The organism is Mesorhizobium sp. 1B3, from assembly GCF_050958605.1.
GTDB lineage: Bacteria > Pseudomonadota > Alphaproteobacteria > Rhizobiales > Rhizobiaceae.
Map to the genome: position 1 here is coordinate 284,438 of NZ_JBJHDO010000007.1, position 57,671 is coordinate 342,108.

Annotated in this window: 53 protein-coding genes (2 of these 53 running past the window's edge); 28 read left to right on the top strand and 25 right to left on the bottom strand. The window is 63.9% G+C overall.

Translation table 11 applies throughout. From position 1 onward, the window contains the following. The 9 genes from ACCO56_RS20430 to ACCO56_RS20470 all read left to right on the top strand — a co-directional run. On the top strand, positions 1-337 hold the 3' end of the coding sequence (locus ACCO56_RS20430) for an arylsulfatase (protein WP_433642683.1). The gene continues 1,925 nt to the left of window position 1, outside the view; the window shows 337 of its 2,262 coding nt (coding positions 1,926-2,262); its start codon lies off the left edge, out of view; it ends in the stop codon at positions 335-337. Between the two features lie 501 nt (positions 338-838). Further along, positions 839-1,537 carry an RraA family protein gene (locus ACCO56_RS20435; protein ID WP_433642684.1) on the top strand — a complete coding sequence of 233 codons (699 nt, stop codon included), beginning with the start codon at positions 839-841 and terminating at the stop codon, positions 1,535-1,537. Positions 1,538-1,545: 8 nt separating this feature from the next. After that, the gene (locus ACCO56_RS20440; protein WP_433642685.1) at positions 1,546-2,655 is read left to right on the top strand and encodes a glycerol dehydrogenase; all 1,110 of its coding nucleotides are present in this window, start codon (positions 1,546-1,548) and stop codon (positions 2,653-2,655) included. After that, a complete protein-coding gene (locus tag ACCO56_RS20445) occupies positions 2,652-3,374 on the top strand; it encodes a FadR/GntR family transcriptional regulator (protein ID WP_433642686.1) in 723 nt (240 codons plus the stop codon). Before ACCO56_RS20440 ends, ACCO56_RS20445 begins: the two co-directional genes overlap by 4 nt. A gap of 20 nt (positions 3,375-3,394) precedes the next feature. Continuing rightward, complete coding sequence (locus ACCO56_RS20450) at positions 3,395-4,363, top strand: tripartite tricarboxylate transporter substrate binding protein (protein ID WP_433642687.1); 969 nt, start codon at positions 3,395-3,397, stop codon at positions 4,361-4,363. Between the two features lie 9 nt (positions 4,364-4,372). Continuing rightward, entirely contained in the window at positions 4,373-4,843 is a 471-nt protein-coding gene (locus tag ACCO56_RS20455) for a tripartite tricarboxylate transporter TctB family protein (protein ID WP_433642688.1), read from the top strand. Beyond that, positions 4,840-6,360, top strand: a complete 1,521-nt coding sequence (locus ACCO56_RS20460) for a tripartite tricarboxylate transporter permease (protein WP_433642689.1) — start codon at positions 4,840-4,842, stop codon at positions 6,358-6,360. The genes ACCO56_RS20455 and ACCO56_RS20460 overlap by 4 nt, the downstream gene beginning before the upstream one ends. 11 nt (positions 6,361-6,371) lie before the next feature. After that, complete coding sequence (locus tag ACCO56_RS20465; RefSeq protein ID WP_433642690.1) at positions 6,372-6,869, top strand: 2,4'-dihydroxyacetophenone dioxygenase family protein; 498 nt, start codon at positions 6,372-6,374, stop codon at positions 6,867-6,869. Between the two features lie 12 nt (positions 6,870-6,881). Then, positions 6,882-7,646: an SDR family NAD(P)-dependent oxidoreductase gene (locus tag ACCO56_RS20470; protein ID WP_433642691.1), complete on the top strand. Its 765-nt coding sequence runs from the start codon at positions 6,882-6,884 to the stop codon at positions 7,644-7,646. A gap of 217 nt (positions 7,647-7,863) precedes the next feature. On the opposite strand, the gene ACCO56_RS20475 is transcribed toward ACCO56_RS20470, so the two are convergent. From ACCO56_RS20475 to ACCO56_RS20505, 7 genes are all read right to left on the bottom strand, one after another. Next, positions 7,864-10,596, bottom strand: coding sequence for a hypothetical protein (locus ACCO56_RS20475; protein WP_433642692.1), 2,733 nt, complete (start codon positions 10,594-10,596; stop codon positions 7,864-7,866). Positions 10,597-11,230: 634 nt separating this feature from the next. Beyond that, entirely contained in the window at positions 11,231-12,457 is a 1,227-nt protein-coding gene (locus tag ACCO56_RS20480; RefSeq protein WP_433642693.1) for an MFS transporter, read from the bottom strand. 504 nt (positions 12,458-12,961) lie between these two features. Continuing rightward, entirely contained in the window at positions 12,962-13,885 is a 924-nt protein-coding gene (locus ACCO56_RS20485; RefSeq protein WP_433642761.1) for a branched-chain amino acid ABC transporter permease, read from the bottom strand. A 56-nt stretch (positions 13,886-13,941) separates the two neighbouring features. Beyond that, positions 13,942-14,829, bottom strand: a complete 888-nt coding sequence (locus ACCO56_RS20490) for a branched-chain amino acid ABC transporter permease (RefSeq protein ID WP_433642694.1) — start codon at positions 14,827-14,829, stop codon at positions 13,942-13,944. Between the two features lie 293 nt (positions 14,830-15,122). After that, positions 15,123-16,325, bottom strand: coding sequence for an ABC transporter substrate-binding protein (locus ACCO56_RS20495; RefSeq protein ID WP_433642695.1), 1,203 nt, complete (start codon positions 16,323-16,325; stop codon positions 15,123-15,125). A 43-nt stretch (positions 16,326-16,368) separates the two neighbouring features. Continuing rightward, the gene (locus ACCO56_RS20500) at positions 16,369-17,115 is read right to left on the bottom strand and encodes an ABC transporter ATP-binding protein (protein ID WP_433642696.1); all 747 of its coding nucleotides are present in this window, start codon (positions 17,113-17,115) and stop codon (positions 16,369-16,371) included. Then, positions 17,108-17,863: an ABC transporter ATP-binding protein gene (locus tag ACCO56_RS20505; protein ID WP_433642697.1), complete on the bottom strand. Its 756-nt coding sequence runs from the start codon at positions 17,861-17,863 to the stop codon at positions 17,108-17,110. Before ACCO56_RS20505 ends, ACCO56_RS20500 begins: the two co-directional genes overlap by 8 nt. A 150-nt stretch (positions 17,864-18,013) precedes the next feature. Here ACCO56_RS20505 and ACCO56_RS20510 point away from each other — a divergent pair, with 150 nt between their 5' ends. After that, positions 18,014-18,757, top strand: a complete 744-nt coding sequence (locus tag ACCO56_RS20510) for an IclR family transcriptional regulator (RefSeq protein ID WP_433642698.1) — start codon at positions 18,014-18,016, stop codon at positions 18,755-18,757. Between the two features lie 124 nt (positions 18,758-18,881). On the opposite strand, the gene ACCO56_RS20515 is transcribed toward ACCO56_RS20510, so the two are convergent. Next, a complete protein-coding gene (locus ACCO56_RS20515; protein WP_433642699.1) occupies positions 18,882-19,553 on the bottom strand; it encodes a Crp/Fnr family transcriptional regulator in 672 nt (223 codons plus the stop codon). A 226-nt stretch (positions 19,554-19,779) separates the two neighbouring features. Here ACCO56_RS20515 and ACCO56_RS20520 point away from each other — a divergent pair, with 226 nt between their 5' ends. Continuing rightward, on the top strand, positions 19,780-19,968 hold the full coding sequence (locus ACCO56_RS20520; protein ID WP_433642700.1) for a hypothetical protein: 189 nt from the start codon (positions 19,780-19,782) through the stop codon (positions 19,966-19,968). Between the two features lie 119 nt (positions 19,969-20,087). Here ACCO56_RS20520 and ACCO56_RS20525 read toward each other — a convergent pair whose 3' ends face one another. After that, positions 20,088-20,666 (bottom strand): TetR/AcrR family transcriptional regulator, encoded by a 579-nt coding sequence (locus tag ACCO56_RS20525; protein WP_433642701.1) that lies wholly within the window; start codon positions 20,664-20,666, stop codon positions 20,088-20,090. 186 nt (positions 20,667-20,852) lie between these two features. On the opposite strand from ACCO56_RS20525, the gene ACCO56_RS20530 reads away from it, so the two are divergent. The 11 genes from ACCO56_RS20530 to ACCO56_RS20580 all read left to right on the top strand — a co-directional run bounded on the left by ACCO56_RS20530 (position 20,853) and on the right by ACCO56_RS20580 (position 32,190). Continuing rightward, positions 20,853-21,350, top strand: coding sequence for a (2Fe-2S)-binding protein (locus tag ACCO56_RS20530; RefSeq protein ID WP_433642702.1), 498 nt, complete (start codon positions 20,853-20,855; stop codon positions 21,348-21,350). Continuing rightward, positions 21,347-22,405 (top strand): FAD binding domain-containing protein, encoded by a 1,059-nt coding sequence (locus ACCO56_RS20535; RefSeq protein ID WP_433642703.1) that lies wholly within the window; start codon positions 21,347-21,349, stop codon positions 22,403-22,405. Before ACCO56_RS20530 ends, ACCO56_RS20535 begins: the two co-directional genes overlap by 4 nt. Beyond that, a complete protein-coding gene (locus ACCO56_RS20540; RefSeq protein WP_433642704.1) occupies positions 22,398-24,665 on the top strand; it encodes a xanthine dehydrogenase family protein molybdopterin-binding subunit in 2,268 nt (755 codons plus the stop codon). The genes ACCO56_RS20535 and ACCO56_RS20540 overlap by 8 nt, the downstream gene beginning before the upstream one ends. Before the next feature lie 238 nt (positions 24,666-24,903). Then, on the top strand, positions 24,904-25,722 hold the full coding sequence (locus ACCO56_RS20545; protein WP_433642705.1) for an alpha/beta fold hydrolase: 819 nt from the start codon (positions 24,904-24,906) through the stop codon (positions 25,720-25,722). 280 nt (positions 25,723-26,002) lie between these two features. After that, the gene (locus ACCO56_RS20550) at positions 26,003-27,283 is read left to right on the top strand and encodes a tlde1 domain-containing protein (RefSeq protein ID WP_433642706.1); all 1,281 of its coding nucleotides are present in this window, start codon (positions 26,003-26,005) and stop codon (positions 27,281-27,283) included. Between the two features lie 356 nt (positions 27,284-27,639). Then, positions 27,640-27,990, top strand: a complete 351-nt coding sequence (locus ACCO56_RS20555; protein WP_433642707.1) for an ArsR/SmtB family transcription factor — start codon at positions 27,640-27,642, stop codon at positions 27,988-27,990. Then, complete coding sequence (locus ACCO56_RS20560; protein WP_433642708.1) at positions 27,974-28,459, top strand: SRPBCC family protein; 486 nt, start codon at positions 27,974-27,976, stop codon at positions 28,457-28,459. The genes ACCO56_RS20555 and ACCO56_RS20560 overlap by 17 nt, the downstream gene beginning before the upstream one ends. A 64-nt stretch (positions 28,460-28,523) precedes the next feature. Beyond that, complete coding sequence (locus ACCO56_RS20565; protein ID WP_433642709.1) at positions 28,524-28,961, top strand: DoxX family protein; 438 nt, start codon at positions 28,524-28,526, stop codon at positions 28,959-28,961. 68 nt (positions 28,962-29,029) lie between these two features. After that, entirely contained in the window at positions 29,030-29,452 is a 423-nt protein-coding gene (locus ACCO56_RS20570; RefSeq protein ID WP_433642710.1) for a VOC family protein, read from the top strand. Between the two features lie 530 nt (positions 29,453-29,982). Then, positions 29,983-31,353, top strand: coding sequence for an FAD-binding oxidoreductase (locus ACCO56_RS20575; RefSeq protein WP_433642711.1), 1,371 nt, complete (start codon positions 29,983-29,985; stop codon positions 31,351-31,353). A gap of 357 nt (positions 31,354-31,710) precedes the next feature. Beyond that, positions 31,711-32,190, top strand: a complete 480-nt coding sequence (locus tag ACCO56_RS20580) for a YybH family protein (protein ID WP_433642712.1) — start codon at positions 31,711-31,713, stop codon at positions 32,188-32,190. A 22-nt stretch (positions 32,191-32,212) separates the two neighbouring features. Here the strand turns inward: ACCO56_RS20580 and ACCO56_RS20585 are convergent, their stop codons facing one another. Further along, entirely contained in the window at positions 32,213-32,896 is a 684-nt protein-coding gene (locus ACCO56_RS20585; RefSeq protein ID WP_433642762.1) for a response regulator transcription factor, read from the bottom strand. Positions 32,897-32,904: 8 nt separating this feature from the next. Continuing rightward, positions 32,905-34,353 (bottom strand): sensor histidine kinase, encoded by a 1,449-nt coding sequence (locus ACCO56_RS20590; protein WP_433642713.1) that lies wholly within the window; start codon positions 34,351-34,353, stop codon positions 32,905-32,907. A gap of 346 nt (positions 34,354-34,699) precedes the next feature. On the opposite strand from ACCO56_RS20590, the gene ACCO56_RS20595 reads away from it, so the two are divergent. Then, positions 34,700-40,393: an autotransporter domain-containing protein gene (locus ACCO56_RS20595; RefSeq protein WP_433642714.1), complete on the top strand. Its 5,694-nt coding sequence runs from the start codon at positions 34,700-34,702 to the stop codon at positions 40,391-40,393. 364 nt (positions 40,394-40,757) lie between these two features. On the opposite strand, the gene ACCO56_RS20600 is transcribed toward ACCO56_RS20595, so the two are convergent. From ACCO56_RS20600 to ACCO56_RS20615, 4 genes are read right to left on the bottom strand one after another with little or no spacing between them, the layout of a single operon-like run. Further along, the gene (locus ACCO56_RS20600; protein ID WP_433642715.1) at positions 40,758-41,414 is read right to left on the bottom strand and encodes an RraA family protein; all 657 of its coding nucleotides are present in this window, start codon (positions 41,412-41,414) and stop codon (positions 40,758-40,760) included. Positions 41,415-41,450: 36 nt separating this feature from the next. Beyond that, positions 41,451-42,611 carry a UxaA family hydrolase gene (locus ACCO56_RS20605; protein WP_433642716.1) on the bottom strand — a complete coding sequence of 387 codons (1,161 nt, stop codon included), beginning with the start codon at positions 42,609-42,611 and terminating at the stop codon, positions 41,451-41,453. Beyond that, a complete protein-coding gene (locus ACCO56_RS20610) occupies positions 42,608-43,381 on the bottom strand; it encodes an SDR family NAD(P)-dependent oxidoreductase (protein ID WP_433642717.1) in 774 nt (257 codons plus the stop codon). Before ACCO56_RS20610 ends, ACCO56_RS20605 begins: the two co-directional genes overlap by 4 nt. Further along, complete coding sequence (locus ACCO56_RS20615) at positions 43,378-44,634, bottom strand: SMP-30/gluconolactonase/LRE family protein (RefSeq protein ID WP_433642718.1); 1,257 nt, start codon at positions 44,632-44,634, stop codon at positions 43,378-43,380. Before ACCO56_RS20615 ends, ACCO56_RS20610 begins: the two co-directional genes overlap by 4 nt. An 80-nt stretch (positions 44,635-44,714) precedes the next feature. On the opposite strand from ACCO56_RS20615, the gene ACCO56_RS20620 reads away from it, so the two are divergent. The 5 genes from ACCO56_RS20620 to ACCO56_RS20640 are packed head-to-tail and all read left to right on the top strand — an operon-like array spanning position 44,715 to position 49,068. After that, positions 44,715-45,674, top strand: a complete 960-nt coding sequence (locus ACCO56_RS20620) for an NAD(P)-dependent oxidoreductase (protein ID WP_433642719.1) — start codon at positions 44,715-44,717, stop codon at positions 45,672-45,674. A 3-nt stretch (positions 45,675-45,677) separates the two neighbouring features. Further along, positions 45,678-46,364, top strand: coding sequence for a GntR family transcriptional regulator (locus ACCO56_RS20625; protein ID WP_433642720.1), 687 nt, complete (start codon positions 45,678-45,680; stop codon positions 46,362-46,364). Continuing rightward, on the top strand, positions 46,346-47,170 hold the full coding sequence (locus ACCO56_RS20630; protein ID WP_433642721.1) for an ABC transporter permease: 825 nt from the start codon (positions 46,346-46,348) through the stop codon (positions 47,168-47,170). The genes ACCO56_RS20625 and ACCO56_RS20630 overlap by 19 nt, the downstream gene beginning before the upstream one ends. Beyond that, on the top strand, positions 47,167-47,970 hold the full coding sequence (locus tag ACCO56_RS20635) for an ABC transporter ATP-binding protein (protein ID WP_433642722.1): 804 nt from the start codon (positions 47,167-47,169) through the stop codon (positions 47,968-47,970). The genes ACCO56_RS20630 and ACCO56_RS20635 overlap by 4 nt, the downstream gene beginning before the upstream one ends. Positions 47,971-48,015: 45 nt before the next feature. Further along, positions 48,016-49,068, top strand: a complete 1,053-nt coding sequence (locus ACCO56_RS20640) for an ABC transporter substrate-binding protein (RefSeq protein ID WP_433642723.1) — start codon at positions 48,016-48,018, stop codon at positions 49,066-49,068. 147 nt (positions 49,069-49,215) lie between these two features. On the opposite strand, the gene ACCO56_RS20645 is transcribed toward ACCO56_RS20640, so the two are convergent. The 10 genes from ACCO56_RS20645 to ACCO56_RS20690 form a co-directional block, all read right to left on the bottom strand. Beyond that, a complete protein-coding gene (locus ACCO56_RS20645) occupies positions 49,216-49,587 on the bottom strand; it encodes a TetR/AcrR family transcriptional regulator (protein ID WP_433642724.1) in 372 nt (123 codons plus the stop codon). A gap of 232 nt (positions 49,588-49,819) precedes the next feature. Next, positions 49,820-50,665: a hypothetical protein gene (locus ACCO56_RS20650; RefSeq protein WP_433642725.1), complete on the bottom strand. Its 846-nt coding sequence runs from the start codon at positions 50,663-50,665 to the stop codon at positions 49,820-49,822. A 33-nt stretch (positions 50,666-50,698) separates the two neighbouring features. After that, positions 50,699-52,024, bottom strand: coding sequence for a TRAP transporter large permease (locus tag ACCO56_RS20655; RefSeq protein WP_433642726.1), 1,326 nt, complete (start codon positions 52,022-52,024; stop codon positions 50,699-50,701). Positions 52,025-52,035: 11 nt separating this feature from the next. Continuing rightward, a complete protein-coding gene (locus ACCO56_RS20660; protein WP_433642727.1) occupies positions 52,036-52,557 on the bottom strand; it encodes a TRAP transporter small permease subunit in 522 nt (173 codons plus the stop codon). Between the two features lie 158 nt (positions 52,558-52,715). Further along, complete coding sequence (dctP, locus tag ACCO56_RS20665) at positions 52,716-53,798, bottom strand: TRAP transporter substrate-binding protein DctP (protein WP_433642728.1); 1,083 nt, start codon at positions 53,796-53,798, stop codon at positions 52,716-52,718. Beyond that, positions 53,795-54,607 carry a citryl-CoA lyase gene (locus ACCO56_RS20670; RefSeq protein WP_433642729.1) on the bottom strand — a complete coding sequence of 271 codons (813 nt, stop codon included), beginning with the start codon at positions 54,605-54,607 and terminating at the stop codon, positions 53,795-53,797. The genes dctP and ACCO56_RS20670 overlap by 4 nt, the downstream gene beginning before the upstream one ends. Next, positions 54,604-56,421: a CoA-transferase gene (locus ACCO56_RS20675; protein WP_433642730.1), complete on the bottom strand. Its 1,818-nt coding sequence runs from the start codon at positions 56,419-56,421 to the stop codon at positions 54,604-54,606. Before ACCO56_RS20675 ends, ACCO56_RS20670 begins: the two co-directional genes overlap by 4 nt. Then, positions 56,418-57,287, bottom strand: a complete 870-nt coding sequence (locus tag ACCO56_RS20680) for an amidohydrolase family protein (RefSeq protein WP_433642731.1) — start codon at positions 57,285-57,287, stop codon at positions 56,418-56,420. Before ACCO56_RS20680 ends, ACCO56_RS20675 begins: the two co-directional genes overlap by 4 nt. Before the next feature lie 46 nt (positions 57,288-57,333). Next, on the bottom strand, positions 57,334-57,663 hold the full coding sequence (locus tag ACCO56_RS20685; RefSeq protein ID WP_433642732.1) for a carboxymuconolactone decarboxylase family protein: 330 nt from the start codon (positions 57,661-57,663) through the stop codon (positions 57,334-57,336). Position 57,664: 1 nt separating this feature from the next. Then, positions 57,665-57,671, bottom strand: the 3' end of a protein-coding gene (locus ACCO56_RS20690) for a hypothetical protein (RefSeq protein WP_433642733.1). The gene runs 854 nt beyond the window's last position; the window shows 7 of its 861 coding nt (coding positions 855-861); the start codon falls outside the window, past its right edge; the stop codon is at positions 57,665-57,667.

Genomic DNA, 57,671 nt, shown 5'->3' on the forward strand with positions numbered 1-57,671 from the left:
GCGCGACGGCAAGCCTACCTTCGTCTACAACTACCTGGCGCTCGACCGGCCAACGATCGCGGGCGCCAATCCGCTGCCAACGGGTAAAGTGAAGCTTGAAGTCGACTTCGATTATCATGGCGCCGCCGGCGAGGTCGGCAAAGGGGCGACGGTGACGCTCAAGGTCAACGGCGCCGAAGTGGCGAAGGGCCAGATTTTGAAGACTATCCCGATCCAGATGTCGCTCGGAGAGGGACTGGACGTCGGCATGGACGTCGGCTCGGCGGTCGACTTCACCTATCAGCTGCCGTTCCGGTTCTCCGGGTCGATAGCGAGCGTTACTATCGCACTAAGATAGACGTCAATCGCGCGACGCCTGAGCGGCCTTCGGACCGCTCTTGCCGTTGCTCGACCTGGCAACTTTGCATATGCGGGGAACAACGCTCGTCCGCAATCCTTCTGTTTCGACAGGAGATCGAACGTGCAGTTACCTGTCCGCTTGGGTCCACCATCAGAACACGAACGAATATCTGGAGAGGACTCCCCGGGATGACTTTGCGGTCGATGTCCGTCGCCGGAGAAACATTGAACTCCGCCTTTCCAACGTGATTCAAGCGGCCGTCCTCGACAGCCGTCTGGCTCTCGAAGCCCCGGTTCCGGTATTTTTCGGGGCCACGGATCGTGACACAACCTTGTGCCTTGTGATGGTGGGACGCAGCTCCATCTTATGAATCTCGAGATAGCGGTTTGCTATCGTCCACAAAATCGTCCAAATCGGCTTGAATCATCAGATCATTGCTCGTATAGGAGCCCTCCCGGCGCGGGAGTGCCGGTCGAAATGCACTGGGAGGCAAGCTGCATGTCAATTCATCCCCAAATGGACGATCGCGATCTTTTCGCGCTGGTGAAGGCCGAGCTTTTCACCGCGGTGGTGGGCGACGTCATGGACCAGATGGGCCTCACCAACCAGTTCCTGCCGCCGAGGGTAAGACCGCTGCGCGACGACATGGTTGTCGTCGGACGGGCCATGCCGGTGCTGGAGGCGGACTACATTGCGGCGTCGGAAGGCGCGGGCAAGGGGCCACTCGCGGGCAAGCCTTTCGGCATGATGATGGAGGCGCTGGACGACCTTCGCGAGGGGGAAGTTTATGTCGCCAGCGGCAGCGGCGGCGAATATGCGCTGTGGGGCGAGTTGATGACGCTGCGGGCACGCCAGCTCAAGGCCGTGGGCGCGGTTCTCGACGGATACACGCGCGACACCAGGGGCATTCTGGCGCAAGGCTTTCCGGTCTTCGGGCACGGCCCCTACGCCCAGGACCAGGGCATTCGCGGCAAGGTCGTGGACTGGCGGACCCCGGTCCATCTCGGCCGCGCCCGCGTCGAGCCCGGCGACCTGATTTTCGGCGATGTGGACGGCGTGCTTGTCGTTCCCTCCCAGGCCCTGGCCGAGGTTCTGACCCGCGCGCTCGAAAAGGTCCGTGGCGAAAAAGTCGTCGAGAAGGCCATCCAGGACGGGATGGGCGCGGCGGAGGCCTATCGCACCTTCGGCATCCTTTGAGCGTGCCGGTGAAGATCTACGTCTCACCGCCACGTTACGTCCAGGGGCCCGGCGCCCTTGACCGCGCCGGCGCGGAAATACGCGCCGTCGCCAAATCGGCGCTGGTCGTCGTCGATCCCGGCGTGCGCCATCTTGCGGAGCGGATCGCGGCGAGTGCGCGCGCCGCGGAGCTAAACATCCAATTCGTCACCTTTTCCGGCGAAACGACCGACGCCGAAATCTCCCGTCTTGCCGGTCTGGCGACCGGCTTCGAGGCCGTGTGCGGCGTCGGCGGCGGCAAGTGCATCGACGCCGCAAAGGGTGCTGCCCATGCAAGGGGCACCCCCATGATCTCGGTTCCCTCGGCGGCGTCCAACGATGCACCGACCAGCCAGGTCTATGTGGTCTATGACGAGCAGCATCGGCTTACCCGCGTCGGCCGCATGGCCGCCTCGCCGGCGCTCGTGCTGGTCGACAGCGAGGTCATCGCCGGGGCACCCGCAAGCCTGTTGCTTGCCGGGATCGGAGACGCTCTCGTCAAGTTCCATGAAGTGGCGTTGTGCCGGCGGTCCGGCGGGCCGAATGTCGTCGGTGGAGAGCCGCCAATCATGCCGTCGCTCCTGGCCGATGGCAGCCGCGACCTGCTGTTCCGCCACGCTCGCCAGGCGCTGGACGACAACAGGCGGGGCGCGGTCACGCCGGAGCTCGAGGCGGTCATCGAAGCCGCCATCCTGTGGAGCGGCATTGCCTTCGAAAGCGGCGGGCTCTCGATCGTCCATTCTATGACACGCGGACTGTCGTCGGTTCCCGCCATCGCCGGCGTGCCGCACGGCCTGCAGGTCGCCTACGCATTGCTCATCGAGATGCGGCTGGCGGGCGATGCGCTGGAGCCCATGGTGCAGTTCCATCGAGCGGTCGGCCTGCCCTGCTCCCTCTCGGAGATGGGATTGCAAGATCCCGACGACGGAACCCTGCGTCTGATCGCCGAGCAGGCGCTTGCCGCGCCGCATGCCGGCAACGTGGATTTTCCGCTGACCGCGGAGATTCTGATCGACTCGATGCGGCAGCAGGAAAATGCAGCGCAATCATATGATGTTAAACATCAGATGATTGTTGATGAAGAAGGTGTTTCCGCATGAGAGAGGCAGTCGCCGGATCCAGAGGCAAGATCGGGTTTGTGCTGGCCTCGCTCGGGCAGGAGATCGTCAGCGGGCGCTATGCCAATGGCGAGAAGCTGCCGCCCGAGGGCGAGCTGGAGAAGCGCTTTTCCGCGAGCCGGTCCGTCATCCGTGAGGCCGTCAAGACGCTTGCCGCCAAGGGGCTGGTGAAGGTCGGCCCGCGCATCGGCACCATCGTCACGCCCAGGGAAAGCTGGAGCATCCTCGACCGCGACGTCCTGACATGGATGAAGGAGGCCGCCACCGATACCAACCTGTTCTGGGCGATCGACGAGGTGCGGGCCATCATCGAGCCTGCCGCCGCCGCTCTCGCCGCCGAACGCGCGACCGAAGCCGATGTGGAACGGATCCGCGAAGCCTACGAGCGCATGGTCGAGGCCGCCCGAACCGAGAGCGTTATCGATGCCGTGTCGGCCGACAGGGACTTCCACCTGGCGGTTCTGCTGGCAACCCAGAACCCTGTTCTCAGGGCCTTCGACACCGCGATCGATTCGATCCTCGGCGTGCTGTTCGACAGCGCCGTGAACCATATCGACAATTTCCGGAGCAACCTCTCCCGCCACGGGGACGTCCTCAACGGCATCGCCGCCCGGCGCCCCTCCGAAGCCTCCTTCGCCATGATGCGCGTCATCGGCTTCACGCGGGAGAACATGCAGAAGAACCAACTCTACTCCAAGTAAACCTGACGGGGAGGAATACCGTGTCCTTGAAAAGCCTGACTGCACTCATCGCCATACTCGCCGCAACCACCGTCGCCAGGGCCGACTATCCCGAGCGCCCCATACAGTTCCTCGTTCCGTGGAACGCCGGCGGCGGCACGGATGCCATCGCCCGCGCCTTCGCCGCCGGGCTGGAGAAGGAGCTCGGCGTCAACGTCTCCGTGGTAAACCGCCCCGGCGGGGCCGGCGTCATCGGGCATACCGCCATATCGCAGGCTTCGCCCGACGGTTACACGATCGGTCTCGGCACCGCCGAACTGGTCTCCTATTATTGGAACGGCCAGTCCGAGCTCACCAACAAGAACTATACCGGCGTCGCCCTCATCAATCTCGATCCGGGTGCCGTCCACATCTCGGCCAGCAGCGACTGGCAGAATCTCAAGGACGTCGTCGAAGCCATCCGCAAGGCGCCGGCCGGAACCTACAAGCTGTCCGGCATGGGGCCGGGGGCGGCCTACCACCTCGCTTTCGCCGAGCTTCTGCAGAAGCAGGACGTCGACCCGCTCAAGGTCACCGTCATTCCATCCCAGGGCGCGGCCCCCGGCTTCCAGGAGCTCGCCGCCGGCGGTGTCGACATCATCCCGTCCTCCCTGCCGGAAGGGCGCACGATGATGGAGGCGGGACGGTCGAAGGCGGTTGCCGTGCTGTCGGAAGAGCGGAACCCCGCTTTCCCCGACGTTCCCACCGCCAAGGAAGCCGTCGGCGTCGACTATGCCAACGGCACCTGGCGTGCCGTGGTGGGACCTGCCGGCCTGCCCCAGGATGTCGTCGCCAAGCTCTCCGAAGCGTCGAAAGCCGTCTACGAGAGCGAGGAATTCAAGAAGTTCATGGACGCCCAGGGCTATGGCATGCGCTTCGAGGATGCCGAGGGCGTCACCCGCTTCCTGGCCGAGCGCCAGGCCTCGGTCGGTGAGATCATGGGGGCCCTCAAACTGCGCGTCCGCGACTAGGAGGGGCGGATGCGGATTTCCGATATCGTATCGGGGGGCGCCTTCGCGCTCCTCGGCCTCTATGTCGTCGTGACCGCGCAGGGTTTCGCTTCCATCGGCGGCGCCATCTCCGCCGGCCTCTTCCCGACCATCGTCGGCGGCTTCCTCCTGGCCGGGGGGCTCGCGGTCGCCGCCCGGTCGGTTCTCGCGGGCGCGGCATGGCCTGTCGCCACTTTTGAAAGCTGGATGGCCGACCCCCGCAAGGTCTGTGGCATGGTTGCCGTTCCGGCCAGCATTGCGCTCTTCCCGCTGCTGGCGCCGCGGCTGGGCACGGCCGCGGCATCCGCGCTCATCATGTTCGGGATGATGCTCATCTGGAAGCAGGGTGTTTTGCGGTCGCTGATCGCAGCCCTCATTTGTTCCGTCATCCTGACCGTGTTTTTCGTCCAGGGGCTCGGCGTGCCTCTGCCCGCAGGCGTAATCGAAAGGTTCCTGCCATGAGCGGTTTTCTGGAGGCGATCCCGGTCGTCCTGTCACCGGATATACTCGGCATCATCGTCGCCGCATCGGCGTTCGGGCTGTTCGTCGGGGCGACGCCCGGCCTGTCCGCCACCATGGCGGTGGCGCTTCTCGTGCCCATCACCTTCTTCATGTCGCCGATCGCCGCTCTCGGCACCATCATCACCTGCTCGGCCATGGCAATTTTTGCCGGCGACATTCCCGGCGCGATGCTTCGCATTCCCGGCACACCGTCGTCGGCGGCCTATGTGGACGACACATACTTCCTCAATCGGCAGGGCAAGCTGGACATCGCGCTCGGCACGACGCTGACGACCTCGGCGATCGGCGGCATTGCCGGCACGCTGGTACTCATGTTCGCCGCGCCACAGCTTGCCGACTTCGCCCTCAACTTCTCGAGCTACGAATATTTCTGGCTGGCCCTTCTCGGGCTTTCCTGCGCGACGCTCGTCTCCAACGGAAGCCAGCTCAAGGGCATGATCTCGCTGGCGCTGGGCCTGCTGCTGGCGATAGTCGGGCTGGATGTGGTGACCGGCCAACAACGATTCACCTTCGGCATCGTCGACCTGCAGGGCGGAGTGCCGCTGATCGCGGTCATGATCGGCGCCTTCGCCATTGCCGAGCTCTACCGCAAGACGACCGAGCTGGGCGAAGAGAACCCGATCCCCCCGCCTGTGAAGGGCTCGTTCCTTAGGGGACAGGGCTCCATTCTGTGGCGGCATCGCTGGAACGTCATTCGCGGCAGCGCGACCGGAACCGCCGTGGGCGCTCTCCCCGGCGCCGGAGCGGATATCGCGGCATGGATTTCCTATGCCATCGCCAAGCGTTTTTCGAAGACGCCGGAAAAATTCGGCAAGGGTCATCTCGAGGGCGTCGCCGAAGCCGGCGCTTCCAACAACGCGGCCGTCAGCGGGTCATACGTGCCGACGCTGGTGTTCGGCGTGCCCGGCGACTCCATCACCGCGATCGTCATCGGCGTGCTGATCCTCAAGGGCATCCAGCCGGGCCCGCTCGTCTTCACCACCTCGCCGGACCTGATCAATGCGCTCTATGTGATCTTCATCCTCTCCAACCTGATCATGATCCCGCTGGGCATCGCCGCGATCTTTCTTGCCCGCCGCATCCTGATGGTCGATCCCGGTCTGCTCTATCCGATCATCCTGGTTCTCTGCCTGCTCGGAGCCTTCGCGACGACCAACTCCATGTTCGACCTCTGGTACCTGCTCGTCATCGGCCTGCTCGTCTGGTTCATGGAGGCCAACGACTATCCCTGCGCGCCGATGATCCTCGGTCTCGTGCTCGGCCGCGTCGTCGAGGAGAACTTCATGAACAGCGCGTTGAAGGCCAATGGGGACTGGCTCGCCTTCTTCGACAGGCCGCTGTCGGGCGTGCTCGGAGTTCTGACCATCGTGGTCTGGCTGTTTCCGCTTTTCCGTTCCGCCTGGCGCCGCATGGCCGGTTCAGGCGCGAGCAGTCTCAGTTCGAATAAAGGTCAGTAAGGAAGCTTGTCATGTATAGCGACATGAAGAACTCGACGCACCGGCTGGCGCCGAGCGAGATCGTGGCGACGGCCGTGCCGGAGGATGAGCGGGTCTGGGTGCCGCAGGCGCCGGACGTCTGGTTCCGCCCGCTAATGCTCAACACGCTGGCCGGGCAATGGTGCAACCTGCTCAGGGTGCGCAAATCCGGCATTCTTTCCCGCCACCTGCATCCGAACCCGGTCCACGGCTACGTCATCAAGGGCAAGTGGCACTATCTCGAGCACGACTGGGTGGCGACCGCGGGCTCCTATGTGATGGAGCCTCCGGGCGAGATCCATACGCTGACCGTGCCGGAAGATGTCCCCGAGATGATCACCTTCTTCAACATCACCGGCTGCATGGTCTACCTGGACGCCGACAACAAGCATGTCGGCTTCGAGGACGTCTTCACCAAGATCGACATGTGCAGGGCCCACTACGAAAAGGTCGGGCTCGGTCGCGACTATGTCGATCAATTCGTCCGCTGATCGGCACCCCGCATGAACACGGAATCGAATTCCGTCGCCGCCTCCTGGGCGGCGGCCTGGGCCAAGGGAAAGGCTGTGTGCGTGACCGGTGGCACCTCCGGCATCGGAGCCGCGATCGCGCGGACCTTCGTCGCCGGCGGAGCAAACGTGATCTGCACCGGACTGGGCGATGCCGACCTCGAAATGGCGTCGGCCGATGCCGGGCTGAAGGGCGCACGCCTGGAGAGGCTCGACGTGCGCGACGGCGGCGCGGTGCGCAAGCTCTTCGAGGGCCTCGACCGGCTGGACGTCCTCGTCAATTGCGCCGGCATGATCCGCAGGCATGCCGAACTCGAGCCAGAAATGTTCGAGACGGTCGTCGACGTCAATCTCAACGGAACGATGCGCGCCTGCTCCGCGGCCCGGCCGCTGCTGGCAAAAACCCGAGGTTCCATCGTCAACACGGCATCCATGCTCTCCTATTTCGGCGGCGGCCTCGTCCCCGGCTATTCGGCCAGCAAGGGAGGCGTTGCCCAACTCACCAAATCGCTGGCGATCGCCTACGCGGCCGATGGAATCCGGGTGAACGCCATCGCCCCGGGCTGGATCGCCACCGCGCTGACGGCGGAGATCCAGGAAGATCCCGCACGCAGAACGGCGATAGAGAGCCGAACCGCTCTGAAGCGCTGGGGCACGCCGGAAGACATGGTCGGCGGCGTCCTCTATCTGGCCTCCCCACTGGCCGCCTACGTGACCGGCACGATCCTCCCCATCGACGGCGGCTATCTGGCCGTCTAATGCATGTCGCCCAAAAATGTGCGGCGGTTTGGGCAAACGACATGCAAGAAAACAAAAGCTTAAAGCATGTCGTGCGAATATCTCAATTTGCGCGACGTGCTTTAGAACCAACAAGGCGACTCAGCACCTGAAAGCATTGTGGCCGCCCGAAACGAGCGCCGCGCCTTCGCCCATCCGACGCAGGTTCAGCCATCATCCGACGATCGTTCCGCACAGCCTATTGGCTGGATCGTCCCGAGCGATGCGCCATCAGGCCACTGTCGATCTCGTCATCCGAAGAAAATCGAAAGAACCTCTCTTCCGACACTGCATTCAACAGGAACAGATTTGCCAATGGTTGCGACATCTGAGCCTTCGGGAAATAGGTGGCAAACAGGCTTAATGCCTCACTTCTATGAGAAAATATCTCGAATACCCTGCGTTGAACAAACTGCACCAACTCCGGATCCGCCTTGGTGACCAGCAGCGCGTAGGGCTCATAGGTATAATAGAGTTGCTGCCTTTCTATATTCGTCGTCGAACAATCTTTCTTCTCCGTCCAGGAATCCAGCTTCCCGATTATTAATTCTCGATCGCCAAAATATGCCACCTGGCGACCGCCACCGGAATTTCCGTCGCAAAACCATTTTATTAATTGGCTGTGATCCTCAAATACGCAAATCACGTACTTATCATCGCTATTTGCCCTTGCCTGGTCGCAAATCCTTTCTTCTGCTTTACATGCTTCTATCCCTTCACTATTCCGCCTCACGTCAAATAGGTCGATTTTGCAGGCGAGCTCTACGACACGTTTCGCAGTCGTGTTCCTGACATACGCAAGAAAGGCCCCCTTGCCCGGGACCTGGCTTCGCCTCAGGATGTACGAAACCCCGGAAACGAACACGATTGGTGAATAAATGCCGTTTCGCTCAGGTGAAAATTCCATCGTTATAGGATCACAAAGTATATCGACGTTCCTATTAGGAATCTCCTTCTCACCAGCACATGCAGTCCGCAGCCGGCGGAATCGGTCGCCTGCGCTAACGGGTACCGGTACAATGGTATATTTGCTGCCCTCGAAAATCTTATAGCACAGCTGAGCGATATACCCTTTGTACTGCTTCTTCTCTCCGTATTTCAGAAGATACGAAAACGGCTCGGCATCTTCGCGAAAACCCGCAACGATCACGTTATTGTTTGGTCGCCTGCAAGACGGGGAATCTTCCCCGGCAATTGCAGCGGAAGCGAATGCGATTCCGAATACAAGCAGCGCCATTCCAATCAACGCTTTCGAAACCACGGTCGCGGTACGCGCCGCTTCCTGTTTGGATGCCCTCCTGTTGTGCGCCTCTCTCGGAATGCATGTAAAAACTCCAGCCGCCATATACGACACTAATAGATAAACAAGAAAATCTGTAAGGTTATATACTCTGATACACCCTCGGGCCGTAAATAGATCGCCACCTATACTGCATCCATATAACCCCCCGAAATATATCGTATGTACGGCCATCCAGAGCAACACGAAGCATGCGCTCACCAGCCCGAATGGGATGAGGTGCCGAAGCCGAGCTCTTGTGTTTTCTGCGAAATCGGCGGCAAACAGGGTGACAATGGCACAGAGCGCCGATGCACCAGCCTGGGCGGGAAAGTATATCAAGGCGGGAGCGTTACCGGAGAATAGCAACTCTCTGTATCGAGCCGGATTGTCCGCGATGACCCATGACCAGATCAGGGCCAGCAGGACAAGGCCGACCAGTCCCACTCCGAAGGCAATGAGCATTGCCACAAGTGCTTCTTTTACAACTCCCATCGACAGGTCCGACAGGTGTATCAGCCGCCAGCTTTTCTCGCTTCGCCGATACTCTCGCCAAAGGAACACCGCCAATAGCGGCAACCAGAAGATGATTGCGATTCGCAATGTTTCGGCCACGCTCGTCGCCAACACGGTAACGGCTACTTTTCTCACTGGTCCCATCAAGGACTGCAATCCCGCAGATACAGAAACCAAATACAAAACAAATATTGGTATTAATAAAACTGGAATCCAGTGATCTGGGCGGATTGCAACTCGCGGAGCAGGGAAGGATTTTTGCACGGCACTCCTTATTTCGCCGTTATGTATATTCGAATAGATTAAATCCTTATCCGCATAAATTGTGAATATGGAGCATAATTCATTTCTTAACGTGTCGATTCTCTCTATTGCCTTTTTCAAATTTTCTTCCAAGCGCCGTTGATGCTTGCGGCTCTTGGTATCGTCAGGTTCACTCTGGATTCCAGGCGCATGCGCCATGGCCTCTAGTATTTCATCGAAATTCTGAAGGGCCATTTCTGCCTCGGCTATTTCCTCCGACTCCAGACGCCTCATCTCTTCACGCACCTTGACACTCGGCCAACGGTCCTCGTCTCTTGATAGCTTCAGCAAGAGTTCCAATTGCTTGCGCGCGACCATCACGCGCGCCACGGAGTCTGTTTCTTCGATATGAACCACGACCCAGGCCGGCAACTTCTTTTGCGCCTCGTCCGCCTCGCTTGAGACCACCCGCTCCAAATTGCGCAAAAGAACCCGCGTGCGATCTTTGATCTTCACGGGGATCCCGACCCACTTGTGCGCCCTCTGGCGAAGCCATGTTTCGAAAAGCTCCATCGGCCTGATGAGGGGCGTAAATCCCGCCAAGCCGAAAGCAATTATCAGGGGCCATTGCGCGCTGTTCAGGACATCATCGCTCACATCGACCTGGAGCCCTGCCATAGGAATCACCTTCGCGACGTTGAAGATCAGCCCCCCGAACAGGGTGAAGGCCACATAAGCGACGATAAGCGCCCCTGCGTAATAGGCATAAGCGCGTCGCATGGGACCTGTGCCCCTCAATTGCGTTGCGTCGAACTCTCTCAACACGCGATAGTCAAAGGACGAGGGATCGAATGTCCGCAGACGGAAACGCCGCCAAGCGAAAAAGGCGATCATGACGGCCCCAAAAATGAATGCCAGCCAGAACGCCCAGTCTGGCCGCGTTTGCATGAATGGGAGATCACGGCGGTGCTCTGGTTGCAGCAGGCCGTAGTTCCAAAGTGACGTAGGCACTCCACTCGGCCAAATAGGCTTGAAAGCCTCGTCCACCTCAGCCCCCAACGATGTGTTCACACGACCTCAGTGCATCAGCACTGTCGAACCTGGGGGTCACATGGCCCCGCCGAGTACACCGGCACTATCGCGCTGGATAAGGCAAAGCACACGAAAAACAGAAAGCAGGTGATAAGTTTTGCCATGGCACACACTCCACGCATCTTAACGAAACTATTTTATACCTCATAAACTACAAAACAATATCGCCTGCTTTATTCATAGAACGTAGGCATCATAATACGTATGGCGATATCGTTAAATTGTCTTTGAATTACAGAATGACCAATAAAGAGACTGTTTGGCAACGCGGCGATATAAATATCCCGCTTTCTTGACCGGTGTGCGCGATAGGAACGAAAAACAGAATATATTTGCGCTTAAAGAGAGGACAGTTGTCCCTTAGCACTGGGAAGCAGGAGCTCCTAGCGACCGAAGCCCACAAGCCACTTCCGGTGAGGAGGGCCTTCGGCGCCCTTCACGCCGGCTGCAGCTTGGCATCCCTCGACGGCAGCGGCGGGAAGGCGAGCGCGATGGCGACGGCGGCGAGGCCGATGCCGAAGGAGCCTATGAACAGCCAATCATAGACGCTGAACGTGTCGAACACCCAGCCGCCGGCCCATGGGCCGAGCGCCATGCCGATGCTGGAGGCCATGGTCGCCCCGCCAAACACGGCTCCCATGGCGCTCTGCCCGAAATATTCGCGCGCCAGCACGGCATAGAGCGGCATCACCCCACCATAGGCGGTGCCGAAGATCGTCGCCAGCAGATAGAATTCGCCGAGATTGCTGACGGCGAGGTAGGCGGCGATGACAAGCGCCTGCGCGAGCAGGCCCGCCACGAGTACGGGCTTGACGCCGAGCCTGTCAGCCAGCACCCCGAGCAGCAGCCGGCCGCCGAGGCCGGCCAGCCCCTCGACACTGTATATGCTGACCGCCGCAAGTGCCGGCACGCCGCACGCAATCGCATAGCTGACCATGTGGAAGATAGGCCCGGAATGGGCGGCGCAGCAGAGAAAGAATGTGCCGGCGAGAATGGCGAATTGCGGCGTGCGAAAGGCAGCGGCCGCGGAAAAGTCGCCGGCCTCCTCGGCGGGCTCCCGAGCCGCGCCGCCGTCGCCCGCGGCAACCGGCGGCTGGCGCACCAGAAGCCCGGCGGGCAGGAGCAGCACCCAGGAGGCAATGCCGATGGTAAGCATCGCCATGCGCCAGTCATAGGCGGAAACGAGCCAGGCCGCGAAGGGCGAGACGGTCATCGGCGCCACCCCGACGCCCACCGACACCAGCGAGACGGCAAGGCCGCGCTTGGTCTCGAACCAGGCCGTGGCCGCGGCGATCATGGGCGGGAAGAAAGCTCCTGCCGCAAGCCCGACCACCACGCCGTAGACCAATTGGAACGAGCCGAGCGTGGTTGTCCGGCTCGCCAGGATGAGCGCCAGTCCCAGCAGCGCCGAGCCGGCGAGCACGACGATGCGGGCGCCGAGGCGATCGCTGAGCGCGCCCCAGCCGAAGCCGGCCACCCCCATGACCAGGAAGTTCAGCGTCATGGCGCTCGATATGCCGGCGCGGCTCCAGCCGGTGTCTGCCGAGATCGGCTGCAGAAGGATCGCCAGCGAGAACATCGCGCCAATACCGACGCAAGTCATGAGCGCGCCCACCGCGACGATGACCCAGCGATAGGAACTTTCCCTCGAAAATTGCGACATGAGAGCTCTCCTGCAGATGCCGGCGTTGGATTGAGGGTGGCCTCCAGCAAGACGCCGGCTTCATGCTTAAGACGTTCGGACAGGCCGAAAATCGACAGCCGTTGCGAAGAATTTTTTCGCCGGGCAGCGATCAAGCGCTCGACAGCGTTCCGGACGTGCGCCGCCCGTCACATCCGCAAGCAAGATCAAGCGAAGCATCGTATCTTCGGGCAGAACAATGGCGATCAGCCGGCCACGACCTCAGGAGATCGACATGAGCACCGCCGCCCTGTTCGCCGGGAATGACCGCAAAACTCTCCACGCGTGCTCGACGACTATTCCGTCCAATCGCGCTTCACGACGACCGGGCATCTCCCCCTCAAGGGTCTCTCAAGGGGGGAGATCGGCTGTCCCGCATGTCGTCGCCAGTCGCCGACGCGGCAGAAGGCGCGCCGAGACCAAAGCTGCCAATCTCCTTTGAGTGGGAGATGGCCGGCAGGCCAGAGGGGGGTGACAGCGCGACTGTCAAAGCGGTTTGCGCAGCCACTTCGACAGCACACCGACAATGCCCTCGCGGAAGAGCAGGACCGCGACCACGAAGATCGTGCCCTGGATGATCGTCACCCAATCCCCCGCTGTGGCGAGATAGTTCTGCATGGTCACGATGATGGCCGCGCCGACCATAGGGCCGAAGACGGTGCCCATGCCGCCGAGCAGCGTCATCAGCACCACCTCGCCCGACATCGTCCAGTAGACGTCGGTGAGCGAGGCGAGCTGGAACACGATCGCCTTTGTCGCGCCGGCAAGACCGGCGAGCGTGGCGGAAAGCATGAAGACGCCGAGCTTGTAGCGGTTGACCTTGTAGCCGAGCGAGATCGCGCGCGGCTCGTTTTCCCGGATCGCCTTCAGCACCTGGCCGAAGGGCGAGTGGATGATGCGGTAGATCAGGAGCACGCCGAAGAAGAAGATCGCCGCGACGACGAAATAGAGCGTGAGCTGGTCGGACAGGGAGAACAGGCCGAAGAGATAGCCACGCGGCACAGCCTGGATGCCGTCCTCGCCGCCGGTGAAGGGCGCCTGCACCGAGAAGAAAAAGACCATCTGCGCAAAGGCGAGCGTCACCATCGCGAAATAGATGCCCTGCCGGCGGATGGCGAGCGCGCCGATCACCAGACCGAGCAGCGCCGCAATCGCCGTGCCGGAAAGGATCGCAAGCTCCGGCGTCAGCCCCCACACCTTGGCGGCATGGGCCGAGACGTAGCTCGCCATCCCGAAAAAGGCGGCATGCCCGAAGGAGAGCAACCCGCCATAACCGAGAAGCAGGTTGAAGGCCGAGGCGAACAGCGCGAAGCACAGGATCTTCATGACGAAGATCGGATAGAGGAAGAACGGCGCCACGAGGATGAGCGCGAGGAGCCCGGCGAAGATCAAGACATGATGCCGCGGCATGCCGTGCGTGCCGGACTGCACGACGGCGGGCGCGGCGATTGTGGTCTCGATTGCCATTATGCCGCCCTCCCGAACAGGCCTGCCGGTTTTACCAGAAGCACGATCGCCATGATGACGAAGATCACCACGGCCGAGCCCTCCGGATAAAAGACGCGGGTCAGCCCCTCGATGAGGCCGAGGCCGAAGCCGGTGACGATCGAACCCAGGATCGAGCCCATGCCGCCGATCACCACCACCGCGAAGACGATGATGATCAGGTTTTCGCCCATCACCGGATTGACCGAGTAGATCGGCGCGGCAAGCACCCCGGCAAAACCGGCGAGGGCCACGCCGAAGCCGTAGGTGAGCGTGATCAGCAGCGGCACGTTGATGCCGAAGGCGCCGACCAGTGTCGGGTTCTCGGTGGCGGCGCGCAGATAAGCGCCGAGACGGGTCTTCTCGATCAGGAACCAGGTGCCGAAACATACGACGGCGGAGGCCAGGATCACCCAGGCCCGGGAATAGGGCAGATACATGAAACCGAGATTGCGCCCGCCCGACAACAGCGGCGGCGCCTGATAGGGCAGGCCGGAGACGCCGTAGTTCTGCTTGAAGACGCCGGTGATGATCAGCGCCAGGCCGAAGGTCAGGAGCAGGCCGTAGAGGTGGTCGAGATGGTAGAGCCGGCGGATGAACAGCCTCTCGACGACGATTCCGGTGACGCCGACCAGCAGCGGCGCGAGGATCAGCGCCCACCAATAGCCGATGCCGAGATAGTTGAGCAGCATCCAGGCCACGAAGGCGCCGAGCATGTATTGCGCGCCATGGGTGAAGTTGATGATGTTGAGCATGCCGAAGATGACGGCAAGGCCCAGGCTCAGCACCGCATAGAAGGAGCCGTTGATGAGGCCGAGCAGGAGTTGGCCGAACAAGGCCTGCGGGGGGATGCCTAGCAGTTCGAACATGTCTCTCCTCGGAAAGGAGGCCGAGCCTTAAGGCCCGACGCCCCGTCATGATGAAAGGGGGCTATTCCAACGATCAAGTATTCGTTTGGGCATGCCCCTCATCCGCCTGCCGGCACCTTCTCCCCGTTAAGAACGGGGAGAAGACGGCTGTCATCTCGACTTTCGCCAATCGCCGGCGTTTCAGGTTGGCGAAAGCCGTGCGGCCGTCGTCTCTCGCCCCGCTTGCGGGGAGAGATGTCCGGCAGGACAGTGAGGGGCAACTCGCGACCGATCAACGATCAACGCCCCCGGTTCTACTGCGCCTTCACCAGCGAACACCCGCCATCCGCCAGCGGACGGAAGGCCTGGTCGGCTGGGATTTCCTGGAGCTTCTCGTAATAATCCCAGTCGCCCTTCGACTGGTCCGGTTTCTTGACGCGGAAGAGATACATCGGATGGATCTTGCGGCCGTCGGCGCGGATCTCGCCCTTGCCGAACAGCGGGTCGTCGGCCGGATTGGCCTTCATCCATTCCATGACCTTCGCTGTATCCTTGGAGTCGAGCGCGTCGACCGCCTTGAGGTAGTGCAGCACCGAGGAATAGACGCCGGCCTCGATCATGGTCGGCTTCTGGCCGTCATTCTGCTTCTGGAAACGTTCCGACCATTCGCGGGTCCCGTCGTTGAGATCCCAGTAGAACGGGCTCGTGAGCACCAGGCCTTGGGCCGTGTTGAGGCTCAGCGCGTGGACGTCGGTGATGAAGAAAAGCAGCGCCGCCAGCGCCTGGCCGCCTTGGGTGATGCCGAATTCGGAGGCTTGCTTGATCGAGTTGATCGTATCCCCGCCGGCATTGGCCAGGCCAACCACCTGGGCGCCGGAAGACTGGGCCTGTAGCAGGAAGGAAGAGAAGTCCTGGCCCGGGAAGGGGTGGCGCACCGCCCCCAGCACCTCGCCGCCGGCCGCCTTGACCACCGCGCTTGTGTCCTCTTCGAGCTGATGGCCGAAAGCGTAGTCGGCCGTCACGAAGAACCAGCTCTTGCCGCCCTGCTCCACCATGGCCTTGCCGGTGCCGTTGGCGAGCGCCCAGGTATCGTAGGTCCAGTGGATCGTGTTGGGCGAGCATGCCTTGCCGGTGAGATCCGAGGTCGCCGGACCGGAGGCCAGGAAGATCTTGTTCTTCTCGCGGGTGATCTCGTTGATGGCCAGCGCCACCGAGGAGGTCGGCACGTCGAGGATGACGTCGACGCCCTCCGTGTCGTACCACTGCCGGGCGATGTTGGAGCCGATGTCAGGCTTGTTCTGGTGATCGGCGGAGACGATCTCGACATTGATGCCCTTTTCCGAGGCCTTGTAATCCTCCACCGCCATGCGCGCTGCGATCACCGAACCCTCGCCGGCGATATCCGCATAGATGCCGGACCGGTCGTTGAGCACGCCGAGCTTCACGTCGACCGCCCAGGCCGGCCCGGCAAGCAGTGCCGCCGCGACCGAAGCCATGAGAAAACTCTTCACCTTCATTGGCCACTTCCTCCCAGGTTCTCGGGCAGGTGCCCGCTATTCGCTAGACGCCGAGATAGGTTTTCAGCCTCCCGACATTCGCCTCGATTTCGTCGTTCGGGATCGTGTCGATGACGCGGCCCTGCTCGACGACGTAGTGCCGATCCGCCACGGATGCGGCGAAGCGGAAATTCTGCTCGACCAGCACGATGGTGAAGCCCTGTTGCTTGAGCCGCGCGATGGTCGCGCCGATCTGCTGGACGATCACCGGCGCGAGCCCCTCCGTCGGTTCGTCGAGCAGCAACAGTCTCGCGCCGGTGCGCAGGATGCGGGCGATGGCGAGCATCTGCTGCTCGCCGCCCGAAAGCTTGGTGCCCTGGCTCGCAAGCCTTTCCCGGAGATTGGGAAAAAGCTCGAAGATCTTCTCGACCGAGAGTCCGCCCGGCCCGATCTGGGGCGGCAGCATCAGATTCTCCTCGACGGAGAGCGAGGAGAAGATGCCGCGCTCCTCCGGGCAGAAGGCGATGCCGCGCCGGGCGATCGACCGCGCCGGCAGGCCAATCGTCTCGCGGCCGTCGAACCGGACGGAACCGCGGCGTTTCGCGAGAATGCCCATGACGGCTTTCAGCGTCGTCGTCTTGCCCGCCCCGTTGCGGCCGAGCAGGGTCACCACCTCGCCTTGGCGGACATCGAAGCTGATGCCGTGCAGGATGTGGCTTTCGCCATACCAGCCCTGGAGGTCGCGCACGGCGAGCAGCGGCGCTTGTTCCGACGGAGCCTGCGAACGTTCGGCGAGAAGGGCCTCAGGCATGACCCGCTCCTATATAGGCCTCGATCACGCGGGGATCGCGGGAAACCGCCGTATAGTCGCCCTCGGCCAGCACCTGCCCGCGGGCGAGCACGGTGATCCTGTCCGACAGCGAGGCGACGACCGAAAGATTGTGCTCGACCATCAGGATGGTGCGCTCTCTTCCGATCCGCTTGATGAGGCTGGAAATCCGCTCGATGTCCTCCTGTCCCATGCCGGCCATGGGCTCGTCGAGAAGCAGCATCTCGGGATCGAGCGCTAGGGTCGTGGCGATCTCGAGCGCGCGCTTGCGGCCATAGGGAAGCTCTATTGCGGGCAAATGCGCGAATTCGGTGAGGCCGACCTGCCCGAGAAGCTCCCTCGCCTCGCCGTCGAATTTGGACAGCACCCTCTCGGAGCGCCAGAAGTCGAAGCTCTCGCCGCGCCGCCGTTGCAGAGCGATGCGCACATTCTCCAGCGTGGAGAGGTGCGGGAACACTGCCGAGATCTGGAAGGAGCGCACCAGCCCGAGCCGCGCGATATCGGCAGGCGGCAGGGCCGTGATATCTCGTCCGTCATAAACGATCTTGCCGCCGGTCGGCTGCAGAAACTTCGTCAGCAGATTGAAGCAGGTCGTCTTGCCCGCCCCGTTGGGTCCGATCAGCGCGTGGATGGTGCCGCGCTCGACCTCGAGATCGACATTGCTGACCGCGAGAAAGCCCTTGAACTCCTTGCTCAGGCCGAGGGCCGACAGGATGATGTCCCGCGCCATAATCCTCCCACTTCCCTTGCCGTGCCGGGTCTTGTTGCCCGGCTTTGCGAGAACGGTAGCCAGCCCCTCCCGCCAAGTCAATCTATTCATTGCGCAGCAAGGAAGTTCAAGTATATGAACAATTGCGAGCGTCAAAGGCTGGAGGATCCTATGCGCGTTCGGCAAGTCGAGAACGTCCTTAACCTTCTCGAGATCTTTGCGCGCGAAAAGACGCCGATGACCCTGACCGCCGTGTCGAGGGCGCTCGGAATCCCGAAGTCCAGCGCGTTCAACCTGATCGACACGCTGCTCGCCCGCGGCCTTCTCTACGAAACCCGACCGCGCGGCGGTTTCTACCCGACGGGGCGACTCTACGAGCTGGCGCGCTCGATCAAGGATGGCGACCGTCTCGTGCAGCGCATTCATGGGGAGTTGGAGCTGCTGGCCGAGACGACGGGCGAGACCGCATTGCTTGCAGTGCGCGAGGACCAGGACGTGGTTTATGTCGACGTGGTGGAATCCTCCGCGCCGATCCGATATTTCGCAAAGGTGGGCGATCGAAGGCCGATCTACACGACATCGAGCGGCAAGGCGATTCTCAGCAGCTATTCCGAACCGGACCGTGCAAGGATCCTCGCCGGGCTCACCTATATCCGCCACCAGGAGACCACCGTCTCCGGCCCGCAGGAACTGGCCTCCCGGCTGGACGAGGGCCGGGCGCGCGGCTGGTGCGAGGACCTTGCCGAATTCACGCCCGACGTGATCGGCTTCGCCGTCCCGATCCTCCACGGCGAACGCCGCTTCGGCCTGGCAGTGGCCGGACCGCACTACCGCATGCAGGCTCAGCGCGACCGGCTCGTGGCCAGCCTCCGATCCGCCGGCGACCGCATACGCCGCATTCTCGACGCGGCCTGAAGCGACCCGACATCGGCCGCCGGGAAGGCCGCTGCGTTCGCTCCCGCTGACGCGATGCGGACGGCGGAACGGAAATTTCTGCAAGCCGGATCGAGCGGGTTGCAGCCAGCGCGAGATAATTTAGCTAATCGTTTTTCCCGGCGAGGACTTCGAGGGCTGGAAGATCACGGAGCATGAGCCTGCCGTTGCGCCTTTCGACCAGCCCTCTTTTGGCAAGGGCGCTCATCTCGCGCGAGACCGCCTCTCTATGCGTGCTGATCTTTGCCGCCAACTCGAAGTGCGTCGGCGCCGGTTCTACGGAGACCTGGCCATTGACCGGTCCGATCTCCTCCGCCCGTCGAAGCAGTTCAAGAATCAAACGCTTGCGCACCACCAGAGTACTGAACTCGTAGACGCGCTCGGTCATGCGTCGCAGCTGGGCCGACAGATGCTCGAGCAGCAGCCAAGCGAAGGTGGGGCGATTGATCACGACGTCGCGAAAGGCAGGTCCGGGCAGTCGCGCCGCGCGCGTTGGCCCAAGCGCGACGATGCTGGCAGATCGCGCTTTCCCGTCGATGCCGGCAAGCTCGCCGAAGATTTCGCCCGGCCCTATGTCGCGGTAGGCGATCTCTCTGCCGTCCTCCGAAAACAACGTGACGCGGGCGCGTCCTTCCAGCAAGAAGAAGACATCGCGCCCGCTGTCTCCATGCGCGATGATCAGTTCGTTGGGCAGGTAGTTGCGTTCGCTCCATCGCTCGGCCAGTGCGGCGAGATCGGCGGCATCCAGTTTCGACAGAAGGGCCGGGGAAGCTGTCACGGCGATATCTCTCATCCTTGGCCCAATCTTTACCTCGCCTGGCTTCCGATCAAAAGGAAATGGTGGCCGCTATAGCGCTGGGGGCCTCGCGCCGAAGGCGACGCGGCATTTTCAAAGTTGTGCGAATTGTCACAGACGCCGACCCGGCTTCCCTACTAAGACATGGTCAGCAGGCTCAGACCTTTGGTCCTTGTTCCGGCCGGTCACGAAAAAGGGAAGTGTCGTCATGGAACTCTTGGCTCCCATTACACAGCTGGCATCGGCGTTTCGCGAATTCGTCGCACCTCATTATCGGCCGGAGCTCCACTACATGCGCGGTCCGGGGCCTGCCTACGCCCGCCGCATGCGCACACTTGAAGCACGGCTCCAAAACCTGCCGCCCAAAGAAGATCCCGCGGGGATAATCCGCGGCTGAGGTAAGGACCTGCCCTGGTGTCGCGGATCCTGGAGAAGATCACCGACACCGCCTCCAAGCCGCGTATTGCATTCATGTGGATCGGCGGGCAGCATGTTCGGCTCCCCTGAAAGCGATAACTAGCGCACGCGCAGGCCGTCGACGAAAATGTCCACGAGATGCAGGGCCCTGGGCAGCCAGCCCGGCTGATCGTGCATGTAGCACATGCCCACCAAAGCGCGCAGCAGATCTTCCGGCGTGATGTCGGCCCGGACCTCGCCCGCTGCGACGGCGCGCTCCAGCAGCAGGCCGGCGGCCTTGCTCATGCGGTCGAACGAATAGGCATAAAGGTCCGATGGGCCGTGCGCAGCCAGCGCCAGCGCCGCCAGCATGCCCTTTTTCGTCGCGACCACCTGCACATGGGCATGCGCCCAGCGGCGCAGCGCGTCGACGGGCGCGGCTTCCCCCGCCAGCTGCTCGGCAAGGTCGCCGAGGTGGTCCACCTCATGGCGATAGACGGCCTCGAACAAGGCTTCCCGCGTCGGGAAATGGCGATAGAGCGTGCCGATTCCGACACCGGCCCGCTTGGCGACAGCCTCCAGGCTGGCGTCCGGACCGCCCGCGCTGAATACGGCCGCCGCCGCCTGCAAAAGACGCTCGCGATTGCGGATCGAATCCGCCCGCGGACGCCGCGTCGCCTTCTCAAAGTTGTCCGCCATCGGATGCCTTCTACCGTCCTTTCAAAAAAATAACCGGAGGACGCCTCCGTTTCCACTTGAAAACGGAGGCACCCTCCATATAATTATCACATCGGCGCCGCGCCAGTCGGGCGTCCTTCCAGCGGGCGGCTCCATGCCGCGCCGTTCCAGTTTCTATCACAACCATAGCACTGATCGGAGCATCACATGAACTTCTCCATCAGCCTCACCGTCAATGGTGAGCGACGTGACGTCGAATTGCACGATCCACGCGTAACGCTCCTGGACCTGTTGCGCGAGCGGCTCGAACTCACCGGAACGAAGAAAGGATGCGACCGCGGCCAGTGCGGCGCCTGCACCGTCCTTGTCGATGGGCGCCGCGTCAACGCCTGCCTCGCGCTTGCCGTCAGCCATGACGGCGCGGAGATCGTCACCATCGAAGGCCTCGCCAAAAACGGCGAGCTTCATCCCGTCCAGGCTGCCTTCATCGAACATGACGGCTTCCAGTGCGGTTTCTGCACGCCCGGCCAGATCGTGAGCGCGGTCGGCCTGATCAATGAAGGTCAGACCGACGACGATCCCGAGCGCATTCGCGAGGCCATGAGCGGAAATCTCTGCCGTTGCGGCGCCTATCGCGGCATCACCGAAGCGGTGCTCGAGGCGCAGAAGAAATTGACCAACTCCGACCGGAGGAACGCAGCATGAAAAGCTTCGATTACATCCGTCCCACGACCATACCCGAAGCGGTGGCCGCGGCGGCCGAGCCAGGCTCGGCCTATCTCGCCGCCGGCACCAACCTTCTCGACCTGATGAAAGCGGGCGTTTCGCGGCCCGACCGGCTCGTCGACGTCACCCGGCTACCCGGCCTTGACGGCATCAAGCGGCTGGCCGATGGCGGCGTTCGCATCGGCGCGCTGGTGCGCAATGCCGATCTCGCCCATGATCCCTATTTCGCCAGGACCTATCCTTTCCTGGCGGAGGCGCTTCTGTCGGGAGCCTCGGCGCAGCTGCGCAATGCCGCGACCGTCGGCGGCAACCTGATGCAGCGCACGCGCTGCGGCTATTTCTACGACCTGGCGAGCGCCTGCAACCGGCGTGAGCCGGGCGCCGGCTGCGATGCGCGCGACGGCGAAAACAGGCTCCACGCCGTGCTTGGCTGGAGCGATGCCTGCATCGCCATCCATCCCTCCGATTTCTGCGTGCCGCTCGTCGCTCTCGACGCCGTCGTCGAGATCGAAGGAAGATCGGGCCGGCGCGAGATCGCCCTGGAGGACCTCCACCGCCTGCCCGGCGACGCGCCGGAGCGCGAAACGGCGCTGGAGCCCGGCGACCTGATCGTGGCGGTGCGGCTGCCCGGCACGGCCGCGGCCTTTTTCCGGCACGCACGCTATCTGAAGCTGAGGGAGCGCACCTCCTACGCCTTTGCCGTCGTTTCGGCGGCCGCCGCCTTCGACTTCCAAGGCGACACGATCCGGCAGGCGCGGCTCTCGCTCGGCGGGGTCGGGCCGAGGCCGTGGCGCGCCCGCGAAGCCGAGGCGGTCCTGGCCGGCGCCAGTCCCGAAGAGGCCGCCTTCCGCGCCGCAGCCGAGATCGCGCTCGCGGATGCAAGGCCCTCCGGCGACAATGCCTTCAAGATCGAGCTTGCCAAACGCATCGTCGTGCGGGCGCTGACCGCCGCGGCGGCGGGAACCCCGGGGCGGATACCCGCCCTGCCCGCCTCTCCCTTCTCCTCCGTTCCCGGAGTCCATCATCATGCCTGACATTACTCCAATCCTCGGCTCCACCCATCTGCGGCATGGTTCGAATACCGGCCAGCCGCTCACTCGCGGCGACGGCCTGCTGAAAGTCACCGGCAGCGCCCGCTATGCCGCCGACAACCATCCCGCCGGCATGCTCTACGCCGTGACGGCCGTCGCCGGCATCGCGCGCGGGCGCGTCGCCTTCCTGGATATCGAAGCGGCGAAGGCCCATCCCGGCGTCGTCGAGGTCATGACATCGGCCAATCGTCCGCTCCTGGCCGCGGATCCCGACGCCAAGACCAATCCCTTCATGTTCCGGCTCGACCTGCTGCAGAGCGACCGCGTGCGCTATGCCAACCAGCCGATCGCCGTCGTCATCGCCGACAGCCTCGAAGCGGCGACGGAGGGTGCCGCCCTGCTCGCGCCGCGCTACGAGGCCGAACCGGCCCGGATCGGCCTCGATGCCGCCGAGGGGTTCGTTCCGAACGCCGTGAGGCTGGTCAGCCCGCCGAACGAGCATGTCGGCGATGTCGAGGCGGGCCTCGCTTCGGCCTCCGCCACGATCGACGCGACTTATGAGACACCGGCGCAGTATCACAACGCGATGGAGCCCCATGCCATCGTCGCGTCGTGGGACGGCGACAGGCTGTCGATCGACACGCCCAGCCAGGGAATCGCCATCGCGCAGCATCGTGTCGCCGAGCTCTTCGGCCTGCCGCCCGAGAACGTCCATATCCGCAGCCCGTTCCTCGGCGGCGGCTTCGGCTCGAAAGGCCTGCTCTCCGGACCGCAGGTGCTCGGCATCCTGGCCGCCAGACTGGTCGGCAAACCGGTCAAGCTCGTGCTTCGGCGCGACCAGATGTATGGTCCGGTCGGCCATCGCTCGCCCACCCGCCAGCGGCTTCGTCTCGGCATGGATCGCGAAGGCCGGCTGACGGCACTCGACCATCACGTCACGACGGCGACCAGCACCTTCGACGATTTCATCGAACCGGCCGGCGCGGCTTCGCACACCCTCTATGCCAGCCCGGCGATCGCGACGTCGCATCTTGGGGTGCGCAACGACATCGGCACGCCGCTCTTCATGCGCGCGCCGGGCGAGGCGTCGGGGTCGGCTGCACTGGAAAGCGCGATCGACGAGGCCGCCTGGGCCTGCGGCATGGACCCGCTGGAATTCCGGCTCCGAAACTATGCCGAAGTCGAGCCGATCTCCGGCAAGCCCTTCTCCTCGAAGGCGCTGCGCGAATGCTATTCCGAGGGGGCGTCCAGCTTCGGCTGGTCCGCGCGGCCGCTCCAGCCCCGGCACATGCTGGACGAGGACGGTTTTCTCGTCGGCTGGGGCGTGGGTACGGCCACCTTCCCCGCCATCATGTTCCAGGCCGAGGCGCGCGCCGTGCTGCGCGGAGACGGCACCGGCCTGGTTGAGACGAGCGCTGCCGACATGGGCCAGGGCGCCTGGACCGCGCTGGCCCAGCTCGCCGCCGACAGCCTCGGCCTCGACATCGCCAGGGTCGAATTCCGGGCGGGCTCGTCCGACCTGCCCGATGCGGGAATTGCCGGCGGCTCCGGTCATACCGCGACAGCCGGCACGGCGATCCACAATGCCGGCGGCGATGTGATATCCCGGCTGGCGGAGCTTGCCACCGGCGACGAGCGCTCTCCCCTCTTCGGCGCGGGCAATGCCGGCGTGATCGCCCGCGCCGGCAGGCTCCATCGCCGCGACGACGAAAGCCGCAGCGAGGCCTATGCCGACATTCTGGCACGCGCGGGGCTTGCCGAGATCGAAGGCAACGGGACGAGCGCGACCGACCAGGCCGCGCGAGAGGCTCTTGCCATGCATGCGCATGGCGCGGTGTTCGCCGAGGTCAAGGTCGACCCTGATCTCGGTCAGGTCAGGGTGACGCGTCTTGTCGGCGCCTTCGCGGCGGGCCGGGTCGTCAACCCGCGGCTGGTGCGCAGCCAATATTATGGCGGCATGATCTGGGGCGTGTCCTTCGCGCTGCACGAGCACGCGATCACCGACAAGCGTTCGGGTCGCGTGATGAATGCGGATCTGGCCGAGTACCACATCCCGGTGAATGCGGACGTGCCCTCGCTCAAAGCCCTGCTGATCGAGGAGCGCGACCCCCATGTAAACCCGCTGGGCATCAAGGGCGTCGGCGAAATCGGCATCACCGGAACGGTCGGCGCGATCGCGAATGCTGTCTGGCACGCCACCGGTATACGTGTTCGACGCTTCCCCATCGCCATCGAGGATCTCGGAGCCCTTCACGCAGCGTGACCTCGCCGCGAGCTGCCAGCACCGCCGCGCTTCGGGAAGAGCGCGCGGCGGGGCGACCAACTGGTCCTCTGCACAGAAGGAATGGTAGGTTGGTTAGGAGGCATGGGCATCTCCGTGGTGCCTCCTTCGAGGCTCGCTTCGCTCGCACCTCAGGATGAGGATGGTCGGCGCTTTGGCCCTCCTCCTGAGGCGCCCGCGAAGCGGGCCTTGAAGGACGCCTGGGAGAGAGGGCCGTTTGATGTCGTGGAAGCTGGATGAGAACGTGAAAACATCTGCCGGCGTCGTCGCGGCGGGTTGCGTTGGTGGTGGGCCGGCACTCGTGCTGGCTCATGGCTGGCCATGGTCCTCGTTCTCGTGGCATCGCGTCATTCCGGAACTTGCGACGCGGTATCGTGTCCATTGGTACGACATGCCGGGATATGGTCGATCCGAAAAGAGCGCCGAACAGCGCACATCGCTCGATGTGCAGGGAAAAGTGTTCGCGGAAATGCTTGCGCATTGGCGCCTCGATCGGCCCACGGTCGTTGCCCACGACTTCGGCGGAGCGACGACGCTGCGAGCCCATTTGCTGCACCGTTGCGATTTCGATCGATATGTCCTGATGAATGTCGTCGCGATGCGTCCCTGGGGATCGGAATTCTTCGACCATGTCGGCCGTCATGTGGAGGCCTTTCAGGGCCTACCGCCGCATATCCACAAAGCGGTTGTCGAAGCCTACATCAAGGGCGCGGTCGCCGGCGAAATCGCCCCCGGGGATTTCGAGAAACTTGTCGAGCCGTGGCTTTCCGAAGAGGGGCAAGGAAGCTTCTATCGGCAATTCGCCCAGGCTGATGAAAGATACACCGCCGAAATCGAGCCGATGTTCGGGGACGTTCGATGCCCCGTGAAGATAATCTGGGGCAAGGATGATCCATGGATCCCGCTGGAGCGTGGCAAGGCACTTCATGCGCTCATCCCACAGGCATTGTTCGAAGAACTGCCCGGCATAGGTCATCTTCCCCAGCTCGAAGCTCCGGACATCGTCCTGGAGCAGCTGAACGCATTTTTGTCACGCTAAGGCAAAGACCGGCGGGGGATCGAAGGTCAACGAATGCCGGCAAACTGCCGTATCCAATCGCCTTCTCGCAAAGCGAAATTGGCGCTTCGGACATATTTGCCATTCGCAAGCAAAATTTAACCATATTTGTCCATCTTTTCTCGATCACTTGTTCAAGAAGGGGACAATCCGGAAGTCGCGCATCTGCGGTCGCTCGCCGACCCGAGGGCTGTTGCGGGAACTGCCGGCTTGATACGTTTTTGTGAGTAGCCTCGTTCGTGCACAGTCTTTGCACCGTTTGGTGCGCCCACTGCTGATTGCTGCCTTTGGTACCGCCTTTGCCGGCGTGGCGGTGTGGTCCGCAGCCGGCATGGTCGCGATGGGTAGTTCCTTCGCTCCCGACTCAGCTCCGGCCCAGCCGGAACTCTACTTCGTCAAGAGGACGCCGGCGCTGCCGGCGGATCAGCATTCGGGCAAGGCGCCGAGGCTGCTTGCCGCGGCAACGGCGCGGCCCGTTATGGCCGCGGTCGCTGCCGGCGGTCGTGGCAAATCCGACCGCCTTCCCGACACGGCGGAAAGGCCCGACGCAGGCAGCAATGCCGCGCGCTTCGACGCTGTCGTGAAGCAAGCCGAACTGACATCGGAGAAACTGGCGCGCCTTTTTGATCGCGCCGGCTCCGCCAAGACGCATCGCTCCGCCGCGAAGGCCAGCGCCCCGACACCCGAACGCTTCGCGCCACCGGCCCCCAACCGATCGCCAACGCTGCTCGCCTATGCCGATCCTTCTCCAAACGGAGCCGGCGCGGCCTTGTCCGCCCTGTTGACGCCGCCCCTGGAGGACGAGGATCTCGACCCTTCGGAGGAAGCGGACGAGGCTCTCGCCCTGCCCCTGCCCGATTTTGAGGCCACGCCTTCCGACGCGCCCCTTCCGCAGCTTCGCCCGCGCAGCGATTATACTCGCAGGCCCGCCGCGGAGGAGACGGGGAAACCGGAAGCACGCCAAGCCGAAAGGCCGGCCGAAGAGGACGGACCAGGGAAGGCCGGCGAACGCGAAAAGCCGAAGCGGCAGAAGCTCGCCTATGCGCGTCCGGACGACCCATCCAATGCAAGCGGCGGCCTCGGCCGGACGCTCCGCAACCTGTTCGGCGGCGGAGCCAGGGCCGGAAACGGCGTCGCCGTCTACGACATCAGCGCGGCGCGGGTCTACATGCCCGACGGCAGCGTGCTCGAGGCTCATTCCGGCATCGGCAAGATGGCCGACGATCCGCGCTACGTACACGTCAAGATGAACGGGCCGACCCCGCCCCACACCTATAACCTCAGGATGCGCGAAAAACGCTTCCATGGCGTTGAGGCGATCCGCATGCTGCCCGTCGACGGCAAGAACAAGCACGGCCGCGACGGCTTTCTCACCCACAGCTACCTGCTGCGCGGCGGCCGCGCGGAATCGCATGGCTGCGTCGCCTTCAAGAACTACGACCGGTTCCTCAACGCGTTCAAGCAGGGCAAGGTCAAGCAGCTCGTCGTGGTGCCGAGCGGCGGCCGGGCCACCATGCTCGCCTCCAACGGCAAGAGCATCTGAGCGAGGGGGACGAAGGCCTGCTTCCGCACAAGCAGCCCTGTCACTCCTGGGGTGCGTCCTTCGAGGCTCGCTCCGCTCGCGCCTCAGGATGAGGACCGGCGTGCCATTTTATCGATTTGATCCGTAGGTGCTTCGAGGCCCTTCGCGGGATTTCAGGATGAGAACCTTAGCGCTGACTGCCCTCATCCTGAGGTGCGAGCGGAGCGAGCCTCGAAGGACGCACCGCCCATCCGCTGGCACATGGTCGAGGGCCGAACCTCGTCGCTCCCCTGCATTCGCCCCGCAACTGCCTTCGCCCGTCCTTGACAAGGTTCCGACACATATTTAACGTTCTCGTTAAATACAAACGTCACGCCATGAACACCGATCCGCTCAGCATCCAGTTCGCTGCCCTTGCCGACCCCACGCGCCGCGCGATCCTTGCCCGGTTGAGCGAAGAAGGGGAGACGTCGGTGAACGATCTCGCGGCGCCGTTCGCGATGAGCCTGCCGGCAATCTCGCGGCACTTGAAGGTTCTGGAGAATGCCGGCTTCGTCAGCCGCAGCCGCGCAGCGCAATGGCGGCCGGCCAAGTTCGAACCGCTGGCCATGAAAGGGATCGCCGACTGGATCGATCATTATCGTCGCTTCTGGGAATCGAGCTTCGACCGCCTGGACGGATTTCTGAAGAGGATTCAATCGCGGGACGACGATGCCTCCCACCACTGACAGGGTTGCGCCGCACGAACTGAAACTGCGCCGCATCTTCGACGCGCCGCGGGAGCTGGTCTGGCAGGCCTGGACCCGGCCCGAAATGCTGATCGCATGGTTCGGGTCGCCCGAGTGGCCTGCCGTCGAAACGGAGCAGGACCTGCGCCCGGGCGGCGTCTGGCGCGCCTGCCTGCGCTCGCCGACCGAGGGTCGCCTGCTCTGGCAGGGCGGCGTTTATCACGAGGTGGTTCCGCCCGAGCGCCTGGTGTTCAGCTTCAAATGGGAGAGCGACGACCACGAGGACGGCACGCCCGTCGAGACGCAAGTCACCGTGCTCCTCACCGAGACGCCGGATGGACGGACACAGATGGATTTCACGCAGCGGGGATTGAAGTCCGAGCAAAGCCTGGCGGGACACCGCCATGGCTGGACGGGCACCTTCGGTCGGCTCGACCAATGGCTGCGTATCCATACCGACAATCAATGAGATTGACCGTTGGAGCGCGCGACCGCGCGCCGCGCCTGCTGGCGCGATATCACAGGAGGACGGCATGAATGCACAAACCATGATTTGGACAGGTCGGGTCCTTACCGGTCTTTTCGCCCTGTTCATGCTCGGCGCGTCCATCGCGCCCAAGTTGCTTCATATGCCCGTGGCGGAACAGACGATGGCCGAACTCGGCTGGCCCTCCGGCTTTGCCTTCTTCATCGGCGTCATCGAACTCGCCTGCCTCGTGCTCTACCTGATCCCCCGCACCAGCGTGCTTGGCGCCGTGCTGATGATGGGGCTGCTGGGCGGCGCGATGGCGACGCAGATCCGGGCGGGCAGCCCGCTCTTCAGCCACATCCTTTTCAGCCTCTATCTCGGCCTGTTCATGTGGGGCGGGCTCTGGCTCCGCGACCGGCGCCTCAGGGCGCTGTTCCCATTTGCGCGAGAGGCTTCGGGCGCCGCCGATCCGGAAACAGCCTTGCAGCCCGCCGGTCGGTAGGATCGGCAACAGCCTGTCCGTTCGCCGCGAGCGACTGCAGGCAACAAACCTCGATCAAGGAGACGAGCATGCCCAACATGATCTTCGTGAATCTGCCGGTGAAGGATCTCGCCGCCTCCATCCGCTTTTACGAGGCGATCGGCTGCCGGAAGAACGAGCAATTCAGCGACGAGAAAGCGGCCTCGATGGTCTGGTCGGATACGATCACCTTCCAGCTCCTGACGCGGGATTATTTCGCCACCTTCACGTCGAAGCAGATCCCAGACGCCCATGCGACTTGCCAGGTGCTTCTCTGCGTATCTCGCGACAGCCGCGAGGAGGTGGATTCGCTCGCCGACACCGCGGGGAAAGCCGGCGGCAAGGCCGACATCCGCGAGCCGATGGACATGGGCTTCATGTACAATCGAGCGATCGAGGATCCGGACGGGCATGTGTTCGAGCTCGCATGGATGGATCCCCAGGCCGTCATGGCGGACGGCGACGGGGTCTGATGCGGCCGGGCCTACCAGCGACATAAGGGACTGACCGTTCGGGCCAGCCCCTCATCTGCTTGCCGGCATCTTCTTTCAGGCCGGCATCTTCTTTCAGTAAAACGGGGAGAAGGAAGAAGTCGTCTTCGCTTTCGCCAATCACTCGCATTGGCGACTGGCGAAACCCAAGCGGCCATCGTCTCTCTCCCCGCGCATTCCGCGGGGAGAGATGTCCGGCAGGACAGTGAGGGGCAACTCACGACCTGTCAAAGATCAAGACCAGCAAGAAGCTCGGACCTGCCCCACCTTCTCCTCGGGCCCGCGCCGCGAGCAGCCCGCCTGCCGTGGAATGAAGCGCCGCCGAAACAAATGAAACACTCCGGCAGTGCTCGAGACAAACGCCGGAAACGAAAGCGGCGTATGACGGTAGCGCCGCTGAAGCGGCCGATTCAACCGGCGAAACGCAAATCACCACGGCCCTGGACAGAACTCAGTTGGCCGGGGCACTGACGCGTCTTGCCCAAACCCGAGGGCGAAAAATGCAGAAAGTCATGACTTCGCACGACTTTCCCGAACGGCTCCGCGCGAGCCTCATCGGCCAGGATCATCCGGCCTACGAAGAAGCACGCACGCTCTACAACGCCACGATCGACAAGCGGCCGCGCTGGATCGTGCCATGCGCCGATGTCGCCGACGTCGTCGCGACCGTCAACCACGCCCGGGAGAAGCATCTGCTTCTTGCCGTTCGCGGCGGCGGCCACAGCGGCCCGGGCTTCGGCAGTTGCGACGGCGGCATGGTCATCGACATGTCGCCGATGAAACGGGTCGATGTCGATCCCGCGACGCGCACGGTCCGCGTCGAGGCCGGCTGTACGCAAAGCGACGTCGACCGCGCCACCGGCATTCACGGGCTGGCGGTGCCGGCAGGCCTCGTCTCGACCACCGGCATCGCCGGACTGACGCTCGGGGGCGGCACTGGGCATCTCACGCGCAAACACGGCCTCACCATCGACAATCTGCTTGCGGTCGAAATCGTGCTGGCCGACGGCAGCGTCGTGACAGCAAGCGAAGACGAACATCCCGAGCTGTTCTGGGCGCTGCGCGGCGGCGGCGGCAACTTCGGCGTGGTGACGCGCTTCACGTTCCAGGCGCACCCGGCGAAAGACGTCTATGCCGGGCCGATTTTCTACGACATCGCGCATGCCCCGGCGGTCATGCGCTGGTACCGCGACTTCCTGCCCGGAGCGCCGCGGGAGCTCGGCATGTTCTTCGGCATCAAGACGGTTCCCTCCTGCGATCCTTTCCCGCGCGAGATCTGGGGACGGCGCATCTGCGCACTGATCAGTTGCTACAACGGTCCGGAGGAGGAGGGAATTCGGGCGATGAAGCCCGCGCGGAACGCGCTTCCCGAGCCGCTGATGGACGGCATGATGCAGATGCCCTTCGTGGATCTGCAGGCGCTGTTCGATCCGCTGCTGCCGAAGGGGCTGCAATGGTACTGGAAGGGCGACTATGTCGACGAGCTCTCCGATGCGGCGATCGCCGCCCATGCCGAGCATGGTTCGAAGAGCCCGAGCGAGCTCTCGCTGATGCATCTCTACCCCATCGACGGTGCAGCACAGGACGTGGCTGCCGATGCCACCGCCTGGGGCGCGCGGCGCGCGCGCTGGTCCATGGTCATTGCCGGCATTGACCCCGACCCGGGCAAAGTGCCGGAGCTCAAGCGCTGGGCAAGCGACTATTGGTCCGCGGTGCACAGGCACAATCCCCATGGCGGCGCCTACATCAACTTTATGATGGACGACGAAGGCGAAGCCCGCCTGCGTGCCGCCTTCGGCGCCAACTATGAACGACTCGCCGCGGCCAAGCGCAGATACGACCCGGAGAACCTCTTCCGGGTCAACCACAACATCCGGCCGTGAGCCGCAGCCTGTCCCGGTCAAGGGCTATGGGATGCACACTGTCCTGCATCGTTGCCTGATGGCCGATCTGTGCAGGTGAGTGTAGCGCGTGCGACAGGTCCCCCTCTCCGTCTCGGCTTCGCCGAGCCACCTCTCCCCACACTTTGTGGGGAAGAGGAAAGGCGCCGAGCGTGCGGCCGGCGATTCCTCTCCCCTGCGCCTAGCGCGGGGGAGAGGTGGCTCGGCGAAGCCGAGACGGAGAGGGGGACCTGCAATGAGGAATGACATTCCAGATGTGCGAATGTTGTAGGGGAAGGTGGGCAGGCTGCGGCACGCCAGCACCGGCTCTGAGGGAGCGCCGTATCGAGGTGACCACACATGACAGCGACAAATCTTTCGGCCCGATCTGACGAGGCGCCTATCATGGACATGGAGGTCGCGGAAATCGCCCGGCGTTCCGCGGAGGCGAACGCAGCTCTCATGCGCGGAGACGTCGGCACATATCGTGCTTTGATCCCGCACACGGACGACTTCATGCTGATGTCTCCCTTCGGCGGTACGCCCACGCGCCATGTGGAGATGACGGACGAACGATGGGAGGCTGTAGGGCGCTTCTTCAGGAATGGCACGTTCGAACAGGAAGTGGTGCAGTCCTACGCCACCGCCGACATGGTGGTCCTCGCGGTCGTGGAACGGTGCCACGTCGAGGTCGGCGGCCTGCCTGCCCAGGACTGGTCGCTGCGGGTCACCCTGGTCTATCGCCGTGAAGGGTCCGAATGGCGGCTGGCGCATCGGCACGCCGACCCGCTTGCCGGGGGCATCACCCTGGAACAGGCGGCCACGATCGCCCGGGCCTGATCGAGCCATCGCCGGGCAGATATCATTCCACTGCGGCGTTGGCCGTGAAAGTATAGCCGACGCCGTAGACGACCTTGATCGGCGCCGCCAGTTTTGAATGCTGTTCGATCTTGCGGCGCAGGCGGCTGACCACAGCGTCGAGGTGCCGGTTGCCGAAGCTGGACCGGGGGCGCATCAGAATTTCCATCAGCTGCTCGCGCTCACAGACTTCGCCGCTGCGCTTGCACAACACGGTCATGAAGGCGAACTCGGTCGCCGTGAGCTTGAGCGCATGCTGATTTGGGGCAACCAGTTGCCAGCTCGTGCTGTCGAGCACCCAACGCTCGTCGCCACCCTCGCCGGGGTCAGGCGCCTGGCCGGTACGGCGCAACAGGCTGCGGATCGCGGCTTCGACCTCGCGTAATGTGCTGTCCTTGACGAGATAGATGTCGGCGCCACTATCGAAGCCTCGGATGCGGTCGTGACTGTCGCCGAGTGCCGTCAGCATGATGATACCACAGGGATGAGTCCCGCGAATTTCGGCGGCCAGATCGAATCCGTTCCCGTCCGGCAATCCGACATCGAGGATGACGACCGCGGGTGCGTCGGCATCGGCAAGCGCTTCGCGCATCTCGCGCGCCGTCCCAACTGCCGTGGTCGTAAAGCCGCTCAATGTGAGGAAATCCGTCAAATCCCTGCGTAGCCGGGGTTCGTCCTCGACAATCATAATATGCGTCACGCCACCATCTCCTCTGCCAGGACGGCATCAGGCGCCTCGCTCGACAGAGACAGGCTCACCACAGCTGTCGTGCCCCCGGCATCATTGGGAAGCAGCTGCACCGTGCCGCCGTGATAGGCCAGAAGCTTTCTCGCGGAGTAGAGGCCAAGGCCGGTGCCCGCAATGGCCTTGGCATTGGATGCTCGAAAGAAGCGGCGTCCGATTTTGCTTCGTTCGGCATCGGGGATGCCCATGCCGCTATCGCGAACCTCGATCACGACGGATCCGAGCTTCTTCCTGGCATCTATGCGGATCGGTTGGTTCTCCAGCGAATATTTGAGAGCGTTGTCGATCAGATTGATGATGACGGTAGCCAGCATGTCCGGGTCGGCGTGCAAGGACACGGTTTCGTCCTCCACGAGGAAATGCAGGCGATCACCACGTGCCGTCATTTCGAAATGCAGCCGCACGTCCCCCATGAGGGTGCCGAGTTGCACCGGTTCGGGCTGGAAACCGTTCTCCCGGTCGTCAGCCATGAAGCGATCGATGAGGGAGAAGAGGCGATTGAGCGCCTCGTTTATGCCGGCGAGCCGTTCGCGCGTCTCTTCGGGCGACCTGTCGCCGGTGAGGCCTATCATCTCCACCGCGTTTCGGATCACAGCAAGCGGCGTACGGAATTCGTGGCTGACGACGCGCATGAAATCGGTCTGTTCCTCTCGCAGTGCGCGCTCCGCCTCGAGGCTCGTATTCAGCCTGGTTTCCAGCCATCGCCTTTCCTCCACCTCCCGCAGCAGAGCCTCGTTCTTGGCACGCAGATCGGCTGACAGCCGCGAACTGACCATGAAGAGCAGGCAGGCGAACAGCGCGACCAGAAATAATGTGCCTTGCAGCAGATACCAGGCGTTGCGGTCGGCGAGAACCGGGGCGCTCTGGAAACCTGCGGGCAGGCGGATCTCGATGATGCTTTGCAGGATGCTGGCCGCCATGTACTCGACAAGGATTGTGATCGTGATCCAGCGCAGGAGCGATGGCTGCGTTCTGTCCCGCATGAGCCCCAGGCACATCACCGACATCATGACAACGGTGAAGAAGGTCGATGAGTGGATACGGATCGCGATGTCGCCCGGATCGGCTGCAACTGCGACGCTCCAGACGACCACCTGGAAAATCAGCAGCGAAACACCGACCCAGCTATAGCGCGGCTGACCCAGGAAGCGGGCAAGCCCCTCGGCCAGCAGCACGAGACCGAGCTTGATGATGGTATTGTGGAGCACGATGGCCGACGCAGCAGGCTCTGCACCGCGCAGGAGCATCAGCAATAGACCTGCCGCAATGGCGATGAAGCCGGCGGCAAGAAATTTCAACTCGTAAAGATGACGCCATGCCCGCCAGACAAACGTCCACGCCACGGCCTGCAAGCTCGCAATCGCCAGCGTGACGACCAGGACCGTCTTGAGATCAAGCATCCTCCCACGACTGCATGAAGTCCCCCTGCCGCATTCATTCCTTAGGCAGCCGAAATTCGCAAGGATCGGAGAGGCAAGCAAGCCGGATCGATCGATGCAAGAATTGATCAGAATTCATCAGAATTGATCGGTGGAACTCCCGGACATCTCGCCGCTAAGTTGAGATCGATGCGGTGTGCCTTTACCCCGCGGCCGCGCACACCGGCCGCGGGGTAAAGGATCGGAGAGGGCAAGCTAAGGGATGCCTGCAGGGGAGGCGTCGCTTGGATGTGCATGCAACGTCGTCCACCGCATGGAAAAGCGGCCGGCCATACCCATGGGCTCGGCCATATCATGCGGGGAGCCAATGCCAGCCGATTCCGTCCGTACGCTGCGCCCGACCGCGCGCCTGCTTGCGCTTCTTTGCTCCACGGCCCTGGCCGGGTCGATGATGTCGGTGGCGGCTCCGTCGATCTCTGCCCATGCGGCTCAGCTCTACGGAGCCACCGGCGGTCAGGGCGAAGGCAACGGTGGCGCTGGCGGCAATGCGGGTCTCCCGGGTAGTGACGGGACAGGGCCGGACGCCGGCAGCGGCGGGAGCGCTGGAACGGCAGCCATCCCCAACGGCGGCGACGGTTTGTCCCCTGGCGGACCCAGCGGCGGCGGCGGTGGTGGCTACAGCCATGAGGTTTCAGGCGACGTTACAACAGATTACTCGGGCGGCAACGGCGGCAATGGCGGTTACACTCCCGCGACCGGCAATGGCGGCGGCGGCGCCGGGGGTGATGGCGTGCGCAATATGGAGGCCGCCCCGGATATCGACGTGACTGCCGCTCTTATGGGCGGCAATGGCGGCACTGGCGACTCCAGCTCCAGCTATCCCCTCGGCGGCGGTGGCGGCGGTGGCGCTGGCCTTGTCCTTGTGAACAACGGGATCGTCGAGATTCAGAATCCGGCAACTGTCGGCGGCGGCAATGGCGGCAATAGCGGCGGTGGCGGCCTCTCCTTCGGAGGCGGAGGCGGCGCGGGCGTCATTCTGAACGCCGGCGGCACCCTGACCAATCGTGGCGTGATCACTGGTGGCACGGGCGGCGCTTCCGCCGTCGGCGGCGCGGGCATCGTGTTGGGAGACACTGGCACCGTCACCAACGACGGCAGTATCACCGGCGGTAAGGGCGGATTTTCCAACGCCGGCGGCGCGGCAATCGAATTCAGGAACGGAGGTTCGGTCCTCAACACCGGCACGATCATCGGTGGCGAAGGTAATTCCGGCTCTGGCAATCTGCTTGGAGCAGCCGGGGGGATCGGCAGCGGAGGGGCATCCGGCTTCGTTTCCGGTGTCTCCACGAGGGGGAATGGAGGCGCCGGTATCGTCGGGGCCGATCTTAGCGTGATGAATGGCGGGACAATTGCCGGCGGCATCAGTTCTTATCATGGCCAGGCCAACGCCATCACCTTCACTGGCGGCAACAACACGCTGTTCCTGCGAAACGGGTCCACCATCACCGGCAATGTGGTGGTGGAGAGCGGCGCCACTGGTGCGTTGGTGTTGGGCGATTACGACGACCCCACGACCGCTTTCGACGTTTCGAAGATCGTGGACACCGCCACAGGCGGTTCGAACGAGTTCGTCGGCTTCTCATCTTTCCAAAAACTCGGTCCGAACTCCGTGAGGTTGACGGGCACCGGCACGCAGGATTGGGCGATCAACGAAGGTACCCTGGTCGGCGACACCGATAGCTTGGGCGGCGACCTTACCTTTGCGACGGGCACCGGCACGCGCGGCGTCGTTTTCGATCAGGGATATGACAGCGTTTATGCCGGCACCATTTCCGGGTCGGGCGGTTTCACAAAGATGGGCGCAGGCACGCTGAGGTTGACCGGTGACCTCTCCGCTTTCTCGGCAGACAGGGTAGAGGTTCAGGGCGGGATGCTCGACATTGTCACCGGGCTCCTAACCGGAACGGCAGTGATCGATTCGAGCGGCCCTGGTTTGAATGCGACCGCAAGAGCGGCAGGTTCCGCGACCTGGACGCTTACCAGTGCTATCACCGTGGGCTCCAACAGCGACGGGCGGCTGACCGTCGAAAACGGCGGCAAGGTTGTTAGTGGAGGCGCGGCCATAGGAGCTGGTGCCAACAGCAACGGCGCCGTAACCGTCACCGGAGAAAATTCGGTCTGGGAAAGCAGCGTTCTGACCTATATTGGTTTTGAGGGCGTTGGATCGCTTGTCATTGAAGATGGCGGTAGCGTTGTCACGACCGGAATCGCGGGGATTGGCGCATCGTCCGATTCGAGCGGAACGGTTCGTGTCTCGGGCGGTGGCTCTGCGTGGACCACCGCGATGCTTGGCATCGGCGGCCAGGGAAATGGCACGCTCACCGTAGCCAATGGCGGACGGATTTCGGTGACCGGAGCCACATTTGGCCTGGCGTTCGATGTGGCGTCATCTGGAACACTCAACATCGGCGCGGCAAGCGGCGAGACGGCGCAAGCGGCCGGCGCGGTCGACGCGGCCTCGCTTACGTTCGGCCCCGGCACCGGCACGTTGGTCTTCAATCACACCGGAAACCCCGATGGATCCGACCTGGTTTTCAGTTCCTCTCTGAGCGGCTCGGGAACAATCCTGCAGGAGAACGGCACGACATCGCTGACCGGCGATAATTCCGGCTTTACCGGCACAACGACCGTTTCCGGCGGTACGCTGCTGGTCAACGATACGCTCGGCTCTGCCGCGGCAACGCTGGCAGTTGTCGCCGGCGGCACGCTTGGCGGCTCGGGCATCATCGGGGGCAATGCCACGGTGGACGGCACATTGTCGGCCGGCAATTCGCCTGGCACGCTGACCGTCAACGGCAACCTGACCCTGAATGGCAGCTCCACTTCCGTCTTCGAACTCAACACTGCCGGGATTGTCGGCGGCGCGGGTGCGGGCGGCAACGATCTCGTCAAGGTCGGCGGCAATCTTTCGCTCGGCGGCACGCTCGATGCGCGGGTGGCGTCCGCCGGCTATTACCGGCTGTTCGAATATGACGGCACGCTTTCCGCCGCCTTCGCCGGCGGCACCGTCACCGGCACTGGCGGTTTCACGCCGGTCGCGCCCAATGATCCCGACCTGCGCTATGACGTTCCCGGTCAGGTGAACCTCTCGGTTCTGGGGACCGGGCAGACCATGCAGTTCTGGGACGGCGGGGACACGACCGGCAACGGCACGGTGGATGGCGGCGCGGGGACATGGGCTCGCTTCGGAACCAATTGGACCGACAGCACGGGCGGCACCAATGGCGGCTGGGGCGGCTCGGTCGGCGTCTTCGCGGGTGCTGCCGGTGCGGTAACGGTCGATGGCACGCAGCATTTCGACACGCTGCAGTTCAAGACCGATGGCTACACATTGACGGGCGGCACGCTCGCGCTTTCGCCGGCAAGCGGGACGGCCGGTACGTTCAACATCGACAACGGAGTCTCCACGACAGTCGGTTCGATCATCGCCGACGGTGCCGGCAACGGCTTGAAGAAAACCGGCGGCGGCACGTTGGTTCTGACCGGCGCCAACACCTATAGCGGTGGCACACAGCTTTTGGGCGGCACCCTCTCCGTCTCCTCCGACGCGAATCTCGGTGCTGGCGGCGGGCTCGCCTTCGACGGCGGCAGATTGCAGAGCACGGCCGCCTTCGGCATGGCTCGCGACATCACGCTCGGCGCCGGTGGTGGCACGTTGCAAACCGACGCCGACCTCACGCTGACTGGCCTGATCTCCGGCGCCGGCGCGCTCACCAAGGACGGCCGCGGCACGCTGACCCTTTCGGGCACGAATACATATGAGGGCGGCACGACGATCCGATACGGCAATGTGATCGCTACATCCGACGGAGCGCTAGGCAGCGGCGCGGTCGTCATAGACGGCCGTTCCGGATATACCAGGCTCATATTCGAGGGGGCTAGCGCGGGGAACCTTGCCCTGACGGTCAAGGACGGCTGGCTGGGATTCGAGAACGGAGCCAGCGCCGGGAACGCCACGATCCACAATGAGACCAGCTACGACAGCGTCGTCTTCTTCGGTAACGCGACCGCAGGCTCGGCAAACATATTCAACGGGAGCGGGGGCGTTGCGTTCTATGGAACGGCCGATGCGGGCAACGCGACAATCGTCAACGGCGCTCAAGGCTACACCTTCTTCACGGGCAGCAGCACGGCGGATCGTGCGACGATCGCCAGCGATGCTGGTGGCCGGGTCGATATTTCCACCCTCGCAGCCAGCGGCATCAGCATTGGTTCACTGTCAGGCGATGGAACGGTGTCGCTCGGCGCTAAGGCGCTGACACTCGGCGGCCTTGGGAAGAATGACACGATCGGCGGAGCGATCGAGGATGGCGGCTTCGCCGGAGGCGTCGGCGGTTCGCTTATCAAGACCGGTGCCGGCACGCTGACACTAAATGGTGTCAACACATACACCGGGCTGACGACGGTCGCGGACGGCAAGCTCATTGTCGGGGACGACGGCCATGCCGATGCCGCGCTTGCCGGCGCCGTCAACGTCAATGCCGGCGGCACGCTGGGCGGCATCGGCACGGTGGGCACGACCACGATTGCGCGCGGCGCCACGATTGCGCCGGGTAACTCGATCGGTACGCTCAGGGTTGACGGCGACATCACCTTTGCAGCCGGGTCGAACTACAAGGCCGAGATCGCCCCTTCGCTCGACGGCGACCTGATCGATGCCAGCGGCAGGGCGACGATCGATGGCGGTACCGTCCATGCGGTCAAGGCGGGCGGCGTCTATACGCCCGGCAGCCGCTGGACGATCGTCGGCGCGGATGGCGGGGTTACCGGCACCTTCGACGAGCTTGCCCAGGACATGCCCTTCGTCGATCTGGCGCTCGGCTATGACACCAATCATGTCTACATCGACGCCACCCGCAACGCGGTAGCGTTCTGCGACGTCGCAGCGACGTCCAACCAGTGCTCGACCGGTAACGGTCTGGAGACCACCGGTGTCGGCAATCCGGCCTATGACGCGGTTGCGGCACTCCCCGACGAAGACAGCGCCCGCCGGGCACTGGATGGCTTGTCGGGCGAGATCCACGCCTCGGCCCAATCGGCGCTGATCGAGGACAGCGCGCATGTCCGCGATGCTGCCACCGCTCGCATCAGAGCCGCCTTTGAAGGGGTCGGCACGGTGTCGCTGCCGGTCATGGCCTACGGCCCGGATGGGGCGGAAATCGCACCCGCTGCGACCGACCGCCTCGCCGCCTGGGGCCAGGCTTTCGGCAGCTGGGGCTCCTTCGACAGCGACGGCGACGCCGCGAAACTCGATCACGATACCGGCGGCTTGCTGCTGGGCATGGATGGGTTCGTGACGGAGAACTGGCGGCTCGGTCTGATCGCCGGCTACTCCCATTCCAGCTTCGATGTCAGCGACCGGACATCCTCCGGCTCGAGCGACAACTCTCATCTCGGCCTTTACGCCGGCACGCGATGGGGCAATCTCGGCCTGCGCTCCGGCATTGCCTACAGCTGGCACGATGTCGAGACGAGCCGGGCCGTCGCCTTCCCCGGCTTCAGCGACAGGCTGGCGGGCGACTACAGTGCCGGCACCTTCCAGGCTTTCGGCGAACTCGGCTACAGGGTCGACACCGCCGCCGCCTCCTTCGAGCCTTTCGCCAATCTCGCCTATGTCAGACTGCGCGCCGACGGCTTCACCGAACAGGGAGGGGCGGCGGCACTGCACAGCCAGAGCCAGACCACCGAGACCGCCTTCACCACGCTTGGCATCAGGGCAGCCACCGGCTTCGACCTCGGCGGCATGCAGGCTACCGCGCGCGGCATGCTGGGCTGGCGCCATGCGTTCGGCGACACCACCCCGCTTGCCACCCTCGCCTTTACCGGTGCCGACGACTTCACGGTAGCCGGCACGCCCATCGCAGAAAATGCCGCCGTGATCGAAGCCGGCCTCGACCTCGGCCTCACCGACGCCGCAACCTTCGGCGTTGCATACCAGGGACAGATCGCAAGCGACGCCCGCCAGCACGGTTTCAACGCGAAGCTCAATCTGAAATTCTAATCTAATCCGCAATGAACGTAACTGGATGACCGTTCTCATCACTGCTTAAAAGCGGACATCACCGGCACACACCGGAAGCGCTGACTACGCCACCAAAAATGGAAGCGGGGCACTGGCTGCGCTCACTGTCCGAGCAGGTGTCTGTACAGAGATCGACTGGTTGAATAACTTGCGATGCGCCACAACGGCGCGGCGGCAGTCTGACGCGAATAATCTTGGTTGAGCGGGTCCGCCCAGATGATGTGCCAGCCGCCCGTCAGGAGACGTTCTTCCTCGCCGTCAGTTCCGCGTTCAGAAATCGACGTTGCGCCGGGGCAGCCGTTTGGCTGGATGAGGGTTGTCTCGGCAACTCCTGCTGCACCCCTTAGACGTCGTCCCACGATGCCAGCGCATTGCCGATGACTTGTGCCTCGAGCTTAGTCTCCTGGTCGAAGATGCGGGTGGACAGCTCAACCACCTCGCGGAGCCGGTCGTACGGGATGACCACGATCCCGCTCTCGTCGGCGAGGATGAAGTCGTCGCGGCTGATGCGGATACCCTGGATGGTGATCGGCTCGTTGATCGAACCGAAGGTGAAGTCGTTGCGACTGCGGCGCGGGGAGACATGTGCCGACCACACCGGGTAGCCGATGGTACGGATCTCCTCGACGTCGCGGCAGCAGCCCCAGACGATCGTGCCGCGCACGCCGCGCCGCTGAGCGACGCGTGACGCCAACCCGCCCCAGCTCGCAGCATTGTCCGCGCCGTCCAAGTCCATGATAACGACATCGCCATCGGCCATGGTCTTCAGGACCTGCTCCAGCGGCTTGCCAACGCCGCCGCCGAAACGGTAAGCATTCGGATCGTCCTGTTTGCGCTGGAACCGCACCGGCAGCGCTCGCCCGCAAACCCGCCCTTGGCCGGGTCGCCGCGCCTCGAGGCCGGTCAGCACGCCCTTGATGCTGAGTTCGTCCAGCGCGTCCGATACCACCGATGTCGGGAACTGCAGCAGTGCGAGATATATATCGCCGATATCGGTCACTTGTTCCTCCTGTCCTGGTTTTGTGCGCCGGCGGCCTTAGATAGAGGGTCCGAGCCGGCTCACCACTTCGTTGCCTTCGCCGAGAACCTCGCCAAAGGTGCGGGTGCCGGAGGCGAAATCCATCAATCGTGCGACCATGCGCGCGTCGAATTCGGGGCCACCAGCGAGCGCGCCGGTGGCGTCGATGTCGATCTGCTCGGGAAGTGCGGCGACCGCGTCTGCCCGCGCGCTCATCTTCACCGTCGGGGCAACGAGACTACAGTAACTGTTGCCGGCGCCGGTCGTGAAGATCACGAGCTGGGCACCGGCCGCAACCATCGCCGTCATCGATTCCGGCGAGAAATAGGGCGTATCCATCAGAAAGAGGCCCGACCCGGAAGGCCGCTCCGCCGGCCGCAGCAGGCCGCGTATCGACCGGTCGCCGCCCTTGGAGATCGCACCCAGCGCCTTTTCCTCGATCGTGGTAAGGCCGCCGGCCTTGTTCTGCGGGCCCGGATTCTGGCCTCTGATGTCGCCGCCGGCCTCGCGCACCGCGCGTTCGCGCTCCACCACCGCACGGCGGATGCGCGCCGCCAGTTCCGGCGTCTCGGCGCGCCGTGCGAGTATATGCTCGGCGCCCGTCCATTCCACCGTCTCGCTGAACACCGCCTGTCCCCCAGCTTCCACGACCACCTCGATTATGCGCCCGACAAGCGGGTTGCAGACAAGGCCAGACGTGGCGTCAGAGTGGCCGCACTCGACCGCGATGCAGAGGTCGGAGAGCGAAGCTTCCTCGCGCCGCTCTTCCGAAGCCTGGCGCACGAGCCGCGCCGCGGCCCGTACACCAGCGTCCACGAGGGCGAGCGCGTCCTCGCGCACAGCCGACAGCGACAGGCTGATGGCAGGTGTCCCGCGTTCCGTAATCGCCTGTGCAAAGCCGTCGGAGATGTCCTGGCTGGCGGAAAGCAAGACGACACCGCCTATATTGGGATGCGCTGCCAGTCCTGTCAGCGACTCGAAATGCAGCCGCGCATCCTCCGCTACCTGTCCGCGCCCGAAACCGGAGGTGACGCAGATCGTGCCATTTACGAGCGACGACACGCGTTGGGCGAGTGCCGAGGTAAGCCCTGTCGGCGACAGCACGAGCACGTTGTTGCGCACGCCGACGCGGCCGTCGGGCCGGCGGTAGCCCAGGAAGCGCGTTGCTGCGGCGGTCATGCCAAGCTCCGGCCGCCGTCGATGAACATGCTGGCACCGGTCATGAAGGCGCTTTCCTCGCTGGCGAGATAGGCGGCTGCGCCGGTGAAGTCTTCCGGCACGGCGAGGCGGCCGGCCGGGATCTCGGACTCGAAGCGCTTACGCACGGCCTCATCGGCCATGATGTGGCGGTTGAAGTCGGTGAGCGCGGCGGCCGGGGCGATGATATTGACGGTGACGCCGGTCTGCGCGAGCTCGATAGCCATCGCCTTGGCCATCTGCATGATCCCGCCCTTTGAGGCGCAGTAGTGCGACTGGTTGCGGATCGCCTTCTGCTGGTTGATGGAAGAGATCATGATGATGCGGCCGTAGCCTGCCTTTACCATGGTGCGGGCGGCTTCCTGCGAGCACGCGAAATAGCCGTGCAGGTTCACTGCCTGAACCTGGGAAAACTCCTCGTCGGTGATCTCGAGGAACGGTTTGCGGTGGATGGTTGCGGCGTTGGCGACGAGGATGTCGAGCCCGCCGAGGAAGGCCATCGCCTCCTGCATGAACGAACGCACCCGCGCCGCTTGCGAGAAGTCTACGTCAAAGCCTATAGAGCGCCGACCCATCGAGCGTATTTCTTCTGCTAGTTCCTCGGTTAGTTCCGGCCGGCCGAAGCCATGGACCACCACATCGGCGCCCTCGCTTGCGAAGCGCAGCGCGATCGCCCGGCCGATCCCGAAGCTTCCCGAACCGGTGACGATGGCCTTGCGGCCGGAGAGACGCATGAGATTTGTCGAATTCATCTGTCCTCGCATAGATCGAATCGCGCAGGCGCAAGTCCCCTGACGCCGACGTCGAGTACAAGCACGCGGCCGGCATGCCGCTCGGCCGCCAGTCCGCCGGGGCCAAGCCCGCGCGTCGCGGTGGTGACATAGAGAAGGCCATGGTCCGGCCCTCCGAAGGCACAGGACGACGGCTTGCTCACCGGCAGGTGAACCACCCGGTCGATCTCGCCCGAGGGCGACAGCCGCAATAGGCATCCACCGTTGAATTGGGCGGACCAAAGATAGCCCTCGGCATCGACCGTCGCACCGTCCGGGCCACCCGGCAACGCGCCGAGATCGGCGAAGACACGCCGCTCGCCCGCTTCGCCGGTCACCGGATCGAAAGCATAGGCGTAGATGTAGCCCCGGCGCGTGTCGCTCAGATACATGGTCGAGCCGTGGAGGCTCCACACATGGCCGTTGGGCGTGACGAATCCATCCGCGACGCGGCGGCAGGAAAGGTCAGGGCCGACCATGTAGAGACTGCCCTCGGCGAGACCGGATTCGGGATTCATGGACCCGCTCCACAGCCGCCCGGCCGGGTCGCACTTGGCGTCGTTGAGCCGGTTGCCGGGCAGGTCTGGCTCGGGATCGAAGAGCGGCTTCACCGTACCGCTCCTCGGATCGAACATGGCAAAACCGGAGCGCATCGCCGCGACCAGCCGGCCGGACGTGTCGAGCACGATGCTGCCTATGTCCTCGGGCATCGACCACTCTGCGTTCGCTCCGGTCCAGGTGTCATGCATGAAGATCGCCGGCTCGCCGCGCACGTCGACCCAGTAGAGGCGGCCGGTCCCGGCGTCCCACACCGGACTTTCGCCGACCGTCGCGCGCCGCTCGCCGATCACCTCGACAATTCGCGGCGCCTCGCCTTCCTCCAGCCACAGCCGCTCGTTGGCCGGTCCGCGTCGCGCGCAAGTCTCCAGATTGTGGACATGCACCCAGGAGCCGGCATCGACTCCGTGCGTCATCCGCCCGATAAACTCGCCGTATTTCCGTACTCTCAGGCCCTCGGCGAGAGCGTGCACCGAGAATTTGTGGCCGAGAGGGATATCCTCGGTCAGCCGAACGGTTGCGGCCGCGCCAGCAGCCTCGACCCGCAGGTCCGTGCCGGCTGGCAGCTTCACGAGGGCCGTCGCAACGTCGTCCAGTGGCGTCGACCACAGCGCCTCGCTCTGCATCCGCTCCAACTCCCTGCCGCATTCCTGCCGCCCCTTTTTCGGGAAGCGCATTTTGGACATTGCCAAATTTGATCAAATCTGTAAAGTACATCTATCATTAAGTCGATGAATGCAGAGAATTCTACGGATAAATGCAGAATTTTAGATCAAATCATATGGTGCCGTCCGAGACCTCGGTTCTTTTCGTCGGGCTGGGCACGATGGGCCTGCCGATGGCATCCAATATGCTCACGGCGGGGTTCAGGGTCGCCGGCGCGGACATGAACGAAGCCGCGGTGGCCACCTTTGTGAAACGCGGCGGAATGGCCGCGACCGACGCTGCCAAGGCTGCGGCGAGCGCAGACGTCCTCGTGTCGATGCTGCCGGACGACGCGATCGTGGATGCCGTTCTGGGCGGCGGCGCAGGTCTTATCTCCGCGATGCGCTCCGGCGCTCTGGTGGTCGAGATGAGCACTACAGGCCCCGATACCAAGATCGATCTGGCGCGTGCAGCCAATGCCCGCGGCATCGACTTCATCGAAGCCCCGGTCGGCCGCACCGTGGATCATGCCATCGCCGGCACGTTGGCTCTGATGACAGGCGGCGACCCGGTCCTGATCAAGAACGTGCGTCCGCTGCTCTCGGCGATGGGCAGCGAGATCCATATCTGCGGGGATGTCGGCGCCGGCTCCGCGATCAAGCTGATCAACAACGCGCTGGTCGCCGCCATCAACGCCGCCTCGATCGAGGCGCTGATCGCCGGCCGCAAGGCGGGCATCGAGCTGGAGACGATGTTCTTAGTGCTGAAGACGACGATGGCCTGGAACAATGCGCTGTCCACCGCACTGCCGAAGAAGGCATTGCGTCGCGACTTCAGGCCCGGCTTCATGACCAAGCTGCAGCACAAGGACGTGCGGCTGGCGCTGGGCATGGCCGAGCAATTGGGCGCGCCAATGCCGATGGCGGGTGCAGCCTTCGACCTGCTCGACAAGGCGGTCGCCAGCGGCTTCGGCTCAGACGACGGCTCCGGCTCCATGCTGCGCGTCTGCGAGGCGGCAGGCGGCGTGGTCCTCGAGCTTGGGGAACCGGTTCCAACGGCAAAGGCAGGCTGATCCATGTCGGACGTCGAGCAGGCCATCCGCGACGACATTGTTTCCGGCAGGCTCGCCTTCGGCACGCGCCTGCGCATCGACGAGCTGGCCGGCCGTTATGGCGTCAGTCACATGCCGGTGCGCGAGGCGCTGCGCGTGCTGCATGGCGAGGGCTTGGTCATTATCGAGCCCAACAAGGGCGCGCGGGTCCTCACGGTCCATCCGGGCTTCATCGAGGATCTATTCGACATGCGGGCGGCTCTCGAGACAATGCTCGCGCGCCGCGCCGCCGAGCGGCGCACCCAGGAGCATCTCGAAAAGCTGCGGCGCGCTGAAGGTGACCTCGAAGCACTGGTCGAGAAGCGCGATTTCGCATCGGTCGCCGAGGCCAACCGCCGCTTCCACACAGTGATCAACGATGCCGCCGGCAACCCCGGCGCGCTGGTCATCGTCGACCGCCACTGGCTACTGCTGTCGGCGCTGCTGCACCGCTACGGCCATGGCGAGGAGCGCTTCCAGCGCGTCATCGACGACCATCAGCACATCATCCATTCGATCGAGCGACGCGATGCGGCCGGGGCGGCGACGCTGATGGGCGCGCATATCGAGAAGGCAAAGAACAACCTGCTTCGGCGGGCGTCCGACAAAATCGCCAGCGCCGGTGGGGATGACGCAGAGGAGGGCTGGGCGAAATGGCGGACGGCTCTATGACGGCGGGCAATCCGAAAGCGCGGGGAATCGGCCGGCCGTTCTTCCTGCGACAGTCCTTCGTGATCGGCACGCTGTCTCTGGCCGGAGTGATCCTGCTCTATTGGCTGATGGCGCTACGGCCGGGCGTGAACCCGGCGCTAGTCCCGGCGCCACCGCAAATATTCCAGGCCCTCGTCGAGCAGCTCCGCGGCGGGGATCTCTGGGTCAATACGCAGTCGAGTCTACAGCGTGTGGTCATCGGCTTCATCTTCGGGGCGGGGCTGGCTGTCATCCTCGGCTCGCTTGCCGGCTGGTTCCGCCCGGTCGGCTACGTGCTCAACCCGATCATTGATGCGATCAGGCCGATCCCGGCGCTCGCCTACATACCTCTGGTCATCGTGTGGGTTGGTATCGGCGAACCGTCGCGCCTCATCATCATCGCGCTGGCGGTGTTCAAGCCTTGCGTGGTGAATTCCCGCGCCGGCATGCAGGAGGTCGCGCAGATCCATGTCGACGCCGCGCGTACGCTCGGCGCTTCGAAGTGGCGCGTGTTCCGCACCGTGGCAGTGCCAAGCTCGATCCCCTACCAGATAGCGGGCCTGCGCACCGGCCTTTCCACCGGCTTCCTGGCACTGGTGGCGGCCGAGCTGATCGCGGCTCCGACCGGCCTGGGCTTCATGATCCAGAACGCCGGCCAGTATTTCCGCACCGACATCACGATCGTCGGCATCATCGTCATCGGCATCCTCGGCGCGATCCTCGATCAAGCAGCGATGCGTACCGGCCGGGCTCTCACCGCATGGAGCGAAGTGAGGCGCGAGCCATGAGAAACGAAGCATCCGTCCGCCCTGCCGCCAAGCTCGGAGTCCGCGGCCTCACCCAGCAATTCGGCGTGCGGGGCGGCAATGCGGCGCTGACCGTGCTGAAAGATATCGACCTTGAAATCCCAGCCGGCAAGTTCGTCAGTCTGATCGGCGAATCCGGCTGCGGCAAGTCCACGCTGCTGCGCATCATGGCGGGGCTGCTCAAGCCAACCTACGGCGAGGTGCGCCACGATGGTGCAGCCATCTCGGGCATCAACCAGGCGCTCGGCTTCGTCTTCCAGCAGGACGCGGTATTTCCCTGGCTCACGGTCGAGCAGAACGTCGAATACGGACCGAAGTCGCGCGGGCTGCCGAAGCAGGAGCGCAAGCGGCTGGTGGCGGAGTGGTGCGAGACGGTAGGGCTCAGCAATTTCCGCAAGGCCTATCCGAAGCACCTGTCCGGCGGCATGCGCAAGCGCGTCGATCTCGCGCGCGCCTATGCCAATTCGCCAGACGTGCTGTTGATGGATGAGCCGTTTGGGGCGCTCGACGTACAGACCAAAGCGAAGATGCAAGAGGCCGTGCTCGATCTATGGCAGCGCACCGGCAAGACCGTTGTGTTTGTCACGCATGATCTCGAGGAAGCGGTGTTCCTGTCCGACCTCGTCGTGGTGCTGAAGAGCCGGCCCGGCGAAGTCCACTCGATCGTGCCGATCGAGATCGCGCGGCCACGCAGCGAGGAGACCCGCCTGAGCGACGAGTTCGCCGCAGCCAAGCGCGCGCTCTGGCACGAGATGCAAACGGCAAGGGAGCCGAGAAGCTAGCCGTCGGCCGCAGCAAGGCCACCGGGAGAAACAAGGAGGAGAAAAATGGAGTTGTTCAACAGGCAGACGAGCCGCAGGAATTTCCTGAAGACGGGCGCCGCCCTCGCTGCCGCGCCGGCTATGGCGACGGCGGTGGGAACGCGCGCCGTCGGGCAGAGCGCGCAGTCTCTGCGTGTCGGCGTGCTGCGCGCACCGGCCGCCGGTGTCATTGAGATCGGCCGCACCATCGGCGCTTACGAGGCGGAAGGTCTGAATTTCGCGCCGGTGCTGTTCGATTCGGCTTCGGGGCCGAAAATCATCCAGGCGCTCGGCGGCGACAGCATCGATCTGAGCTTTGTCAACACCACGGCGGCGCTGCTGGCGCTGGCGCAGGGCGCGGTGCCGCTCAAGATGATCTCCGTACCGACCGACCCTTCGCAGCTCTTCGCGTTGATCGGCAAATCCGACATCGAGTCCGTCCAAGGACTCCGGGGCAAGAAGGTGGCCGCCACCGAGGGAACGGCGTTGCACTATTTCCTCGCCCGTGTGCTGACCAAATATGGCATGAGCTTTTCCGACATCGAGTTCGTCAACCTCCCGGCCCCGCAGGGCCAGGCGGCGTTCGTCGCCGGTCAGGTCGATGCCGTGGTGCCTTCGGTCAACGGGCGCTTCTACCTGATGAGCACCGACAAGACCGCGCGCGAGGTGTTTACGCACAAGGATTTCGGCGCTGATCCCAACCCACAGAACTTCATCAACTACGACCTCTTCGTTACCACCGAAAAGGTGGTCAACACCCAAGCCGACAACCTGAAGAAGTTCCTAGCGGCCTATCACGGCAAGGCGGTGCCTTACCTGAAGGATGCCGGAACGCGCGAAAAAGCGATCTCCAGCATCACCGAATACATCAACACCGCCCAGAAGAACCCGACCGACCCGACGATCATGTCGCAGATCATCGACAACAGTGGTTTCTACGATCGGAACGAGGTCAGGCAGGTCATGAGCTCGCCGGACCTCCGCGAAGCGATGGAATACCAGATCAAGTTCTTCACCGATCTGAGAAAGATCTCGAAGACGCCGAATCTCGACAACGCGATCGTCACCGACCTCGTCTGACGTATCGCAAAGAATGAGCGACCAACAACGCCGGGCTGCCGGCAAGATGAACCAAGGGATGAAAACTATCGCGCTCCGCGCCCGGGGCCTCTTCGGAGGGCTGTTCCGACGACTGCTGCCGAAACAGCGCTATCGTCCCGAGCTCCATTACATGAGAGGCAAGCCGAGCGGATTGGCACCTCGTCGGTCAGCGCGTGAGTAGGGCGATGGTTTCCATTGGCGGAGCGGCCGTTCGGAATCCTGTAAATGAATCGTGTAAGGGTCAGGTCGCGTCAGGGGCTCCGGTTCGGCTGGGTTCACTGGCCGCGAGCGGCCTTGGACCGCGATCTGTTCAGGCGTCAGCGTGACGACCTCGACACCTTCGACATACAGGCCGACCAGATGCTCGCAGACGAGGTAGCGGATGTCGCCCTTGGTGCGCACGTAATTGTAGATGTTGCTCTGCGTTACGCCTGATTCCTGTGCGATGCTGCGCATTGTCGCCCTATGGAAGCCGCTGCGCCGGTACACCGTGATCACGGCCTAGACTAGGTCTCTGTTTTTTGCCGCATTCTCGCGACGCCGACCGAATCCGGTCGGCTGCGAAATGCTCTTGGGGCCAGGAATGGCGCTTGGGCGCGTCGTCCTGACCGAAGGCGATAAACGCATGGCGCGGCTGTAGAGAACAGCTTTGTCACGGCATGAAAGCGGACATTGGCAAAGCAAGAGCCGCAGGCTCCCGCAATGTCAGAGACGAAGGTCGCGCAAGGCTTCAGAGGCCGGTGTGCCGTTCTGGGTAATGAAGCAGCATCAGTTGCGCCGCCTCGGTAGCCTTCATGCCCTCGGCGACGCCGATCGCCGCCGCCGCGGCGTTGACGGCCGACAGGATGCCGTCCCGATAGGTGCTCATGCCATCGCCGATCATGGCGCTTTCGGTGGAGACGGCCGCGCCGGGCAGACCTTTTTCGTCGAGCACGGCGAGCCCCGAGATGCCCGAATCGTCCTTGCAGCGCCCCGCGTCGCTGCAAATAACGCCGGCAAGATCGAAGCGAGAAGAGTAGGCTGCCGACGTTCGTCCAAAATGGGATCCGGCGCAGATGACGTCACCGGTGTTGTCCGTGGTGATGAACGTCACTGACCCCATTGCCATCACGCGCCCGGTGTCGCCTTGCCAAGCCAGCTCCACGGGTCTGTAGACGTCGCCGATGTCGCGTTTGCGCTCCAGCATCCGGCGCGCCGCCTCGCGCACGGGCATGCCTTGGACGACGCCGAGCTTACTGGCGCTGTCGTTAAGGTAGCCGACCACACCGTTTTCGTACATGTCGCGCCCATCGGCGATGCGGCAGGACATCGTCTCCGCCGCGGCACCCGGAATTCCCATCGCCTCCAGCGCGAACAGCCCGTTCACGCCGGCCGCGTCCTTGCCCGGGCCCGCGGCATGGCAGATCACGCCCTTGGGATCGACCCGCAGCGGCCAGCGGATCGACAGCATCCCGCAGAACGAGGCCCCGACCAGCACGTCGTGCGAATTGTTGCGCTCGTCGGTGAAGGTGATGGAATCCATCACGATGATGCGCCCGTCGAGATTCTGGACGACGATGTCCTGTGTCGCGGGCACCTTTGGTACGGCGGTCATGTGCGAATCTCCGCTTCAGTTGACGCTGGCCGGCAGCCAGGTTGTTAGGATCGGGAAGGCGAACAGGATCATGAAGATGATCAGGTCCAGCAGGATGAACACCCCCAAGTTTCGGAACACCTTGTCGAGCTCGGCGCCCTTGACCATGTTTGCCACGATGAAGGCGTTGACGCCGACCGGCGGGGTGATGAGGCCCAGCTCGATCATCTTCACGGTAAGGATGGCGTACCAGAGACCGTCATAGCCGAGCTCCGTGACCACAACCGGGTAGAAGAGCGGCACCGTGATCAGCAGGATCGACACGCCGTCGAGAAACATGCCGAGCGGGATCAGCGTCATGAGCAGCAGCAGCACGAGCAGGCCGGGCGGCAGATCGAAGCCGATCACCCAGCCGGCGAACGCCGACGGTATTCCCGCCGAAACGATGAAGAACGAGAAGATGGCGGCGCCGATCATGATGGCGAAGACCATGCTGGTGATCGACGCGCTGTCGCGCAGCGCGTCGAACAGCTCGCGCATCACTCCCTTGCCGTTCCGGACCGCCGAGGCGACCATGATGATAAGCGCCGCGAGCGCGCCGATCGCTGCCGCTTCCGTCGCGGTAATGAGACCGGAATAGATGCCGCCGATGATGATGACAAACAGGATCAGCAGCTTGAAGACGCCGCCATAGTGCCCGGCTTCGGGCCCGTCGTCCCGATCGACGATCTCGGGAATGCTGCGGTCGAACCCGATGCCCAGTCGGGCGAACACGAGGATGCCGGCACCCATCACCAACGCGGACAGGATGCCCGGCACGATACCGGCGATCAGCAGCTTGCCGATCGACTCGTTGGTGATGACTCCGAACAGGACGAGGGCGATGCTGGGCGGGATGAGAACGCCCAGCGTTCCCGCCGAAGCCACGATGGCGGCCGCGAATGCCGGGTTGAACCCGTAGCGCGTCATCTCCGCGATCGTCAGCCGTCCGACGGTCGCCGCCGTCGCCACACTCGATCCGCAGACCGCGGAGAAACCGGCGCAGGTCACGACCGTCGCGATGGCGACGCCGCCGCGCACGCCGCGCATCAGCCGGTTGGTCAGTCGGAACAGATCGTCGGCGATCCTCCCGTGCATGGCGAAGATGCCCATCAGGATGAACATCGGCACGACGATCAGCGTGAACGAAGCGGACGAATTGAAAGGCACGCTGCCGAGCGTGGCGCCCGCCACCGACGGTCCGCGCAGAAGCACCAGGCCGAGCGTGCCGCTCCCGGCCAGCGCGAAGGCCACCGGCACCTCGATGAGCAGCAGCACGATCAGTGCCACGAACACGATGAAAATGATCAGGGAAACGTCCATCGTGGGTTCGCTCAGAATGCGTGGGTTTCGGGAGTGGGTTCGGAATCGTCCCTGCCGGTGCGCAGCATGTGCAACTGGTCGTACATGCCCGGCAATGCCTGCAGGATCATGGCTCCCAGACCGAGCGGGATGGCGACGCGTGCCGGCCAGACAGGCACCTGGAGCAGTCCGAATCTGACCTCGCCGGAAAGGAAGGACCGCCAGGCATGCGTGCCGGTGCGCCAGGCCATCCAGGCGAGGACGAAGACCATCACCGCCATGCCGACGAGGCGAAGTATCGCCGCCAACCGCACGGGCAGGGCATCGGTGACGATCTTGACGGCGACGTGGTCGCCGCGCCTCAGCGCATAGGCCATGCCGAGGAAGACAATGGCCACCATGAGCTGTTCTATGATTTCCTGCGCGCCGGCCACGGACCGGCCGGTGAACCATCTCATGCTGGTATCGAGACAGGTCAGCAGCATCATCGCCATCACGCAGGCGGCGGCGAGCACGGCCAGCATTGCGGAAATAGTGTCAATTGCTTTTCTCATGGGGCTCCATTCGGAGTGGAGTGGAGTGGAATCACCCCGCTCATGGCGCATGTCTCCCGGAATTGGGCGGCGGTTTCGGGATAAGGACCTGCATAAATCAAGAGCCTGAAGTGTGCAGAGCGGATCTGGAACATCGGGACACGCTTCAGGGCTTCCTGTCAGCCGGCCTCGGCGCACCGCTTGACGCCGGAGACGTAGGTCGCCTTGGCCTCATACTTGGCGAGCGTCGCTTTGTAATCGTCGAGGAACTCGGCGGCGGGCGCGCCGCGGCCGGACGCCTCGGACACCCACTGCTCCTCGATCGAGGTGCCGACGGCGGCCTTGATCGTCTCGATTTCCTCGTCGGAAAGAACCGAGACCGAACCGCCCGAATCCTTGATCGTGCGGCAAACCTCGTCCTCGGTTTCGGTCAGGATCTCGATCACCTTCGAGGTGTACTCGGCGCTGACCTCGTTGATGACGCTCTTGATGTCGTCGGGCATCTCGTCCCACAGCGACTTGGTGATCGGCGTGGCGGCGAAGACGTAGTTGCCGGTGCCGGTCGCGAACGTATAGGGCGCCACCTCGTGCAGCTTCAGGGCTGTGACCACCTCGAAGGCGAAGCCCGAATAGCCGTCGAGCGTGCCGCGTAGCAGCGCCTCGTAGATTTCGGCGGAGGTGATCGCAACGGGGTTCGCGCCGATCGCCTGCAGCACCTGGTTGACATAGCCCAGACCGCGGATCGACTTGCCCTTCATGCCTTCGAGCGTGGCGTTGTCGGCGCGCATGCCGACGATGTTCTCCGACAGCGGGTTGAAGAACAGCACGTGGACGCCCTGGCTCTCCCACTCGTTGCGGAACGCCTCGTTGCGTTCGTAGAGCTCGCTGAAGGTGCGCATCTGCGCTTCAGCGTTCGAGGTCATGAACGGCACGCCCACGATGCTCGACAGCGGCAGCTCGGCAGGATGGTAGGCGTTGGCGACGTAGCCGAGGCTGGCCCGGCCGTCGGAGACGCCCTGGAGGATGTCCGTCGCCGGCAGCAGCGAGCCCTGGTAGGAGAATTCGATGTCGACGCGGCCGCCGGTGCGCTTCTCGATTTCGCTCGCCCACCATTCCTGCGCGCGGCTCTGCGCGGCATTCTGGCCGATATAGCTGGCGAACTGCAGATTGTAGTCGGCCGTCCAAGCTGCCGCGGCGCCGGCCAGAACCGTCGCGGTCACGGCCAGCAGCCTGGCGGTCAATCGGATCAATGCTGTCATCATTTCCTCCCTTGGGGTGAAGCGGGCACGCCCGCTTCCGATGGATCGAAGTAGTCGGAATGGTCCTCGACGAGGTTCCAGATCGTCTGTGCCGAAGGCTGGTTCAGCTCCTCGAACACGTGGCCGATGAGGCCGATGGTGCGGGCGACGAGACCGATGCCGCGCACCGCTCGCCAGTCGAGGCCGATGTCGGAGGCGATCGCGCCCACGGCTGCCACCGCGTTGAAGGTCAGGTGCTTGCCGCGCCGCGCGCATGCCGCCTTGTGCACAGCGAGCATCAGGTCGGTGTAGGCCCGCGGAGCACCAAGCTCGCGCTGCATGGCGAGCAGCTTTTCCGACCGCGGATCGATGGGATGGTGCGGATGGCCGAGGCCGGGAATGCGGCGGCCCTCGCGTTGATAGAGGTCGACGATCTGCTCGGCCTTCTCCTCGTCGCTGCCGTCGAGGGCGGCGGCCTCGACCTGGAGCAGGCGCGCGACGTTGCTCGTCGGGCCGACGAAGACGTCGCCCGCGCCGAGTAGGCCGCTTGCCACCGCGCCCTGGAACGATTCCGGCGCGCCCATGATCGTCAGCCGCGCGGCAATGACGCTTGGCATCATGCCGTGCTCGGCGATGGAGACGATCATGGCGTTGAGCAGCGCGTTCTCGGTGTCGCTCGGCAGCCGGCCGGTCACCTCGAGGAAGAACAGCGATGCCGCATCGACCCGGCCCATCAGATCGTCGACGAGGTTGTGGCCCCTCACAGTGATCGTCTCGGCCGTCAGCGTGCCCATGCTGGTCTTGATGCGGCGATCGGTTTTGTCCGCGCTCATCGGCCGGCCTCCCCTGAACGTTCGACGCTGTAGTCGAGGAAATCGTTTCGGATGTCGTAGAGACGCAGCCGCAGAAGGTCTTCCGCGCGCGGCGGCTCGGCCGCCTTCAGCCGGGCGCTGATCTCCAGCTCCCAGCCGCATTGCGCGCGGATATGGGCCAGCGTCTCGTCCTTCGACTGCCCGTCGACCGGGTAGTACTGGGTCAGGACGAAGCGGCCGTTCTCTTTCTCGTAGACGCCGAGATCGGTCACCAGCGTGGAGACGCGATGCCCCGGGCTGGTGATGTAGGGCAGCGTCTCGACCAGCCGCCCGCGCGACTGCTGCGTCACCGCGATCGTGTCGGCGGCTCCCGACGTGATGTCGTTGGCGCCGCCCGAGCCGAGCAGAAACCGGCCATCGCCCGTCTGGGTCGAGTTGATGTTGCCCGAGGCATCGATCTGCCCAGCGCCGATGATCGCGATGCAGTTGTTGTGGCGGCCCGCGACATAGAGGCCGAGCACCGCTTCCACGCCGGTCATGCTCTTGCAGGTCGGCAGGTTGCGGTTGGAGAAGATGAACGCCTCGCCCGCCTTGGGCAGGTACCCGTAAAGACCGATCTCGGCGACCAGTTCAGCCGGGATGCCGTCCTCGTTCTGCAGCTTGGTCACCGCTAGCCATGCCGCGAGGTTGGCGAGGCCGACGCCGGCCTCGACGATCATGCGGCCCTCGTCGCGCACCTTGGCCTCGACGGCGCGTGCGGCCGCCACGACCATCAGTTCGCGGTTGTCATACCCTTCGAGCGATGCCAGATGCGCCAGCTTAGCTGGCGAAATGTCGTCGAGCCAGGCGTCCGCCGGCGCCCGGCCGCGCAACGCGTCGAGCCGAGCGGTCCCCAGCTTGGCAACATACGCATCGTGGCTTTCCACGCCGAGGATCCATTCCTTGACCCATGCGTCGTAGAGTTCGGGTTTCCGCGACGCCGCGCGGATTTCCGCGAAGGCCTGGAAGTCCTCGACATAGGCTGGCACGTCGAGGCCGGCCGGGCTGTAGATCGCGTAAGGGTGGCAGCCGAAAGGCGCCTCCGAGACGGAGAGCACCCGGTAGGCGGGGATCTTGACCAGATGCGAGTGCCGCCTGATGAAGTTTGGGGACACGATCCGCTCGACGGTGGCGACGATGCCCTTACTCGCCGCGAAGGCGGAGATGTCGCCCTCGCCGAACGGCGGTGACAGGATGATATTGCCTTCGGTGTCCGCCGCAAGCCCGTGCACGAAGGTGATGTCGGGGATCAGCGGGCTGACGACGCCGATCGTCTCGCCGCTGCCAAACGGGTCCTCGATTGCGGTATAGCTCGCATTTTGCGCCATCGAACTCGCGCCCCAGGAGCGTGTCGGCGCGAACGGGAAACCGTAGGCGCCGGCGGCGAGCCGCTGCGAGATGACGAGCAGCGAATGGTTCTCGATCTCGACCGCGCCGCTGTCGATCGCCGCCTGGAACTGGCGGTTCGGGCCGGGTGTCGGATAGTTGTCGCCGACGAAGGAGACGATCAGCTTGCGCACGATCTTCTCGGTCACGAGCGCCGCCTGGTTGGAAACGAGGCCCGCGCTGATCACGGTGAATCCCGGTTCCTGTCCCGCGAACACCCGCACCAGCGCGTTGCTCGCCGCCATCGGACGGCCTTCCGAGTAGGCGAAATGAAGCGTCATGCCGGGCTGCACATGGGCGCGGATCGCCTCGTCCAGCGGCATCACCTTCGCGCTGCCGAAGCGGCCGTCCGCCGGTGTGGCGAACAGTGCCCTCAGCGCCGCGCGATCCATGGGCCGGGGGGCGCTCATGCTCCGCCCTTTGCGAGCGACTTGAAGACCTTCTCCGCAGCGCCGCGCATCAGCAGCGCCCGGCTCTCGGGCTTGAGATCGATGGCAGCGACCTGCTCGAGGCTGTCCTGATGGCGAACGACGGGATAGTCGGTGCCCCAGAGGACCTTGCCCTTGCCGCGGCTGTTGAGGAACTGCACCAGGGCGGGATCCCAATATTTGGGAGCGTGCGCGCCGCAGCCGATGAACAGGTTCGGATGTTTCCAGGCGAGCGCGATCAGCTCCTGCGCCCATGGCCATCCGGTATGCGAGGCGACGATGCGCAGATCGGGAAAGTAGAGGGCGACGTCGTCGAGGTAGATCGGCCGCGTCATCTCCGACGGCATCTTCTCGGCAGAGTGGCCGCTCTGCACGATGACCGGAACGTCGAGTTCCACGCACTTGGCATAGATCGGATAGAGGTCGCGATGGTTGAGCGGGATCGCCCAGCCGTTGCAGTGGATGTGCGCGCCCTCGAAGTCCCACTCGCGGACGGCGACCTCCAGCTGGCGAACCGCGTCGAAGCCCAGCGAGATGTCGATGCCGAAAAGGCCGCCGACCCTGCCGGGGCATGCCGCCATCAGCGCACGAATTTCCTCGACGTCGACCGAGAGGATGGGAGCCCGCCTTTTGAAGCTCTGCATCTTGAAGCTGGGGACGTAGACCTTCTCGATCCGGCACTCGTCGAGCATCTTCACGAAGGCATCCGGCTCGTAGCCCTTGATGCGTTCGTCCATGCTCCACCACTTGACGACGGGTGCCAGCTCTTCGTTCTCGGTGTACATCTTGCGCAGCCCGTCGGGCGTGAAGATGTTGGTCCAGTAATCGATGGCCATCGGCTGGGTCATGTGTCGGTACTTGTCCTGAATGCGGTGTCTGTTTTGCGTCTCGGCGCTACTTCTTGTCGTCCAGCGTGAGCTGGTCGCCGAGTGCCTCGATGCCGTCGATGAAGGCTGTGAAGCCCGCCGTGAGGGAGGCGAGCGCGAGAGCTTCGACCACTTCCTTGTCGGAGGCGCCGTGATACATCGCCTCGCCGCCATGGGTGCGGACCGACGAGCCGTAGCGAATGGCCGCGGAGCAGGCCATCAGGATCAGCTCCTTGTACTTGCGCGGAATTTCCGACTCCGTGCCCAGCGCATAGCCGGTGTAGTCGCTGATGCGCTTTTCGAGCTCGGGATCGACGGTCTTGATGACCGCGCGCCAATTGTGCTTGCGTTCGTACATCTCACACT

Coding starts and splice junctions, on each gene's coding strand:
- ACCO56_RS20495 (WP_433642695.1), bottom strand. CDS start 16,325: ATGAAGGTGAAGAGTTTTCTCATGGCTTCGGTCGCGGCGGCACTGCTT.
- ACCO56_RS20640 (WP_433642723.1), top strand. CDS start 48,016: ATGGAGTTGTTCAACAGGCAGACGAGCCGCAGGAATTTCCTGAAGACG.
- ACCO56_RS20595 (WP_433642714.1), top strand. CDS start 34,700: ATGCCAGCCGATTCCGTCCGTACGCTGCGCCCGACCGCGCGCCTGCTT.
- ACCO56_RS20620 (WP_433642719.1), top strand. CDS start 44,715: ATGCAGAATTTTAGATCAAATCATATGGTGCCGTCCGAGACCTCGGTT.
- ACCO56_RS20675 (WP_433642730.1), bottom strand. CDS start 56,421: ATGAGCGCCCCCCGGCCCATGGATCGCGCGGCGCTGAGGGCACTGTTC.
- ACCO56_RS20490 (WP_433642694.1), bottom strand. CDS start 14,829: ATGTTCGAACTGCTAGGCATCCCCCCGCAGGCCTTGTTCGGCCAACTC.
- ACCO56_RS20460 (WP_433642689.1), top strand. CDS start 4,840: ATGAGCGGTTTTCTGGAGGCGATCCCGGTCGTCCTGTCACCGGATATA.
- dctP (WP_433642728.1), bottom strand. CDS start 53,798: ATGATGACAGCATTGATCCGATTGACCGCCAGGCTGCTGGCCGTGACC.
- ACCO56_RS20445 (WP_433642686.1), top strand. CDS start 2,652: ATGAGAGAGGCAGTCGCCGGATCCAGAGGCAAGATCGGGTTTGTGCTG.
- ACCO56_RS20555 (WP_433642707.1), top strand. CDS start 27,640: ATGAACACCGATCCGCTCAGCATCCAGTTCGCTGCCCTTGCCGACCCC.
- ACCO56_RS20615 (WP_433642718.1), bottom strand. CDS start 44,634: ATGCGCTTCCCGAAAAAGGGGCGGCAGGAATGCGGCAGGGAGTTGGAG.
- ACCO56_RS20565 (WP_433642709.1), top strand. CDS start 28,524: ATGAATGCACAAACCATGATTTGGACAGGTCGGGTCCTTACCGGTCTT.
- ACCO56_RS20535 (WP_433642703.1), top strand. CDS start 21,347: ATGAAAAGCTTCGATTACATCCGTCCCACGACCATACCCGAAGCGGTG.
- ACCO56_RS20540 (WP_433642704.1), top strand. CDS start 22,398: ATGCCTGACATTACTCCAATCCTCGGCTCCACCCATCTGCGGCATGGT.
- ACCO56_RS20520 (WP_433642700.1), top strand. CDS start 19,780: ATGGAACTCTTGGCTCCCATTACACAGCTGGCATCGGCGTTTCGCGAA.
- ACCO56_RS20635 (WP_433642722.1), top strand. CDS start 47,167: ATGAGAAACGAAGCATCCGTCCGCCCTGCCGCCAAGCTCGGAGTCCGC.
- ACCO56_RS20570 (WP_433642710.1), top strand. CDS start 29,030: ATGCCCAACATGATCTTCGTGAATCTGCCGGTGAAGGATCTCGCCGCC.
- ACCO56_RS20685 (WP_433642732.1), bottom strand. CDS start 57,663: ATGTACGAACGCAAGCACAATTGGCGCGCGGTCATCAAGACCGTCGAT.
- ACCO56_RS20625 (WP_433642720.1), top strand. CDS start 45,678: ATGTCGGACGTCGAGCAGGCCATCCGCGACGACATTGTTTCCGGCAGG.
- ACCO56_RS20670 (WP_433642729.1), bottom strand. CDS start 54,607: ATGAGCGCGGACAAAACCGATCGCCGCATCAAGACCAGCATGGGCACG.
- ACCO56_RS20500 (WP_433642696.1), bottom strand. CDS start 17,115: ATGCCTGAGGCCCTTCTCGCCGAACGTTCGCAGGCTCCGTCGGAACAA.
- ACCO56_RS20585 (WP_433642762.1), bottom strand. CDS start 32,896: ATGATTGTCGAGGACGAACCCCGGCTACGCAGGGATTTGACGGATTTC.
- ACCO56_RS20655 (WP_433642726.1), bottom strand. CDS start 52,024: ATGGACGTTTCCCTGATCATTTTCATCGTGTTCGTGGCACTGATCGTG.
- ACCO56_RS20435 (WP_433642684.1), top strand. CDS start 839: ATGTCAATTCATCCCCAAATGGACGATCGCGATCTTTTCGCGCTGGTG.
- ACCO56_RS20465 (WP_433642690.1), top strand. CDS start 6,372: ATGTATAGCGACATGAAGAACTCGACGCACCGGCTGGCGCCGAGCGAG.
- ACCO56_RS20485 (WP_433642761.1), bottom strand. CDS start 13,885: ATGCCGCGGCATCATGTCTTGATCTTCGCCGGGCTCCTCGCGCTCATC.
- ACCO56_RS20575 (WP_433642711.1), top strand. CDS start 29,983: ATGACTTCGCACGACTTTCCCGAACGGCTCCGCGCGAGCCTCATCGGC.
- ACCO56_RS20545 (WP_433642705.1), top strand. CDS start 24,904: ATGTCGTGGAAGCTGGATGAGAACGTGAAAACATCTGCCGGCGTCGTC.
- ACCO56_RS20475 (WP_433642692.1), bottom strand. CDS start 10,596: ATGATCGCCTTTTTCGCTTGGCGGCGTTTCCGTCTGCGGACATTCGAT.
- ACCO56_RS20590 (WP_433642713.1), bottom strand. CDS start 34,353: ATGCTTGATCTCAAGACGGTCCTGGTCGTCACGCTGGCGATTGCGAGC.
- ACCO56_RS20660 (WP_433642727.1), bottom strand. CDS start 52,557: ATGAGAAAAGCAATTGACACTATTTCCGCAATGCTGGCCGTGCTCGCC.
- ACCO56_RS20510 (WP_433642698.1), top strand. CDS start 18,014: ATGCGCGTTCGGCAAGTCGAGAACGTCCTTAACCTTCTCGAGATCTTT.
- ACCO56_RS20530 (WP_433642702.1), top strand. CDS start 20,853: ATGAACTTCTCCATCAGCCTCACCGTCAATGGTGAGCGACGTGACGTC.
- ACCO56_RS20680 (WP_433642731.1), bottom strand. CDS start 57,287: ATGACCCAGCCGATGGCCATCGATTACTGGACCAACATCTTCACGCCC.
- ACCO56_RS20455 (WP_433642688.1), top strand. CDS start 4,373: ATGCGGATTTCCGATATCGTATCGGGGGGCGCCTTCGCGCTCCTCGGC.
- ACCO56_RS20610 (WP_433642717.1), bottom strand. CDS start 43,381: ATGAATTCGACAAATCTCATGCGTCTCTCCGGCCGCAAGGCCATCGTC.
- ACCO56_RS20505 (WP_433642697.1), bottom strand. CDS start 17,863: ATGGCGCGGGACATCATCCTGTCGGCCCTCGGCCTGAGCAAGGAGTTC.
- ACCO56_RS20560 (WP_433642708.1), top strand. CDS start 27,974: ATGCCTCCCACCACTGACAGGGTTGCGCCGCACGAACTGAAACTGCGC.
- ACCO56_RS20630 (WP_433642721.1), top strand. CDS start 46,346: ATGGCGGACGGCTCTATGACGGCGGGCAATCCGAAAGCGCGGGGAATC.
- ACCO56_RS20580 (WP_433642712.1), top strand. CDS start 31,711: ATGACAGCGACAAATCTTTCGGCCCGATCTGACGAGGCGCCTATCATG.
- ACCO56_RS20480 (WP_433642693.1), bottom strand. CDS start 12,457: ATGTCGCAATTTTCGAGGGAAAGTTCCTATCGCTGGGTCATCGTCGCG.
- ACCO56_RS20605 (WP_433642716.1), bottom strand. CDS start 42,611: ATGACCGCCGCAGCAACGCGCTTCCTGGGCTACCGCCGGCCCGACGGC.
- ACCO56_RS20525 (WP_433642701.1), bottom strand. CDS start 20,666: ATGGCGGACAACTTTGAGAAGGCGACGCGGCGTCCGCGGGCGGATTCG.
- ACCO56_RS20470 (WP_433642691.1), top strand. CDS start 6,882: ATGAACACGGAATCGAATTCCGTCGCCGCCTCCTGGGCGGCGGCCTGG.